Source organism: Halochromatium glycolicum, from assembly GCF_016584085.1.
In the GTDB taxonomy this organism is placed as follows: domain Bacteria; phylum Pseudomonadota; class Gammaproteobacteria; order Chromatiales; family Chromatiaceae; genus Lamprobacter; species Lamprobacter glycolicus.
Genome location: NZ_NRSJ01000011.1, coordinates 1 through 57,671, shown reverse-complemented (window position 1 = coordinate 57,671; position 57,671 = coordinate 1). Strand labels below are relative to the sequence as shown.

Here is a 57,671-nt window from a genome sequence, read left to right as displayed (position 1 = left end):
TTGTCTGCACCCTCGATCGCGGTCGCGCCAACGGTTAGGTCTTGAGCTGCTCTGATTCCGGCATCACCCGCGTTCACCACGCCGCGCGGCGCGAACAAAACGACATTCACCCCCTGCAGACCGCTGCCCTCGATCGCAGGGGGGAGCTCAATAATGGACTCTCCCGTGGGGCCGATACGGTAGATCGGATTCGGGATCGACGACACGGTCTTCGCACCCTTGCCGGCATCAATGCTGCCGCTCGAAGACCAAACCAGCAGGTCCCCCTGCAATGCAAAAGCTCGGGTCGAATTCACCAGCAGATCCCCCTCGACGAAAATGCCGATGTCTCCGTTGAGCGCCGCCACGATACCGAGATCCTCGGGACCCTTCGCGATGATGTCGCTGTTGGCAGCCCCGGCATTGATACTGCCCGCCGGCACCAGCATCTCGATATCACCGCCATCGAGCGTCTGCACCTGGCTCAGGAGCAGACTGATGCCGCCATCGCCCGCCCTATTGGGAAACAGCGTCTCAATGGCCGCGAATCCCCGCGAATAGTCCTCGGAGCCACTGGTGGTGGCATCGGTCCCGGATTCCTTGAGCTCGTTCAACAACATCTTGGCAACAAACAGCCGTTGCTGCCGAGGATTCAATGACTGGAAGGTCGCCAAGGGATCGCCATTGGCCACCTCCACACCCAGAGTCCCGAGGAAAGCATTCAGCGTCGAGGAGCACGACCACGACGCGCAAGCACCACCGGCGGACGTATAGGTGTCGTCGTTGAGCAGATAGGTCTCAAGGAAGGCATCGTAAGCCGGCCCGTCTCCCACGCCTGCCAGCAACAACAGATTGGCTCCCTCATCCGCCAGGACCCGGTTGTCGGCATCACCGACGGACTCGATCCCATCGCTGGTGCCCAAGGCAATCGAACGACCGGCGATGAACATGGCCGCCCCAGGACCGGCGATCTGGTACTTGGTCACGAAATCCTTGTTGGTGCCTTCCGCGGGGACGTCGAAGTCGCTGGTAATTGGGTTGCGAACCGTGTCCTGCACGATATCGCGGCCGGCGGAGAAGAGGCTTACGTCTCGCGAGCGGACATTTTGTACGTCGACGCTCAGATTGCTGAGATCCTGGCCCGCCTGAAAGATCGAGGATTTTGCCAGCTCCAGACGCCAACGCGGACTGTCCAGCGCGGTCACGGAGCCCTCGAGCGCCACGAAAAGGTTCGGCCGCTCGTCATCGATATGTACTGGCACCAGCGCATGCTCCGAAACCAAATCGCTCGTGCTCGGCTTGTCGATACTCGGAAGCAGCGCCGAATCCTGGTCCGACTGGGCCAACTTCGAGTTGGATCCAGTCAGGTTGGCCGCGGCCAACAGCTCAATCTGGCCCTGTGGTGAGGGGTACTGGCTAAAATCCCCCGCCAAGGCGACATCCCGACCATGACTGACCGCGCGCAGGACCGGCGGCAACTGCCCGACGAACCCCGGACCGGATAAAGTCACATCGCTGGCCAGGCTGTGCAAATCCACACCGGCCGTCTCGGAGTAGGTATAGAAAAGACTTCTGAAATAGGCTTCCGTATTCGCGATGATGCTGGGATCCGGGGCTGGCTTTTGCGCCTCGTAGGCCGCCTGAGTATCGCTCAAATTCACGGTGGTCGGATCGGAGATTCCCCCGACATCCAAATCGCCGGTTGCCAAGACCTGCATCTGGGCATCAAAACCGGCGTATAGCCTCAGCGCGTCGCTCGAGCCGGCGACGACACGGTCGCCGACCTGCACGTGCGCCAGACCCGAGCCGAGGTGAAGGCTGCCACCTTCGAGGTCGCCACCTAGGGCAACCAGAAGCTTCCCGCCACCGGCCACCTCAGTGGTCTCTAGAGCTTCGCCGAACTTCTCGCTGCCAGGGATGTTGGCATCCTCGACACCCGCGATGGCTCGTCCGGTGGTGGGGACCGCGACGGCGACATCCACCAGGCTCCCGCCGACACGCAGCTCGACCGTGCCGCCACCCAAAGCGCCGATTCCATCCGTAAAGCGGTCGAAGGCGATGCCCCAATGGGCTGGCACCGCACCAGCGTCATTCGCCAGGTCATTGCCTGTGCCTATGAAAGCCTCACCGATACGGGGCTGCCAAACCGTAGGCAAGCCCTGAACAGCCTCCGCTTCGACGTCGCCCCCCGCCGTGATCCTTACGTCGCCGCCGTCGGTGACGAACTGCGCGCCGCCACCGAGCCATGAATTGAAGTAGAACTCGGTATCAAAAGGGCCGGAACCGGGCAGGACGGCGGTGACGTTGTCGGACAGCCCGAGGTTGTGACCGGCGGTATAGATGGCCGCGCCCGGCTCCAAAGTCAGATCGTCACCGGCCACCACCTCGATATCCGCCGTGCCGGTGCGGACCCTGCCCTGTAGCCAAAGGTCACCGATCCCGCCGATGGCCGCCGATAGATCGGCGCTGGAAGTATCCGCACCGGCCACCAGACGATAACCCCAGGAGGGAGGCGGCAGAGGATTGCCGTCTGCATCGACTTGAGTCGCAACCGCCACGCGGTCCGGATAGTCCGGCACCAGGACGATATTGAGGACTGGGATCCTATGGCCGGGCTGGTCGAAGAAGGAGTCCGTCAAGTCATCGGCAAGCGCGAGATCGCCCGCAGCGCGCAGAGTCAATTCACCCGCAATGACCGGATCGTTGGCGGATTTCTGGAAATGCCACCCCTGGTAGAAATCCCATGCATCCTCCAGTATCAATCCATCCGGGCTCTCAAGAACCAGTCCGGGCACCACTTGAAAGCCTCCTGCGGTGGTGTTTGCGTTTTGAACGAATTGATCGATCTCGGTCTTGATCGCCGCGATGTCACCGGCGGTAATGCTGGCGTCGTCGAAAATGCCGTCAGAGTCCAAGGCCCTGTCCAAGTCGAATGTCATGGTGCCGACCTTGTCCCCGATCCCGACCACCTGTGTCCCCACGAGCTCAGAGCGTTGAGCGCCCCAGACCTGAGCGTCCATGTCTCCCAGAACCAGCGTCTCGGTCTGGCCGTTGCCGTCAACATCGAGTCGTCTGGTGTGCACCAGGACATTGCCGCCACTCTGCCGCGGAGCCACGACGACGCGATCCTTGGTGCCTGGAGTGCCGCTTGGGCCGCCAGTCACATCGATGATTGCCCCCGACTTCAGATAGACCGCGTCGCTGGCGCCCAACGGGTCGGAGCCGTCACTGTCGAGAGCGAAGAAGTCGATCCGCCCGCCCTCGGTCCCCGGCGCGGGATTTCCCGCACCATCTGACGCGCCCCGGGCGCGGAGCACGGCGGTAGGCTCCAGGGTAACCGAGTCTCCCGCTGCCAGAACGATGGTCCCGCCGTCCTCCGACATGGAGCCGGGGTTGCGGCCGGACGCGTCGATGGTGCCGGCGATTGTGACGTCACCAGTATCGGAGACGGCGCGCACCTCATGCGCCCGGACGACCTCCGACTCCCCCAAGGTGATGCTTTGACTGCGCAGACGCACATGGCGCCGAGACGAGAAATCCCACCCGAGCAGTTGGTTGAGCTGACCGTAGGCCGCGTCCGAGGCCACGCCGGCCACCTCGAGCTGCGACGCGTCGAGCAAGAGCCCGCCGCCATCGCGTCCAGATAGGAAACGCGCCCCCGGCGCAACCGAGAATGTTCCGGCTGGCGCATTGATAAGCACTTCTCCCGCGCTGCCCTCGACCGGCGAAGGCGAGACGTTCAGCTCGGCGTTGGACGCCACCCGGATGGAGCCATTCTCCGAGCGCAATCGGATGGTACCGCCCGGGGTGCCCACCATGGTCGCCCCAAAGTCGACCGTTAGGCCAGCTGCGCTCAAGACGGCACCGCTGCCAATCATCAGGTCCTGTTGGGCCAGGAGATCCACTCGACCGGACGGCAGCAGCAAGTGACCACCAAAGGTCACATTGTTACCCGCGAGCAGCAGCTCACTTCCAAGCCCAGTGCTCCCCCCAGCCAGCGCGTCGGCCCGTCCCCCAGAGATCACCAGATCCGCTCCCAGGGCACGGATCGCGGCATCGACTCCCTGGGTGGCGGAAATGACCGGAGCATTCAGCGTGACAGGGGCCTCCGCGGACAGCTCTCCGTCGCCGGCCATCAAGACATAGTCGCCCGCCCGCAATGCCAGGTCGCCAAACCCTTGAATGGTGAAATCACCACCCCCCAGGATCAGTCGCTCCGCGCTCAAGCTTAGACCACCCGCGCTCGGGCTGAGGCCGCTGGCCGCCAGTGTGCCGCCCGATCGGTTGCTTAGCTGGATCTCGTCCGCGACCAGACGCGCGAGGTCATCCGCGTTGCCGGCACCAACGATGCCCTGGGCGTCAATGGCGAGCCTGGCGAAGTCGATGTCTTCGCTGGCCCCCGCCCCGGGCAGCGAGCCGTAGACGGTCACCACCGAATCGCTGCGCAGCCGCAGGTCCCCGCCGGCGATGCCTGAGAGCCTGGGATTGGACAGGATCATTCCGCCGGTCAGGCCGAGACCCTCGACCGCGCCGAGGCTGATGCTCGAAGCACCCAGGCTAACGATCGCCCTGCGGCCGTCGATGGCGGCGGCGAAATCGGCATCGCCGGCGACATCCGCGACCACCGCACCGGGGGCACGCAGCAGGGTACCGGACCCGACGCTCAGATAGCCTGTCAAAGATTCGGTCGAGCCAGTCCGGTCGAACGTCAGTCGGCGGTTGGAGACGGCCAGGGCGGCGGCGTCGCCCCCACCGTCCGATCCGTCGATTCGAAGGACGCCCCCATCGTCCGTCGCAGCGCCGGAGGACGCCAGAAGGGTCGTCCCAACCCCCGAGGACGCGGTCTCGACCCTAAGCCTGTCGGCGACCAGAATCAGCTCTGGAACCTCTAGGCGCACACCGCTGGCAACGGTGAGCGCTTCCGCCTTGGGGCTGACGCTCAAGCCGTCGGAGGTGAGCGAGCGGCGCCCGCCGATCAGCAGACTCTCCGCACCCAGGCGCTCGATCTGCTCCACCAGAAGCTCGACACCTCGTCCTGTCGCTGCTTCCCTGCTGGGCAGCACGGAGATCGCATCGGCAATGATGTCCACTTGCGGACCACGCCCTGCCGGATCGCCACCCTGGACAATTCGGCCGCCGAGCGTCAAGGCACTGCCGGCCTCGATCGTGAGTGCGCCGGCATCCCGAGGGGAGCGCGGCATCGAGCTCTGATAGAGGTCGCCGAGGGGTGTCTCCAGGTACTCCGCGCGCTCATGCACCCGGGCCGCGCTCGCAATGACGAATCCCTGGCTGCGGCTGGACAGGGTAGCGCTGCCGGCCGAGCCGAATCGGCCAGCCACCACGGGCGAGCCGTCCGCGCTGGACATCCCAACGCCCGCGCCGAGATCCTGCGTGCCCGCCAGGGGCGTCACCAGATATCCACCAAACAAGGCATAGCGGGCCGGGAGCACGGCGTATTCGCCAGCCGGCAGCCCCGGCAGCCCTTCTTCGAGCACCAGAGTGTCCCCGATCCCGATGCCCTGCACGCTCTCCGACGCCGGCGTTTCCAATGGGTCGTAGGGCGCGAACCCATTGAGGCCCGGTACGATCGCGAAGGACGGGTTCGCCTCGACGCCGCTACCGCTGTCGAGATCGGCCAGCAGGATATCTCTGGATCCGCCGGGGCCGGGAATGAATTCCGTCGCCTTGGCATCCGTTCCACCACGCAGATCGAACCTGGCACCCTCGGCAATCTCGATCGCCGGCCCTTTCAAGGACAGCGACTGCTCGGGCAGCCTTCGCTCGAATGCCGGTATCTCCACGGACTCGACGAAGACCAGATTGAGCTCGTCCGGACTGCTCCTGGGCACGAGCAAGTCGCCCCCTGGCTGGGTCCGGAAGAACGGCGCCGCGACCCCGTAGGCGGACGTCGAGGTCAGACTCGCAGCCCCCAGTTGCAGGACCGAGCCCGCCTCAAGCGAAAGTGCACCGAGAGGCGCGAAAACGTTGCCGTTCTGGCGGATCACATCCGCATGGACTTGCAGGGTACCGCCAAGCGACAAAGGCGCACTCGGGATGGAAGCGTCACGGGGATCGATACGCAGTGTCCCGCCCGCACCCACCACACGCAGCTCGAAGTCCGTGAGCGTCGTCGGATAGACGCGCCGCGCCAGGATTGACAGATCGCCAGCGGTGCGAAACAGACCCTCATAGACCTCTTTGCGGTCGGCACGGACGCCGCGCATACGGAGATCCGCGGCCGCCGACAGCACGACACCGGGCGTGCCACTGCCCGCATCGCCGAACCCCTGAGTGACGAGTTCGCCGACCAGCTCAATCAGATCGGCCTCGATCCGCAGCCGGCTACCCCCCGCAACCGGCAGCAGATCGAGCCTCTGACCGGCGTTCTGCTGGGCAACCCCATTCGCATCGAGGATCACGTCCGGAACCGAGCCGTCGAGGTGCACGCGCGTATCCGACGAGCCGATGGCAACATGGGGCGCCTCGAGCACCACCTCATGATCACCGGTGGAGCGCAAGATCGCCGCATCCAGCACCAGGCTGCCTGCTAGGCCCAATGTCAGATCGCCAGTGAACTCGATGATCGGGAGGGAATCCAGCGTGTCGGGCACCGGAAGGACTTCGGCGTCGGGATCGCGTCCCGGAGCGTCATCGACGCCGTCGGAGGAGCTGCGCACGGCGACCCGCAGCGAGGCGAAGCCCCCTGGCTCGATCTGGCCCACCGGGACGAAGGCGCGGTTTTGCAGGTCGTCACCGATGGGCTTACCCGGACCCGGCAACACACCCCGGAAATCCTGCATCAGTGCGATATCCGGGCCGAGATCGAATACGGGCGTCTGGAGAAGAGCGGTGGCAGACCTGCCGCGGGTTTCCGCGCTCAGGGTCACCGTCAAGGACCCCGGCTCCTCGTCGAGCACGCCACGCCCGGAGAGTCGGCCACGGTACGCCAGAGACTCGGACGCGGACAGCTCGATCTGACCCGCCCGGGCACCCACGCGCACGCGTGGCCCCACGCCTCCCAGTCCCACATTGAGCTCCGCCGAGACCGCGTCGACGTTGATCAAGGCGCCCTCGGAGCCGATCAAAGAGCCCTGGTCGGCCCGCACGCTGACGCGGCCGGCATCCAGGACTTCGCCGACCTGCTGACCCATCCTGCTCGCCGGATCCACGCGCACCGCGCCAGGGGCCAACAGCCGCGCCTGCGAGCCGAGCCACACCTTGCGAGCCGCGTCGAAACTGCCTTCGGCACCGGTCTGTTGCACCTCGACGGTTCCCGCCGGAGCGTCGATGGTCCCGTCGATGAAGAGACTCGCGACCGATGTCAGGGCAACCCGTGCACCAGGATCGCCGATAATGGAGGCGCCAGACCCCAGGTTGAGGGCACCGGTCGAGCTGGAGCTCAGCGACAAGTCCACCGGCTGACGATCGTAGTCGTTCAGCAGCGCTGGCTCGGCGAAGTGAGCGATGGAGTCACCGCTCGGCACCAGGGCGACGGACCAAGCGGCGGGAACGGGATTGGCCGCTTGGAGTCGGATCTCGGTCCCGGGAAGCACGCCCAAGCCAGCCCGATTAGAGCGCAAACTGAAGGACTGAAAACCGCCCCGCTGGAAGATGCCCGCATCGACCACCAGGAGGTTGCGCGCGATTCCCTCACCGATCGCCAGCGAGAGATCCCAGGCCGACAATTGGTCCTCGGACAGCGAATCCGCCGTCCCCCACTGCTCCAGACCCCGCCACACGGGATCGTCGCCGGCCAGCGCCCGACGCTCCCAATCCGTCAGCACCTCGCTGTCGACGGTGCGAAACCGCTCGGCGCCGTTCAACCCGAAGCCCGCCGACGCTGCGCCCTGGATCGTGCCGATCAGGATCTCATCCGTCGCGATCTCCAGGGTCCCGCCGCTCGCCATGCCGAATCCACGCAGCTCGCCTAGGATCTCCAGGCGCGAGGGCAGATCACCATCCTTGGATCCGCTTTTCAGCAGGATCTCCCCCGCACGGCCGCCCGTGAATGCGCCATCGACGGAGAGATGGGCGCCGCCGCTCACGTCCAGCGAGGCATTGGCGGCGATCTCGACCCCGGTCAGCGCGCGGTTGTCGTCAGAACCGTCCAGGGCGGCGCCAATGCGGATGCGGCCGCCCTCGGTGACAATAGGGCCGGTCCGGGAGGCACCCTCGATCAGCTCACTGTCATTGGTCCAAGTGCCGCTGACATCGATGATGCCGCCGATGCGCCCGAGTGACGCCAGATCCAACGCCTCCTCCGAGAAATCACCGCTGCCCGAGAATCCGGTCTGCCGCGTGATCGCGACGTCGCCCCCGGGAATCCGCACATCGGCGCTCACCAGCACCTGCGCACCGCTCAGCTCCAGCTCACCATAAGCCGGAAGCTGGATCGACTCGTTTAGAATGATGCGTCCCGTACTGGTCAGACGCGCACGCGAGAGCCCGCTCTGGGTGAAGAGCGCCGGGCTGAGCACGACCGCTTCGATCGACGAGGCCGGGTAGTCGTTGCGGGCGTCCTCGTCCGACAGCCCACCGATGAACAGGTCCGGGAAACGACGATCCAGCAGATTGAAGGTGAGCCGGCCACCCAGGGGCACCTGATCGAACGGCCGAGCATAGGCCGCCACGCCTGCCGCCAGCGCCGGACGGTAGCGTTGGTAGTCGCCCGCGATGGACGCCGCCAGCAGATCACCTTCGAAGATGATGTCCGGCGCACTCAGGATCAGCTCACCGGCATCCTTGCCCTCGACATAGCCGCGCTCGAAACTGCTTCCGAGCAACGAGGGAAACACCTCCCGGATACCCCATTTCTCGTGGTTAACTTCCAGATCACCGAGCACCCTGCGGTAGCGGACGTTAGGGTCGGCGTCCGAGATGTCCACCACCCGCCCATCCGCCGAAATCAGCTTGCTCGTGGAGACAGTATCGCCAGTGTAGGTCACCATCCCGCCGCTGATGTCCAGCACCGCGCCTGGCGCCACCCGTATGCGGCCCGTCGATTCCAGCCGAATGGTCCCGCCAACGGACAGCCGCTCCCCGGCGTCGCGCATCAAGGCCGCCGCCACGGCGCTGTCGATGTTGAGAAAATCCGTGCCCCGGCGGATGTCCACGGTCAGGGTCTGGTTGCGGATCGGCCCATCGCGCTGCAGCGGCGAATCGGCGAGTTCGTTGCCGCGTGCCTCGACCTGAACGAAATTGCGGGCCACCGAGACCTGCGTCTGATCATAGCCGGACACGTCGACGATCGCGCCGGACTCGCTCAGGATCTCCGGGCCGTCCTCGGCCGGGGCCCGTACCTGCCCGAGATCGGTCCCGCGCCGATTCGGATTCACCAGCGCCTGGACGAGGACGTCGCCGCCGGGGGCGATCACGCGCGACCCCGATCTCAAGGTGACCTCCTTGCCGCGCAGCCTAATCTCCGATCGGCTCTGGGCCTGGGCGTCCGGGGCCAGGACGCCGCTCGTTTCCGGGACCACCTCGGTCACGCTGCCCGGCCCGAGCGTGAGTGTGCCGGCGTTGTCGGCGACCGAGCTCCTCGGCGCGGAGGGAGAAAGATCGCCATCCGGGCCACTCATGTCCTGCGCCATGAGGCGAATGGAGCCGTTCAGGGACACGCTGGTGGTCGCGCGCACCAGGCCGGACTGGTTGACGGCCATGCCGACCAGCGAGATGTTGCCCCGCTCGGCGATCAGCTCGCCGAAGTTGTGCACCCCGCGATAGGGCGCGTCCGCGGTGGGCTCGGCTCCTGTCTTGACCTCCACCAAGAGCCCGCGAAACTCCGAGTCTTCGGCGGCGATGTAGACGCGGTCGTCCGGTGCGGCCAGCACGATCTGGCCCTCCGGCGACGAAATACTGCCGCGATTGACGACCGAGGGGGCGAACAACATGACCCGTCCGTTCTGGCCTGAGACGATGGTGCATCCCGGCGCGCACTCGATGGCGCCCATCTCCGCGGTCGGATCGGCGTTGTGGCGTTTGTCGAAGGCGGCGAAGGTCTCGGGGCTGGTCAAATAGTCGTTCGCGCCGGCATCCGGGCGATTGATCGCATTGACGAACCCGACGTCTTCGTAGACGGTGTCCTCGATATCGAGCGTCGAGGCGATCAGGCTGTGGACGTTTACCCTGGCATTGTTACCAAACAGGATGCCGTTTTGGTTGATCAGGAAGATGCGGCCGTTGGCGGTGAGCTGACCGTCAATCAGGCTACGCCCGCCGTCGCCCAGCACCCGGTTCAAGGCAATCGAATTCTGGCTCGGCTGGCGGAACTCCACCGCCTTGCCCGGCGCGATGTCGAAGCTCTGCCAGTGCAGGATGGCGCGGTCGGCCGTCTGGTCGATCCGTAGTTGATTGTCGTTGAGGTAGCGCCGGCTAGCCCCGTCGAAGCGAAATTGCGCGTGGTCGGTTGGAAACACCCTCGGCAAGCCGGCGGGCGGCTCGCTCGCCGCGAGCAGGCTCGGGCCGGCGCCCGCCAGCGCAATGAGGACAGCCGTGCATCGCCGCATTCTCAAGTTCCTCAACCGACCGCCTTCTCAGCGTCCAACGCCGCGACGGCGCTGACCGAATCGGCCGCGACTCGGCCGCATCGGCGGACCTCCGACAATAATGAATCCGGGCGAGGCCCCTCGCGAAGCCTCGCCCGAATGTCTTCTACAAGACTCTGGATGGCTATGCCACCCGCGATCGCTTTACAGGACCGGCGCCTGGGCCGCACAGCTGTAGGGGTCAGCCGAAGGCGTTTGACGTGCGTTCGGTGTCGCCGGGATGGCGCCGCCGCCCGGCACCGTCGTCAGGAAGCCACCCTGCCACTCGTCGCCGCTGCCTGCAGTGCCGTCGGGATCAACTTCGAAGGCGGTGTTGACCGCGTCGATAGCCAAGGGGTCGATCGCGGCATATTCCTCGAAGTAGGCGTCCAGAACCGCCACATTCGCCGCCGTGGAGCGCATGCCGCCAGTCCGGGGATCTGCTTTTCCTGAGCCGTCAACCCGGTGCTGGAACGAGAGATAGTAGGTCTGGGTGTAATTGCCGTCCGCTGCCTCGACAAGCGTCGGGGGAACTGTATTGACCCGCACGAACCGATAGGCGTAGCCCAAGTCGGTGTTTTTCTCCAGTGAGTTGTAACCCATGGCCCAGGCCTCGGTCTTGTAGTTGTAGGCCGGCTTGAAGGGATCGGATGGGTTTGGGACGGCAGGAAGACCCGTCCCAGGGACCACGGAGGAGTCGCCTTTGGCGTCGCCCAGGGTCGGCGGCAGAGAGGTGAAGTCGCCATTGAAGCCCGCGCCGGTGCCCAGGGCGTCCAGGCAATCGTCCATGTCCGAGGAGCCTTTGTTCGCGTAAACGCCAACAACTGACCCCGCGACGGCGACCCCGTTGTTCTGCTCCAGCATCGGGAGGTCCGAGTCCTGGAGGCAGCCGGTCCCCATGTATTCGATGGAGTGCTGGGCGTGGGTCCCGGAGCCGTTGGTCCGCTTGCAGATGTACACCTTATTCCCTTCCGCGACCGCGTTGGCGCCGCTGACCGGATCGAGCGTCAGGCCGTAAGGCTTGAAGTCGGCCCAGCTCTTGACACTTCCAGTGAACACCGCCGTCACGTCACTCTTCGCCAGACTCGGCATGCAGTCCACCGAGTCACGCTGGGCGCGGGTCGGATTCGCCGGACAGCTCGCCATCCAGGGCATGCCGGCGGCCTGCTGGCTGTCCAGCAGCTCGTCGTACAGGGGCAGGGTCACGGCGACACCGAACACCAGACCCGGGCCGCCTTGCTTCTTGAGGTTGCCCCGGTCGATGTAAGGCTGGGTTTCCTTGGACGCAACACCGACCGGCTCAGCGCCAAAGTTCAACGCCAGCGGACCGACGAAACGGTCCGGCTCGATATCGGAGACACCGGCGTCTGGGATCTGCGCGACGAGGGGTGCGTTCGGGCACTCGTAGAGGTTGTAGGTGCGGCTGTTGTCGGTGACGAAGGGGATGTTGCGGGTCGGGGCGCTGCAGTTGGCAGGTGCCGCGTCCATGAAGCTCACGGTCGTGGCGTCGGCGACAGGGGCGACGCCGGTGGCCGAGCCGCCGTTGAACTTGTAGACGGCGATGCTTTTCGCGTCCAGGTTCGCGTCGTTGAAGCCGGTCTTCGTGGTGCACTGCACGACGAAGTGATCGCCCTGCTCCAGCAGGTCGCCAGCGAGCACGTCCGTCACGCCGTTGGCATTGCTGATCTGATCCACGTATACGTTAATCGCGGCGGCGTCGAAGTCGCAGAGACGCAGGATGGTGTCTTCGCGCAGGAAGTTCTGGGGCGCCGTGGCACCGCTGATGTATACCTCGTGCGCGGCACCCAGGCTCGCGGCCTGAGCGCCGCCGCTCAGCGCCAGGGCGACGCTGCTGACCAGGATCTTGTACTGAACGTTCATGAGAGGTCTCCTTAGGACAACTTAGGTCGAACGACGATCGGCGAGAAGCTGCTCTTACGCGGCGCGGCGGCGACCGAAGGCAACGAGCCCGGCAAGAGCCGAGCCGAACAACCAGGCAGCGGCGGGCAGGGGCACGACGGCCGGGGTATGGGCATAGGTCACTTCACCCGCGGCCGACAGCGACCAGGAGCCGAGGGTCTCCGTGCTCGTCTCCACATTGGGAAAGGCGACAGATTTGTAGTAGGTGAAGGGCACGGAATCACCCACGCCGACGGACCTATTCATCCAAGTCGTCATTTGGGGATTCTTGAAGCCCTCGGGATCGCCCGGGTCGACCACCTGAACGTAAGGATTCCCATCGAGGTCGGCGCCAAAGTCACCGAAGTTCAGATTCTCGAGGTAAGTGTTCAGGTTCGTGTCGTAGGCATTGATGCGGGCGGGAGCCGAGCCGGTATTCAGCGAGGTCTTGTTCAGGCCGTAGAACTCTGAGCTACCGCCAGCCGCCCAGATCCGAAAGCTGTCGTAGCCTTGAGTCCCCATGAAGTCCTGGACGAGCGGCTGCACGCCCAAGCTGTTGGAACTCCAACTGGTCAAGCCAGCACCGGGAGCGAAGTCGACCGCGTGCAGGCCGGTGTCGAGCACCAGGGATTGTTGGTCCGTCAGGTCGGCATCGAGAGCGCCGATGGTGACGATGACGCTGCTACCGCCGGGCGCGGTGGTGAGCTCGACCGTTGCCGCAAAGGCACCGCTCGCCATGGTGAGTGACGTTGCCGCAGCGAACGCCTTGATTGAAAAGTGCATCGATTGTCTCCGTGCGTTGAGGTTGTTAACCGTCTCGAATCGGTAGCAACCCGGCCGTCTTGCACGCAAGACCCGTGGCTTTCCGGCCCCGCTTCGCAGCGGGTGTGGCCTTCCCTTTCAGTTCTTGAACACTTTGCGCATGTCAAAGAAGCGTCCGGCCGCTCCATCTGTTCCATCGGCCCCGTCGGGCCGCTCGATCACCGCCCCCGATGGTGGCCGCTGCTCATCCATTCCGCGCCAGCCGCCCTCCTCTGACACGCTGCAGAGGGTACTTCGGCAGGCGGATTAACTTCAGTTAATCTTTCATGAAAGAAAGGCGTCATGTAATACGTTTGTATGCGTGGTCTCGATCGATCCGCTGAGCCTCGGTCACTTGAGATCGATCCAGAGGGCGACACCCTGGCCGAGCACCGATGCCTTAATACCGTTGAAACAAGCATCACTTATGCTCCGACGACTGAAGAAAGCATCTACCGAAGTGGAGAGCCTGGCGTTGGACGCGGACAACAAGAAGATCGTCTCGCTCCGGCTGAACGTCGGCGATCTGGACAAGGTCAAGAGGGTCGCCCGCCGGTTGCGGGTGCGGGACTCAGCGGTGCTCCGGTTCGCGATCAAGGAGATGCTGCGCCGCTTGGGTCCGCTATGCGACGAGATGGCGGAGGGGGTGGACCTGATGCCCTTGTTCATCGAGATGGGAGAGGGCCTGACGAGCCACTTCGAGCTCGACCAGGCGCGGCTGGAACGGGTGATCAACGGCAACCTCTCGGATTTCGCCAAGCGGGTCGATCCCGACGACATTGCTCTGATCTCGATGGGCGAGATGCCGACAGCCCACACCATCCTGCGACTGCGCGAGCTGTGCGGTCGGCCCGTCACCGCGACCGATGCGCCAGCAGAGGTGCGCAATTATCTCTATGACAAGTACATCAACGGCTTGCCGGAGGGCGATGATCAATTCCGGTGATTGAAGAAGTGAATAGAGCCATTCCCAGAGTTGCCATTTCCAGAACTCAAAAACTCCAGTGACGGTTTATTCACGTCCGTAAACGAAGTGGCTCTGACCAATTGGAAGATTCGGAGCCTTCAGAGCGGAATCGGACAAGCTGCCCCGAGATCCGACTCAGGATCGCCGGACAAAAGCTCTGCGGGATATCTCGGGGACAGATGGAGCTCAGTCTAGAGCTTGGCCAGCGCTTTCTTGGCCAGAGCCCGCGCGGGCAGATCCACATCCAGCGCGGCGGCGCGCTCGAGCTGCTGTTTGGCGTCGATGGTGCGGCCAACGGCCTTGTAGGCCATGGCCAGGTGGTACAAGACGTCTGGTCGCTCCGATGCACCCGCGGCGGCCGCCTCGAGGTGAGGAATTGCCCGGCCCGGCTGGCCGATCTTGTAGAGTATCCAGCCGAGTGTGTCGCGGTGGAGCGGGCTCCGCGACTCCTTGAAACGCTGCGCCACCTCCAGCGCCTCGGCCAAAGCCTCATCATCCTTCGGGTCCTCGGCAAGCAGCACCGCGAGCCTCTCGCGGGCGACATCAAGATCGGGGCTTTTCACGAGCAGCGAGCGGTAGAGCTCGATCGCGCCGTCCCGGTCGCCCTGGGACTCGCGGAGCGCGGCGAGCCGCAGCACCAGTACCGACGCCTCCTGCGTCTCCTGCGTCGCCTTCACGCCCTCCCGCAGGGCCGTCTCGGCCTCCGATACGCGCTTCTGGCCCTGCAGCAACCGGGCACGATTGAGGTAGGGTACCGCCCAATCAGGACGCACCGCCGATGCCTGCTCGAAGGCGGCGAGCGCCCCGTCGGGCTGCTGCGCGAGTGACAGCACCTCACCACGCAGGTTGAGCGCGACGAAGTTCTGTGCGTTCTTCTCGATTATCGCGTCGAGCGTGCTCAGCGCCTCCTCTGGCTGCGACAGCGCCAAACGGCTTCGCACCAATCCTTCGAGCGGCCGTATGCCTCCGGGCTGGAGCTCCAGCGCCGCCTCGAAGGCGGTGACGGCTAGGGTGTGGTCACCCGCTACCTGGCGCGCCAGGCCAAGCAGATAATGGCTGCTCGGGTCTTCGGGGAGCCGACTACGCAAGGTCTCGGCAGCCTCCACGGCGCGCTGCGGCCGGTTGGTCTTCAGGTAAAGCTGGGCCAGGGCACTCAGTCCCGCGCCCTTGTCGGTGCCCCGCTCGGCGATCTCTTGCAGCTGGGCCTCCGCATCCTCGACGCGCCCGAGGCGGGCGTAGAGCCCCGCCAGTTGCAGCGCCGCAGCGTCCACGGCCGGGTTGACCCGCACGAAACGCTCGAGCTGGTCCAGCGCCAGCGCGGCATCGCCCTTGGCGAGATAGGCGCGCACCAGGAGCTGCGACGCCGTGAGCGAAGCGGGACGGCCGGCGGCTACGGAGCGCAGGTCGGCAATCGCCCCGTCGAGATCCTTGTCGGCCAGACGCAGCGTGGCGCGGGCGATCAGGGCGTCACCGTCAGTCGGGCTTGCCCCCAGGACTTCCGCAATCAGGCGCGCGGCCCCTTCCTTGTCGCCCTCGCTCAGGAGCATGCCGGCTAGGCCCTTACGCGCCGCCAAGCCGGAGGCGGCGATGCCGCGGCACTCGATCAGGGAATGGAAAACGGCCTTGGCTGCATCCAACCGCTTTTCCGCTACATACAGCCGTGCGAGAGCGAGCTGCAGCTCCTCGGGCTCGCCCAACGCGTCGATCTGCGTCAGGAGCTCCGCCTCGGCGGCCTCCGGCGAGCGACGTTGGCGCAGCAGCTCGACCAGCACCAGCCGCGTCTGAATCTCATCCGGATGGGCCGCAATGCGCTCGCGTAGCACCTGCTCCGCCTCGTCGACCTTGTCGTCGCCAGCGAGCGTCTGGACTAGACTGAAAACCGCCGCGGGGCTCCCGTGAAGCTGCTCGGCGATCTCCCGCCGCAGCCGGACCTCGTCCTCCGGTTTCTTCTCGCCGCGGTAGAGGTTGGCGAGGAGCGCGCGCAACCGCACCGAGTCAGGGCTGTGCGTCAGCCCATCGAGCAGTACCTTCTCCGCATCATCGGCCAGCCCCTCGCGCGCCAAGGCGACCGCGAGCGCAGCATAAGGCTGATCGCTCGTCGGATCCGCCGCCAGCGCCTCCTGCACGGTGGCGCGAGCCGCCTTCATATCACCCGCGCGAGACTCAAGCGAGGCGCGCAGCAACAGAGCACCGGCATGCTTCCGGTCGAGATTCAGAGCCTTATCGACCGCGCGCCGCGCCGCTTCGGGGTTCCCTGCGGCCAATAGGATCGTGCCCTGGTCGACCGTCGAATCGATGTGATCGGGATCGATCTCGAGCGCCTTGCCGTAGCCCGAAAAGGCCAACTGCCAATCGCGCTCCTGCTGAGCGATACGTCCAAGCAGGTACCAGGCATCGGGCAGCCGCGGATTGATCCGCAGCGCGCTCTTGAGCTCGAGCCTGGCGTTCTGATAGTCGCCGGCTTCGTAGAGGTCACGCCCCTTGTCGAGGTAAGCGGCAGCGCGGTATTCGCTCAGATCGCAGCCGGCAAGCAGCCCGAGCGCGATCGTGAGCCAGAGAATCAGTCGGAATCGAAAGAACAACTCGAGCACGGGGAGCTCCTGCAATGCACGGGCGTCAACACGGACCTTGCCCCAATCAGGGGGCGATGCAAACAACGGAGGCTACACCATAAAGATGACGATCTGATTGACGAACTCCGGCAACGGTCCACCTGAGCTCAGCTAGACCGAGTGCGTCCGGCATCCTGTGTGGAGGGCCTCAATCATCGCATCGATCACGTTCCGAGAGGGGGGTAAGCCAGGACCAAAGTCTTCGCTACGCGAAGCCCCGTCCGACAATATCCCACGGGCGCGATGGCCCCAGCCCAATGATGCCCGAGGACCGTACAAGACTCCTTGGGGGGAGGCGACATCGATGATCCTGACGCAGGGGGAGTCATCGTTCCACCATCAAACCCTCATCTCAGGATCACCTTGGCAACACATAATTGACGCGTGCAATTCAGTAGAGCACAGAGGATTCCGATGGAAAAATTCGCCGATGAGCTCGACATGGCCCAGGTCCATACGGAGCGCGAGCTTCAGCTCCGCATCGACGTCATCCAGCGCCACGCCAACGCCGGGCTTGGACGCACCTTCTGCATCGACTGCGGCGAGCTGATCCCGGAGAGCCGTCGCCAGCATGTACCCAATGCGCAGCGGTGCGCCCACTGTCAGGACCGGATGGAGTGCAGCCGCTCGCCCGTGCGGAGGTCGGCGGCCTAGTCTGGCGGCTGCTCCCGTCCTTTCGGCTCAACCGCGTCGGGATCAGTCCTCGAGAGACTTTGATGCGACCTCGAAGACATCCGCCGAGAGCACCTCGTTGTCGAGGATGCGTGAAAGCTCGGCACGCATCAGACGCTGTCGCTCCGAATCGAAGCGCCGCCAGCGAACCATGGACCGGAGAAGCCGCGCGGCGATCTGCGGGTTGAGCGGATCAAGATCGAGCACGCGGTCGGCCAAGAAGCGGTAGCCGCGCCCGTCCGCGGCATGAAAGCACACCTGATTGGCTCCGCAGAAGGCACCGATCAGGCTGCGTATCCGGTTCGGATTGCGTAGCGAGAAGTCGGCCTTCCCCATCAGCGCGATGACCCGGTCGAGGGTGTCTTCGCGTGGACTCGTCGCCTGGACACCGACCCACTTGTCGATCACGAGCGGCTCATTTGACCAGCGCTCGTGGAAGCCCCTTGACGGAACCGCTCCCAAAAGTAAGCTACTCGCCAGAAGGGTGGGTCGGGGCCTTCGCCGGCCTCAATCGGTGGGTGAAAAACCCACCAAAAACGACAGGGCAAATGTCCGATTCCAGCTGAACCAGCACAGGAGGAGTGGTTGCGAATCTTGGCGGTGGTTTGCGGATCACGGCGCGCAACAACACAGGCGTATCTGCATCGCCGTCAATGTCCACCAGGATCTGCTCCAACAACCCCTCCGTGCGCCGCTGCTCCGCCTCGATGTCCGCGCGAATCTCTGCCAGCGTGCGCAGCGGTTTCGGCTTGTAGAACCAGCGGATGAAGCTGATCTCGTAGCCGATCTTGGTCGCGGCGCCATCGATCCAGGCGTCCGGCACGTGCGGCTTCACCTCGCGCTCGAAGAAGGTCTTCACGTCGCCGACGATCCACGCGCCCGGCTCGGTTTCCTCCATCATCGGCACCTGCTCGCTGTCGCGAAGCTTGGGGTCGGGCTCGTACTCGACGATGCGGGTCTTGCCGTCGATGGGGACGGCGTAGAAGCCGTGCTGTGGGTCCGCCCGCTTGCCCTTTCTCGGTTCGTGGATTTTCCGGATGACGGGCGCCGCGGTTTCGTCGCGCCGGCTGACGGCGGCAAGGATGACCTTCTTGTCCGCTGCCGGGAGACGGCTGTCGAGCGCATCCAGGACCTCGTCGACGCGCGCGGGACAGGTTATGGTCGTCGAACAGCTCGTCGATATCCTTGACGGAGCGCGTGAGGCTGTCGGTCTTGTTCGGGGCCAGGATGAAATAGGCGTCCTTCAAGCGCCCGGCGGTGTCCTGGAGCTTCGCACTGTCGCCGTTGCCTTGGGCGAGGCCCGTCTCCAGCCAGCGCAGCCAGGGGAAGACCGTGTCATTCAGCAGTGCGAAGCTCGGTCGCTCTCTGATGTAGCTCCAGCGACAGTGCTCGTACTCGCCCTTTGCGGCCTTCGCCCTATCCGGCCCGCTTGCGTAGATCGAAGGCTCGCCGCGCTTGGTCCGACGTCCGTCGAGGGCTTCCAGCTCGCGGATAAACAGCAGGTAGGTGATCTGCTGGATGGCAATGAGCGGGTTGGAGATGCCGACGCTCCAGAACCTGGACCACAGGCCATGGGTGTGCTTTCTGAGTTGCGGCGACAGCATGGGCTCAGAGGGCCGCGAAGGGCTCGACGGCCACCTGAACGGTGCGGGCTGGGCGCTTGCGGCCGGCGGAGAGCGCGGCGTGGTCCGCCTCAATCTTCTTGAGCGTCGTGATGTCGTAGTACTCCTCGCCGCAATACCCGCGGTGCAGGCAGGGCACGTCGTCGACGATGAGGATGTCGTCGCCCTGCTGGTGGATATAGCGGGTGGTGGTCACCACCAGGTGCGCGTGGCCGCAGAAGCTGCACTGCTCGCTCACGGTTGATTGCCTCGCTCGAAGAGGGTGATGAACTTGGGCGGTGCCGGAATATATTGTCCCGACTTATGTGATCCGGACACCAAGAAGACGCCAGATACTGGAAATAAGCGGCTCCTCCGTCTGGATTAGTCCCGGCGGAACAGTAGACGGTGACGATCACCAGCGAATCGCCTTGACCGCCGCAGATGGCGTGGATGGGCTTGCCGCTATCCGCGAACCCCGCCTGCGGCTACTCGTAGGCTTCCCGCAGCTTTGGCGCGGTGATGAACAGGTCCGGACCGGACAGGGTAGCCGCGATGGCCTCCAGTGCAATACTGCCAACTGCACAACAGGAGCCGAGCTCAGTGAGATAGCCGGCAATCGATCGTCTTGGCAGCCCACTGAGCGACGAGATCCTGCTGTTATGATGGATGCGGTGGGCCTGATCATTCGCCCCCGCCATCCAAGAGGAGACTCGCTCATGATCCAGTCCGTCAGGCCCAGTGGCAACGGCCAGTCCGGTCCGCCCGACCTCGAGGCACTGGTCAGCTCGTTGCAGAGCAGGCTCGGCAAAGGGTCCGGCAAGGGTCCGATCATGATCATCATCGCCGTCCTCATCGGGATCGCGCTGCTGTGGGGGGTGCTGTCGTCCTGGTACACGGTCCAGCCGGAGGAGCGCGCGGTAGTCAAGCGCTTCGGGGCCGTGATCGGCATCAATGATCCGGGGCTGCACTTCAAGATCCCGTTCGGCGTCGATACGGTGCAGTTCGTTGCCACCGAGCGGGTGCTGAAACAGGAGTTTGGCTTCCGGACCGCAGGCACCGGGGCCGGTGGGCGCACGACCTACAGCCCCGAGCAGTTCGAGGATGAGTCGCTGATGCTGACTGGGGATCTCAACATGATCGACGTGGAATGGGTGGTGCAATACCGCATCAGCGACCCGATCAAGTTCCTCTATCAGATGCGTGAGCCAACGCGCACGCTGCGCGACATCTCGGAGTCGGTGATGCGGCGCATCGTCGGCAATATGCTTGGCTCCGAGGTGCTGACGGTCGGGCGCGTCGAGATCCAACAACGGGCCGGGGAAGAGATCCAGGCACTGATGGATGCCTACGATGCCGGCATCCGGATCAACACCGTCGAGATGCAGGACGTGGTGCCGCCGCCCGCGGTGCAACCAGCCTTCAACGAGGTCAACGAGGCCCGACAGGAGCGCGAGCGGATGATCAACGAGGCGCAAAAACGCGTGAATCAGGAGATCCCGAACGCCGAAGGGGCCGCGCTGCGCACCGTCGCCGAGGCCGAGGGCTATGCAACCGAGCGGGTCAATCGCGCCGAAGGCGAGAGCACGCGCTTCTCGGCGGTGCTCGCCGAGTATCAGCAGGCGCCCGCCGTGACCCGCTCCAGACTCTATCTCGAGACCCTCAACGAGGTGTTGCCTCGGATCGGTCAGGTGCTGGTGGTGCAGGACGGCCAGATGGGCCCATTGCCGTTGCTCGATATCGATCGCGCCACCCCGCCGAGAAGTCCAGCCCAGCCAGCCGCTGGAGGTGACCGATGAAACTGGTCCTGATCGCCGTCGTGGCGCTGGTGCTGCTCGGCGCCGGTGCCTCCATGCTCTACACCGTTGATGAGGCCGATCAGGCCATCATCGTGCAGTTCGGTGAACCCATTGGAGGCGTGATCGCAGAGCCCGGCTTGAAGGTGAAGCTACCCTGGCAGAACGTGCGTTACTTCGACAAGCGTCTGCTGGTCTGGGACGGCGACGTGACCCAGATCCCGACCCTGGGCCGGGAGTTCATCCTGGTCGACACCACCGCGCGCTGGCGGATCAGCGACCCGCTGCTGTTCCTGACCAGTGTCCGTGACGAGGCTGGGGCACGCACCCGCCTCGATGACATCATCGACTCGGTGGTGCGCGACATGGTGTCATCCACCGAGCTCGAGGAGATCGTGCGCTCCAAGGACTGGGAGGTGAATGTCGAGGACCTCGAGGACCCGACCCTGGCCGAGCGCAGCGATGTGAACCTGGAGATGCAGCCCAAGCTCGGGCGCGAACTGCTGGAGCAGGAGATCCTGACCCGCGCCCGCGCCTCGATGCCGGCACTGGGTATCGAGCTCGACGATGTGCGCATCAAGCGCGTGAACTATATCGACTCGGTGCGCCAACAGGTCGAGCAGCGCATGATCGCCGAGCGCCAGTCCATCGCCGAGCGCTTCCGCTCAGAGGGCCGCGGTCGCAGCCAGGAGATCCTCGGCAACATGGAGCGGGACCTGCGCCGCATCCGCTCGGTCGCGGCGCGCAAGGCCGAGGAGATTCGCGGTAATGCGGATGCCGAGGCGACACGCATCTATGGTGTCGCCTTCAATGCCGACCCCGAGTTCTTCTCCTTTTTCCGCACCCTCGAGAGCTACCGGGCACTGGGTGCCAACAGCACCCTCATGCTGCGTGCGGACTCCGACTTTTTCCGCTATCTGGAGCAATCCCAGGGGCTGGAATAGCCCTGGCGGGAGGCTTAGGCGATTGCCGGAAAAGCTCGTACCGAATTGCGCAGGATTGTCGTTTGCCTTCGAGGAGCGTCGCCGGGAGCATAGCCGGGCTATGTGACCGGCGGCGCGACGAAGAAGGCGAGCGAAAAGACCAGCAAGGCGGTATGAGCTTTGACAGAAATCGCCTTAGCTCGACGGCGTCACAGCGGACTCAACGCCCTGCTCTCGCTCGGCCCCTAGGTACAAGCGCCGATAGAAATACAGACTGACATGGACGAGGCCGATCAGCACCGGCACCTCGACCAAGGGGCCGATGACGGTCGCGAAGGCAACCGGTGAGGCGATGCCGAACACGGCGATCGCGACCGCGATGGCCAGCTCGAAGTTGTTACCGGAGGCGGTGAAGGCGACCGAGGCGCTGCGCGGATAATCGGCACCGACCCGCCAGGCGAGAAAGAAGCTGCCCAGGAACATCAGCACGAAATAGGCCGACAGCGGCAGCGCGATCCAGAGCACATCGAGCGGTTGCTCGATGATCTGCCGGCCCTGGGTACTGAACATCACGACGATGGTGAACAGCAAGGCGACCAGCGTGATCGGCGAGATGCGCGGGATGAAGACCTTGTCATACCAGTCCTCGCCCTTGGCCGGTGCCAGCAGCAGCCGGCTCAGCACGCCGGCAGCGAATGGGATACCGAGGTAGATCATCACGCTGACGAAGATGTCGCCGATGCCGACATCCACCACCATGCTCTGCAGCCCGAACAGCGGCGGCAGCAGGCCGATGAAGATCCAGGCATAGAGACTGAAGCTGATGATCTGGAACACACTGTTCAGGGCCACCAGCCCGGCGCCGTATTCGCTGCTGCCGCGCGCCAGTTGGTTCCAGACCAGCACCATCGCGATGCAGCGGGCAATGCCGACCAGGATCAGCCCAACCATGTAGTCGCCCCAGCGCGGATCATCGCCGAGCAGGGTCGGCGCCAGGAAGCCGAAGAAGCCAACCGCCAGCACGAACATCAGCAATGGGCCGATGACCCAGTTCAAGACCAGCGAGAGACCGAGGATCTTGACGTTCGCGAAGACCTTCGGCATCAGGCCGTACTTCACCTTGGCCAATGGCGGATACATCATCAGGATGAGGCCGATGGCGATCAGCAGGTTGGTATGCTCGCCGACGGTCAGGCGCTGATTGAACGCCGACACCACCTCCGGAACCAGCGAGCCGAGCGCCACGCCCAGCGCCATGGCCAAAACGATCCAGAGGGTCAGGAAGCGGTCCAGCAGCGATAGCTTGCCGCCCATGCTAGGGGTGGTTTTGCAGTCAGTCATCAAGACTCTGGGACAATATATACGAAAGATCGAATATTGCAGTGTACTCGTTCACCGCTGCACTGCCAAATGCGCAAAAGTAACCGGGCTCAGCCCCAGTCGCGTTCGCTGCAGTGGCGGTCGCAGGGCTGAGCGCCGCATTCGGCCTTCTTGGCGCGATTGCTCACCGACTCGCGAAGACATCGCGAAGCATTGCCTGCGGATTGCCGCCACGATCGACGACGACGGCCGAGACCGGGTAGCCGTTCTCCCTGCAGGCCAGCACCGCACGCTCCGCAATCTCGCCGGCAAGCTCAGCGTTCATCCGCTTGACCTCAATCAGATCGGCGGCCATGGCGAGATGAGATGCGCCAGTGAAGAACAGCGCGCAGATGACAATGGCGTTGAGTCGTTGCATTGGGATGACACAGGCAATGAACTTGGCGAAGCCGCAGAGCGTACCGAAAATCGTGTGACGCGTCCTCCTGGGCTCGCAACGCGCCAGTGCAGCGCCAGATCGGATTGGGGTGCGCTGAATCCGTCTCAAACCTGGCTGCCGCGAGCGGCATGTCTGCGACAGCGACATAACACCGGGCATGCACCCGATTCGCCCGTCCCGCGATGTTAAGCATTCCGTAACAACTATATTTTAATTTCCATATATGATCCGCTCCAGAGTCAGGCCAAACCCCACTGAGGAGCCCGTATGTACTTCCGCGCCGCAACCACCGCCGTCGCCGGGCTGACCGCCCTGCTCGTGCTCGCCGGCTGTGAACAGTCCACCGAGATCGAGCCCGAGGCCGCTTCCAGTGAAGCCAGGCTGCAGATCACCGGCGCCGGCTCGTCCTTCGCCGCGCCGATCTTCAACCAATGGTTCGCGCTCTACGGCGATCAGCATCCCGAGCTTGCGCTTAACTACGACTCGATCGGCAGCGGTGCCGGCATCGAACGCTTCCTTGCCGGCCGCGTCGATATCGGTGCCACCGACGCCCCGCTGCGCTCCGATGAGGCCGCTCAGCTCACCGACGACTATGTGCAGCTCCCGGTCACCGGCGGCATGATCGCCCTCGCCTACAATCTCCCGAGCGTCGAGGGGCCGCTCAATCTGCCGCGCGACGTCTATGCCGACATCTTCCTCGGCGAGCTCTACCGCTGGGATGATCCGCGCATTGCCGCGGCCAACCCGGGTATCGATCTGCCCCACAAGGTCATCCAGGTGGTCGCCCGGCACGACTCGAGCGGCACCACCTTCGCCTTCACCAACCATCTTGCGGCGATCAGCGAGGCCTGGGCCGAAGGTCCGGGCGTGAGCAAGCGCATCGACTGGCCTGGCGGCGCGATGGAGGCGAGCGGTAACGAGGGCGTCGCCCAGCGCATCAAGATCACCCAGAACGCGATCGGCTATGTCGAGGCCGGTTTCGCCGAGCGCCTCGGCCTCTCGCTGGCCTGGCTCGAGAACCGCGCCGGGGGCTATGTGCGACCCAATGTCGAGACCGGCCGCCGTGGCCTCGCCAACGGCTCCGATCTCCCGCCCGACGACCTCGCCCGGACGATTCCTGATCCGCAGGGCGCGCGCTCCTATCCGATCGTGACCTACACCTGGGCACTGATCCGGGACCCCCACGCGTCGACCGAAAAGGCCCGCGCGATCGTTGAGCTGATGAACTGGGTCTTGACCGACGGCCAAGAACAGGCCGAGGCGCTGCGCTATGTGCCGTTACCGCCAAACCTCGTCGACGCGGCGCTGGCCGAGCTCGAGCGCGTCGAGCCCTAACCCGCCTCGACGCCATCTGCGATCACCCCGCCACACCATTCAGCATAGAGGAGTCCAGGCATTGACCATCCGCATCGGCATCAACGGCTTCGGCCGCATGGGCAGACTCGCGCTGCGCGCGGCGCTCGACCGGGCGGCCGCCCAGCCCGGCAACGACGCGCCAGCCCTCGAATTCGTCCGCATCAACGAGATCGCCTGCGATGCCGCCGGCTCGGCGCATCTGCTGCAGTTCGACTCGGTCCACGGGCGCTGGGACCGGGAATGCACCGGCACTGGTGATCAGCTGCGAATCGGCGATCACGCACTCGGCTACAGCAGCCATAAGACCATCGCCGAGGGCGACTGGTCCGACTGCGACCTCGTCATCGAGGCCACCGGCAAACACCACAAGCAGCCGGAACTGCTCGCGGGCTACCTCGAGCAAGGCGTCAAGCAGGTCCTGGTCGCCGCCCCGACCAAGGGCGCGCTCGATATCGTCTACGGCGTCAATCACGAGCGCTACGACCCGACCGAGCACCGCATCGTCACCGCCGCCTCCTGCACCACCAACTGTCTCGCGCCGGTGGTCAAGGTCATGCACGAACAGGTCGGCATCCGCCACGGCTGCATGACCACCATCCACAACATCACCAACACCCAGCGCATCGTCGACCTCGGCCACAAGGACTCGCGCCGCGCGCGCGCCTGCGGCCAATCGCTGATCCCGACCACCACTGGCAGCGCCAAGGCGATCACCAAGATCTTCCCCGAGCTCGAGGGCAAGCTCAACGGCCATGCCGTGCGCGTGCCGCTGCTCAACGCCTCGCTGACCGACCTCGTATTCGAGGCCGAGCGCCCGGTCAGCCCCGAGGAGATCAATGCCCTGCTCAAAGACGCCGCCGACGGCGAGCTCGCCGGCATCCTCGGTTATGAAGAACGCCCGCTGGTCTCGGTCGACTACCTCAACGACCCGCGCTCGTCGATCGTCGACGCCCTCTCGACCATGGTCATCGATGACACCCAGGTGAAGATCTACGCCTGGTACGACAACGAGTGGGGCTATGTGAACCGCATGATCGATATCGTCCGCCTTTTGGCGGAAGGGTGAAGTTTGAAGGGTGAAGGGTGAAGGGTGAAGGGTGAAGGGTGAAGGGTGAAGGGTGAAGGGTGAAGTCGGATCTTCCTGGACGGAGTTTTGAGTTTGCTCGGCGGGTGGTGCTGCTGTGCCGAGGGCTGGATGAGCGGCCTGGTGTGCCGAGGATATTGGCCAACCAGCTACTGCGGGCCGGGACCTCGATTGGCGCGAATATCGAAGAGGCACAGGCCTCGCAGAGCAAGGCCGATTTCCTCAGCAAGTACAGCATCGCCTGCAAAGAGGCCCGGGAGACCCTCTACTGGCTGAGGCTGTTGGCGGCAACCGAGGTTGTGCCGGAGCATCGCCTAAGCGACCTCCTGACCGAGTGCAACGAGCTGATCGCCATCCTGACGGCGATCATCAGAAAGCTACGGAGCGATGACCGATGAGCGCGCCCTCTCCATCTTCAAACTTCACACTTCAAACTTCACACTTTCATTATCTGACGGTCACCGCCGGCTACTGGGCCTTCACCATCACCGACGGCGCCATCCGCATGCTGGTGGTGCTCTACTTTCACCAGCTGGGCTACTCGCCGTTTGAGGTCGCGATGCTGTTCCTCTTCTACGAGGTCTTCGGCATCGTCACCAACCTGGTCGGCGGCTGGCTCGGCGCCCGCATCGGGCTCAACCTGACCATGCACATCGGCATGGGCCTACAGGTCGTGGCGCTGTTGATGCTCACCGTGCCCGACGCCTGGCTCGGCGTCGTCTATGTGATGGCCGCGCAAGCCCTGTCCGGCATCGCCAAGGACCTGAACAAGATGTCGGCCAAGGCCACGGTCAAGACCCTGACCGGCGAAGGCGCCGGGGCTGAATCCAAACTGTTTCGCTACGTCGCGGTGCTGACCGGCTCGAAGAACGCCTTGAAGGGCGCCGGCTTCTTCGTCGGCGCCGCACTCTTGCAGGCGTTCGGCTTTCGCAACGCCCTGTTCAGCCTCGCCGGCGGGCTGTTCCTGGTGATGCTCATCACTATCGCCCGGCTGCCCTCAGGTGTCGGCAGGCTCAAAGAGAAGGCCAAGTTCACCCAGGTGTTCTCCAATACGCCTGCGATCAACTGGCTGTCCGGGGCCCGCTTCTTCCTGTTCGGTGCCCGCGATGTCTGGTTCGTGGTCGCGCTGCCGGTCTATCTCTACTCGGTGCTGGACTGGGATTACACCGCGGTCGGCGCCTTCCTCGCGCTCTGGGTCATCGGCTACGGCATCGTCCAGGCCGGCGCCCCGGCGCTGATCCGCTCGCATCGGCAGGGACAAGGACCCAGTGGACGCTCGGCGCTGCTCGGCGCACTGGTGCTGGCCCTCGTGCCAGCTGGCATCGCCTTTGCGCTGATGCAGGGACCGGCGCTGGACTGGGAGCCTGGTCCGATCCTGATCATCGGCCTGATCGCCTTCGGGATCGTCTTCGCGATCAATTCCGCAGTCCATTCCTACCTAATCCTCGCCTATGCCGATGCCGACAAGGTCGCGCTCAACGTCGGCTTCTACTACATGGCCAACGCCGGCGGCCGCCTCGCCGGCACCGTGCTCTCCGGCCTGATCTATCAGTTCCAGGGCCTGGAAGGCTGTCTTTGGTGGTCGACCGGCTTCGTGCTCGCCGCCGCCCTCCTCTCGCTCTGGCTGCCGCGCACACCGAGTGCTGCCGCTGCTGACGACGGCTCGCATCAGCCCCGGCTGATCGATACAGATGGCGTCATCGAGCCGACGCGCCGGGCCGAGCTCCATGCGCCGATCGCCGGGCGGGTTCAGGACTGTTCGGTGCGCGAGGGTGACGCGGTAACGGCGGGGCAGGTACTGCTGCGCATCGTGCCGAGCACGGCCGACGGCAACGAGCAACGGCTGACCGCGCCGACGCAAGCCATCGGCCCAGGCCAAGAAGCGCTTGCGCAACACCCATTCCCCTAGGCGAGCCCGATATCCGCTCCTTAGGCGATTTCTGTCAAAGCTCATACCGCCTTGCTGGTCTTTTCGCTCGCCTTCTTCGTCGCGCCGCCGGTCACATAGCCCGGCTATGCTCCCGGCGACGCTCCTCGAAGGCAAACGAAAATCCTGCGCAATTCGGTACGAGCTTTTCCGGCAATCGCCTTAGAAGTCCGACCAGAATGCCCTTTATGGTCGAACAAATCAGCAGCTTGTCTAGGCTAACCGGGCATTTTGATAGGCTCTCTTAGGCTCACGCTGATGGTCACGCTCGCTGCCCGCTCTTCCGGAGTCGCGCGCAGGGTTGGCACCTCGGCATCAGGGCTTGCTGGGCGCATCTGGGCTGGGCGCATCTGGGCTGGGCGCATCTGGGCTGGGCGCCTCCGGATACCCGTCCGGGTTCTGCTGCTGCCAGCGCCAGACATCGGCCACCATCTGTTCAAGGCCGCGTTCGGCCTGCCAACCGAGCCGCTCACGCGCATAGGACGGATCGGCGTAGCAGGCCGCAATGTCCCCGGGCCGACGGCCAACGATCCGGTAGGGGACCTGGCAACCGCTCGCCGCCTCGAAGGCGCGCACCATCTCCAGCACGCTGTAGCCGCGACCGGTGCCGAGATTGCAGGTGATCAGCCCAGGCGAATCGGACAATGCCTCCAGTGCCGCCAGATGACCAAGGGCCAGGTCGACGACATGGATATAATCACGCACGCCGGTCCCGTCCGGCGTCGGATAATCGTCCCCGAATACCTGTAGAGCCTCGCGCTTGCCGATCGCGACCTGGGCGACGAACGGCATCAGATTATTCGGGATGCCGTTCGGGTCCTCGCCGATACGCCCGCTCGCGTGGGCGCCGACCGGATTGAAGTAGCGCAGCAAGGCGATGTCCCAATCCGGCTCGGCGCGTTGGAGATCACGCAGGATCTCCTCGATGAACAGCTTGGTGCGGCCATAAGGGTTGGTTGCCGCGAGCGGGAAATCCTCGCGGATCGGTACGCTGGCCGGGTCGCCGTAGACGGTTGCCGACGAGCTGAACACGAGCCGCTTGACGCCGGCGCTCGCCATCGTCTGGCAGAGCCTGAGGGTTCCGCCGATGTTGTTGTCATAGTAAGCGAGCGGGATCTCGCTGGACTCCCCGACGGCCTTCAGCCCGGCGAAGTGGACCACCGCATCGATCCGCTGCTCGCCGAACAGGCGCTCCAGTAACGCGGTATCACGGAGATCGCCATGAACGAAGCGCAATGAGCGTGCGCTGATCTCCTGCACCCGTTCCAGAGCCGCAGCCTTACTGTTGCTGAGATTGTCGATGACGACGACCTCATGCCCGGCCGCGAGCAATTCAACACAGGTGTGACTCCCAATGTAGCCGGCCCCACCAGTGACCAGTACCTTCATCGACAACTCCTCGCAGCTGTTTGAATGATGCCATGCCTCACTGAAGCGAGTCCGCCAACCTTTGCAGCGAAGGTCCGAGGGCTGTCAATCGCGCAAAGCGAATCGGGCCAGCGGCATTATCACTCCGTCAAGACTCGAGATCCTACCCCTGTGAGCCCTCGGACGCGCTCAGCGAGACGCTGCCAGCTCGATAGAGACCCGAAGGTACTCAAACCAAAGCCCGCTCCAGCCGCAGCCGGGCGCGGAGCCGACGCAATTGCTCCGGCTCGACGACCTCGTTGGTCAGCAGCAGACTGTGATAGCGCAGCCAATGGACCCGGAAGTTGAGCAGCACGAGACGCGTGGTGACCAAGGTGCTCGGCAGCAGCGTCGCGTCGAGGCAGCGGCCATTGCGAAACTGCAGCCGCCAGCCTTGCTCAGACCAACGCGCCTCGCGCAGCGACCAGGGCGTCTGACCCAGTATCGAGCCCCAGACCCGGTAGGCCAGGCTCGCCGTTACCAACATCAACAACGCCGTAAGCAAGCTGGGAGCGAGCGGCGCCGCCAGCGCCGCCGCGGCGGCGAGCAGGTGGCTCAGCGTCAGCAGGAGCAGCAGCAGCCGCGACCGGCGCGGCTGCAATTGCAACAAAGGGCGACGATGATGATCACTCATAGATAGAAGCTCATCATCAGCAGGAAGAACAGCGCGACCGACAGGATATCGTTGCCAGTGGTGATGAAGACGCCCGTAGCCATTGCCGGGTCGATGCCGACGCGCTCGAGCAGGATCGGGATGGTCGCGCCGACCGTCACCGCAACCAGGATCACCGACAAGAGCGCCAGGCCCGCGGTCAACGCCAGGATCACCGGGCTTTCGATCACGATGAACTGCGCCACCACCAACACCAGCACAATCAGCACGGCAGCGGCAATCGCCCCATTGACGAAGGCCGCAGCTAGCTCCTTGGCCAGACGCCAGCCGAGATCGGCGAAGGTCACCGTGCCGCTGGTGAGCCCTTGCACCGCCACCGTCGCCGCCTGGATACCGGCGTTGCCGGCCATCGACATCACGATCGGGATGAAGCTGGCCAGGATCGCGGCCTGGGCGAGCTGCTCCTCGAACGCGCCGACCACCGCCGCCGACAGACTGGCCCCGGCGAGTCCGACCAGCAGCCAGGGGATGCGTCCGCGCACGATGCGCCGGATCGACTGGTCCGGGCGCGAGTCCGCCGGCAGACCCGACATCAGATTCAGGTCCTCCTCGGCCTCCTCGCGCAGCACGCGCCGGAGCTGCTTCGGCGTGATCCGGCCGATCAGCCGGCCGTCACCGTCGACCACCGGCACCACCGACAGCTCGTAGCGGTCGGCCAGCTGCGCCACGGCCTCCTGATCGGTGTCCGGCCCGACGGCGACGAAATCGGTCTGCATCACCGCGCGCACCGGGGTCTCCGGCGGCGACAGCAGCAGATCGCGCAGGCGCAGATAGCCGACCGGACGCTGCTCGGAGTCGACGACGTTGACCGCATAGAGCTTCTCGATCGCCTCGGCATTGGACCGGATCTCGGCCGCGACCTGACCGACGGTCCAGTCCAGCGGTACCGCGACGAACTTGCGGCTCATGATGCTGCCGGCCGATTCCTCGCCATAACTGCGCAAGGACTCGATCGCCTCGCGCTCGCGCAGGCGCGGCAGGGCCTGCTCGGCAAGCTCCTCGGGCAGGTCGTCGAGCGCGTCGGCCGCCTCTTCGGGCTCGAACCCATCGAGCACGTCGACCAGCCGCTGCACGGCGACATCGTCCAGCAACGCGGCGCGGAACGACGGATTGAGCTCGGCGATCACCCGCAGCTGCGGCTTGTCCAGCCAGCTGGTGAGCTTGCGCGCCCGCTTCAGCGGCAGATGCACGAACAGCTCCACCATCACCGGCGGCGGCAGCCGGCGGACCGCCTTGATCACGGTCTCGCGCGCCCCGGCCTTGATCAGCCGCGCAAACTCGTCGACCACGGCGCGGTTGTGTGGGCTCAGCGCATCACTGACGGCCTTGCTCGGCTCGGCCTGCCAAACCAACGGGATCTGCGGCTTCTTTTCGTTCTTCATGGGCACACGCGCGGAATCAGCAATGAGACGGCGAAATGGAGCCAATCGCCCTGAGCACCGGACGGGATGAGCCCGTGGTCAGGGCACTGTTTAGCACGACACGATGACAACGGCATGGCGCAACCGTCAAACGCCGGCCGTGCAGCCGCTCCAGCGGCGCGGGAACAGGCTCTCGAGCGTGCCCGAGCGATGCAGCACCGCCACCCCGAGCGGATAGCCGCGATAGGTGACGATCACTTGGCCGGGGCGGCAGTCAGCGGTCTGCGCGGCGCTCGGGGTCAGCGGCTCGCGCCGCAGATAGCGATCGCGCTGCGCCGCGCTCAGCGCGAGGCGGTTGCGCGTCGCCGCCGGCCCCAGCAGCAAGGCGCCGGCGGTGGTCAGCTTCGGCGGGCGGATGTTGGTGCGATAGGCGAACAGCCCGCTGCCCTCGGGCGCCGGCGTCGCCGGCGGCGCGTGATCGGCCGCGGCCAGGTGCAGCCCGCGCCGGGTCTGGCGGTGGATGCGATACGGGGCGAGGGACGCCGCCGCGAGGCCGTAGTGGCTCATCAGCCCCTCCAGCCAGGCCGGGTCATCCGGCTCGGCGCCCAGTTTGGTGCCCAGCCCGGCGCCCAGTTCCGCGCCAAGTTCCGCGCCCAGACCGGCGCCCAACCCGGCACCGATCATGGCGCCTTCGGCCTGGCCCGGATCGGGCGCGCTCGGCGCCTTCTCGAGCAGGGCGACGAAGAAGCCGCCGGTATCGTTCGCCTGCGGCCAGATGCGCAGACAACGGGCGAGCTGCGGATCGAGCTGCCGGCCTTGCCAACGGGTGACCCCGGCGCCGCTGATCAGGCCCGGCACCGTCACCGGCAGGAGCGCGAGATCGCCGTTCAGCGCGTCGAGCACCTCGGCGACGATCAATTCGTTCTCCTCCGGCGCGAAGGTGCAGGTCGAATAGACGATGCGCCCGCCGGGACGGCAGAGCTGCACCGCCTTGCGCAGCAGCGCCCGCTGGCGCCCGGCCATGCGTTGCGAGCGCTCGGGGCCGATGCTCGCCTGCCGGCGCGGGCTTGGGCGCCGTCCCGCTGCCGCTGTCGCGGTCGCCGCGTTCGCATCCGCCTGCCGTCCCTCCTCCCGGGCGGCGGCGCGCTCGCCGCTGAAGCCTGCCAAGCGCGGATTGCGGCGCAGCGTGCCCTCGCTCGAACAGGGGGCATCGACGAGGATGCGATCGAAGCCCCCGGCGGTCGGCGGAAAGTTGCCACCGTCGCAGCGGGTCGTGCTGACGTTGACGAGACCGAGTCGGTCCAGGTTGCCCTGCAGGGCCGCGATCCGCTCGGCGGCGAAGTCATTCGCGATCAGCGTTCCCCGGTTGCCCAACGCCAACGCCAGCTGCGCCGTCTTGCCGCCCGGCGCCGCGCAGAGGTCGAGCACGCGGTGACCGGGCTCCGGCGCCAGCAGCCTCACCGGCAACTGCGAGACCGCCTCCTGCGCATGCGCGAGCCCGGCGCAATACCACCAATGCTGACCGGCCTTGAAGCCGGGCGGCAGGCGTAGGGCGGCAGCGCCGGGCGCGAGCCAAGGCACCGGCTCGGCCGCGACCCCTTGCTCGGCGAGCAGGGCCGTGAGCCCGGCGCCATCGATGCGCAGCGGATTGGCCCAGATGCAGGTCGGCAGCGGCCGCGTCAGCGCGTCGATGAAGGCATCCCAGCCCGCGACCTCGTGCTCGAACAGGCCGCGGTAGCGCCCGAGTGCCGCTTCCAGATTCGCGCGCATGGCGGCTGCAGACATCGCGTTGTCGACCTCACTGATGGATTGAGCCAGATCCCGTTGGTGCAGGATACATGACGCTCGAGCCCATCTGTCCCGGAGTCGCCGGTTGATCGGCGAGGGAAAGGTCTGCGCCAACCCAGATGTTGGCAGCTCAATGGCAGAGTATCCTGGCTGTTCGCGGGACAATCTGGGCCAGGCGCCCCAGATCCTGGCTGACCCGAACGGGATGCGTTTCGGTTGAAATGCTTCATCTCGACATGATTCGGCAGCCTTATGTCTCGCTGCACCCTCACCCAAGGTTCCCTTCAATCAGGAGCTCGCCATGCCTCGTCCTGCTTCGTCCTCGGCCCCGCCGCTGCGCGAGATGCTCGAACAGCTGATCGCGGCCCCTTCGGTGAGCAGCGTCGATCCGGGCCTGGACCAGAGCAACCGTCCGGTGATCGATCTGCTCGGGAACTGGCTCGAGGCCGCCGGCTTTCGGGTCGAGGTATTACCGGTCCCCGGTCACGATGGCAAGGCCAATCTGGTGGCGACCCTCGGCGGCGACGGGACGGTCAATGGTTTGAGCCCTAGCTCGAATGGGGGGCCAAGCGAGGGGCTGGTGCTCTCGGGTCATACCGACACGGTCCCGTTCGACGCCCCACTCTGGCGGTACGACCCGCTGCGACTGACCGAGGCGGATGGGCGCTTGTACGGTCTCGGCACCGCGGATATGAAGGCCTTCCTCGGCCTCGCGATCGAGGCCGCGCGCGGATTCGCGCCGGGCGAGCTCGTGCGCCCGCTGATCCTGCTCGCAACCGCGGACGAGGAATCGGCGATGCACGGCGCGCGGGCGCTGGTCGAGTCCGGGCGCACGCTCGGTCGCCATGCGGTGATCGGCGAGCCGACGAGCCTGCGCCCGGTGCGGGCACACAAGGGGGTGATGGCCGAAGCGATCCGGCTCACCGGCCGCAGCGGCCACGCCAGCGACCCGAGCCTGGGCAACAACGCGCTCGATGGCATGCACGAGGTCCTCGGCGCGCTGTTCGCCTGGCGCGACGCGATGCAGCGCACGCAACGCGACCCGGCCTTCGCGATCGCCTATCCGACGCTGAACGCCGGGCATATCCACGGCGGCGACAACTTCAACCGCATCTGCGGCCACTGCGAGCTGCACATCGACATCCGCCCGCTCCCGCATCAGGACCCGGAGGCCCTGCGCGCCGAGATCCGCGAGCAGGTCGCCCCGATCGCCGAGCGCCGCGGCCTTGTGCTCGACCTGACGCCGCTGTTTCCGAGCATCCCGCCCGCCGCGACTGCCGCCGGGGCCGCGATCGTCGAGGCCGCCGAGGCCTTGACCGGCGCGCGCGCCGAGGCGGTCAGCTTCGGCACCGAGGCGCCCTTCCTCAATGCGCTCGGCATGGAGACCATCGTGCTCGGCCCGGGCGATATCGAGCAGGCGCATCAGCCGGACGAGTATCTGGCGCTCGAGCGCATCCCGCCGATGCTCGGCCACCTGCGCGAGCTCATCGAGCGCTTCTGCGTGCAGCGCTGATGCACGACCAGTCAACTGCTGGCCAATCGGGTGCGGGCCAACCGGGGCTGGCGGACGCCGATCATCGATCACGCTCGCATTCTCCCGCGCGGAGCGCGCCATGATCGTTAGCCGGTGCGCCTCACGCTGGCAAGACCGCAACCTGCCCGCATGGCGTGGAGCTCGGATGCGAACCGCGCGTTGGGCTTCCGGTTGCGCTGCTAGCGGTCTGTTCAGCTGGATGCGAAGCAACGCGGTTTGGCCGAGCAGCCGTCCGGCGCCGTTGGAGGCGGTGCCAGATGCGCTCATGGACGTGGTAGCCCAGGGTATTGACCAGCGGCTCGACCATCGCGACGGCCCCACCGACAACCAGATCACCGGTCAGTGCGTAGGCGACCGCAAAGGCGATGCTGAAGTGCATCACGGCGAATGTGAGGGTCTTGATCATCTTGGCTCTCCGAATCAGCGATCGATCAACTTGATGTCGTAATGATAACCGCTCGCATTAAAATATCCAGACGATCTTTCTAATGGATTCGATCGGCAAAGACGATGATGAGCTCGCTCAGCCGCCCGCACTGCCAGCAGAGCGTCGGTTGATCCTGATCGACGGACCAAGGGATTGGACCCTGCAGGTCGCGCATGAGCTGATCTCCCGCCTCACCCCGGAACGCATGGTATGGATCAGCAACGACGGGAATCACCAAGCCATCCCGCCTGGACAAAGAATCCCGCCGAGCAAGGTGCAGCGTCTGCTTGGCAGTGAATGCGACCTGTTGGCGATCGATGCCTGGAGCGGTCTCGATGCCGATGCCCTGGGCGCCGCGGCCGGCAGTCTGCGCGGCGGTGGACTGATGCTGCTGCTCGCACCGAAGCTCGAGGACTGGCGTGATCAGGTCGACCCGGAAGCCGCTCGCATCGCGGCATATCCGTTCGGCGCAGCCGACATTGACTCAGCGTTTCTCGGGCGGCTCATCCGGCTGCTCTCGCGCTCGCCTGCGGCTCTGACCGCCCGGAGCGCGAGCCAGACCGGGCGCGCTGAGGTCCGCCTTCGCGCCGGGCCTGTTGTACCCAGCCCAGTCAGCATCTCAAGCACCGGAAGGACAGGCAGCCGCCACACGGCAGCATCCGACGGCGCGGCGAGATACCGCAGCGCGGCGCCCCAGCCAGCCGAGGTCGGCGCACCGCGCCCGGCCGGTCCTGGCTCGGCGGCAGCCGCAGCCGAGCGAGTGGTCAGGGCGCTCGCGAGCGCTGGCTTCCTGACCCAGCCGGCGCGGACCATGCCTGATCCAGCGCAACCGGCAACCACCGATCAAGCCGACGCGATCGATGCGATCATGCGCCTGGCGAACGGACGGGCGCGGCGACCGCTGGTGCTGACCGCGGACCGGGGGCGCGGCAAATCCGCAGCGCTGGGCATCGCCGCGGCTCGGCTCTGCATTACCGACGGCATGCGCGTGCTCGTGACGGCGCCGAGGCGCAGCGCCACCGAGGCCCTGTTCTCTCATGTCGATGCGGTCTCGCGATGCGCCGCTGCCGAGGCCGATGGGTCGGTGCGATTCATCGCGCCGGATGAGCTCCTGGATCAGCAGCCCTGGGCCGATCTGCTGTTGGTCGACGAGGCCGCAGGTATCCCAGCGCCGCTGCTCGAGCAGATGCTGGAGCACTACCGGCGCATCTGCTTCGCGACTACGATTCATGGGTACGAAGGGACGGGACGCGGCTTCGAGGTCCGTTTTCGCGGTCTACTGGATCAGCGCACCCCGGCCTGGCGCGGCCTCAGACTCAAGACACCGATCCGATGGCGACAGGACGACCCGCTCGAGACCTTGATCAATCGGCTGCTGCTCCTCGACGCTGAGCCCGCTGCCGATGAGCAGGTCGCCGCCGCGGACCTGGGTGCGATTCGAGTTGAGCACTGGACGCGCAGCACACTGGCGCGCGACGAGGACCGACTCCGTCAACTGTTCGGTCTGCTGGTGCTGGGCCATTACCAGACGCGCCCGAACGATCTGCGCCATCTGCTGGACGGACCCACCCTGTCGGTAACGACCCTCAGCACCGGCAACCTCGTCGTTGCAACCGCGCTGGTCGCCCGGGAAGGTGCTCTGGAGACCTCACTGCACCAGCCGGTCTTCGATGGACGTCGGCGACCGCGCGGACACCTGTTGCCTCAAACCCTGTCCGCGCATGCCGGGCTCTTCGATGCGCCCGGACTGCAGTTTGCGCGGATCGTGCGGATCGCCGTACATCCCGCAGCGCAGCGGCATGGGCTTGGACGACGGCTCGTGGACGCGATCGCCGACCAGGCTGCGGCCGAGGGCACCGACCTCGTGGGCGCAAGCTTCGGCGCCACCCCCGGGCTGCTCGCCTTCTGGCGCCGCTGCGGCCTACGCCCGCTTCATCTTGGCGTCCATCGTAACGCCGCCAGCGGGGCACGCGCCGCGGTGGCGCTGAAGCCGCTGAACTCGCTTGGCCAGGACCTTTGCGGACGGGCCGAAGAGCGGCTTCGCCGCGACCTGCCCGTCCTGCTGAGCGGACCGCTGAGCACTGTCGAGCCTGCGATCATCTCGTCTCTGCTGGCGGAGGTATCCGCCGAATGCGCGCCGCTCGAGCCCCAGGACGGCATCGAAATCGATGCCTTTGCCAATGCGCACCGGACCCTCGAGGCCTCACTGCCCGCCCTCGCGCGCCTCGCCTGGTGCGCCCTCACGGGCGAGCGCGTTACGGAGCAAGCGCCTCCGGTGCAACAGCGCGAGCTGCTGATTCGGGTTCTATTGCAACGACAGCATCCCGCCGCCGTCGCAACGCCGTTAGGTCTCAGCGGTCGAGCCGAGCTCCTCGAACGGTTGCGAGAGGCAGTCGCTATTGCCCGCGACATCGTCAACCGCCGCCGATGACGGCCCCTACCGCGAGTGCGCATCGTGTTTCATCTCGGGCGGGGCGGGTTCGAGCCGGCGGAGCTCACCAGCGCATCTCGAAGAGACAGGCCTCGGCGCCCATTGCCTGGCACTGGGTCTCTCGGACTTGGGTGCGGGGGTTGACGAGGGTCGTGAACAGCCGCTCGAAGGCGCCGCGATAGAAATCGCAGACCGGCACCTCTGCTCGGGCACCGCGACAGAGTGGACAGTCCGCGATCCATACCTGAACAGGCCGGCCGACCTGATAGCTGAAATGGCCGCTGCCGGAGAAGGTCCAGGCATGCTTGGCAACCGCCTTGAGCAGCATCTGGCTCGCCGGTCGGGACGGAAGGAGCTTGAGAATACGCTGCGCCGGCTTCGGGATGCGATGGGCGAGCAGGTAATCGCCAGTGCGCAGCCCGGCGTCCCAGCCGACCGCCCGCGCGGTGTCGCGGTCGAGTTCGGCACGCAATGCGCGTTGCAGGGCGGTCACATCGCGCTCGTCGACCATCTCCTCGGGCAGCTCGGCCAGATAATGGGTCAGCCCCGCCTGCGCGAACACCGTTTCGGTGGGGCCTTGGATCGCCTCGAGCGCCTCCGCGACGCGGGTGATCGCATTGGGCCCGATCCGGCTCAGCGCCTCGGGGGCTCGCGCCTCACTGCTGCTCACAGGCTACGGGAGAAATGCCAGCGCGAGCGGTCCCACTCAAAGTAGGCGCCGTGCTCGCTGCAAAGGGTCCGCAAGAAGTAGCGCCCCGATGGGGTGATCCGCAGACGATCGGACTCGATCTGCACCAGGCCATCGGGCGCGTAGCTGGCGAGGCGCGCGTATTCGTCGTCGAGACACCCGGCAGCAAGCTCGGCCGGCAGCTCGAGATTACAGATCATGTGCTCGATCGCGTCGCGCCGGCGACGATCGCGGTCCTGGACCTGGTGACCGCGGGCCGCTGCGAGCTGGCCGGCCTGGACACGTGACAGCCAGGTATCGATCTCGGCCTCGTTCTGCATACAGAGCCCGCCGACGTCGCCGATCGCGCCGCTGCCGAAGCCGAGCATGTGATCGGTTGCGATGCTGGTGTAGCCGATGCAATTGCGCCGCAGTCGGCCCTCTTCTTGCGCCATGGCCAGCTCATCGGTATCCAGCGCGAAGCTGTCGAGCCCGATCCAGGCGTAGCCAGCAGCCGTCAGTGTGTTCACTGCCCGATGGAACAATGCCTGACGCTCGGCCGCCGAGGGCAGCCGGTGCGCATCGATCGCATACTGATGGGTTCCCTGCGCCGTCGTGCGCGTATAGCCAAAGCAGGCGACGCGGTCGGGCGCAAGGTCGACCACGGCATCCAGCGTCGCCTGAAAGCTCTTTTCGGTCTGTTCCGGCAGGCCGTAGATCAGGTCGACGCCGATGGCCTCGAACCCGGTCTCGCGCGCCATCGCATAGACATCGCTGACCAGCTCGGTCGACTGGACCCGACCAATCGCGCGTTGGACCAACGGGTCCAGCTCCTGGACACCGAAGGTGACCCGTCGATAACCGAGCGCATGGAGGAGATCGAGCTGGCCCGCTGAGGTGCGCCGGGGATCGCACTCGATCGAGAGATCGGTATCGGGGATGATCCGGAAGCGCCGCTCGACGATCTCGGTCAACCGCGTGAGCTGGGCATCATTGAGATAGTTCGGGGTGCCGCCGGCAAGATGGAGCTGCAGTACATCGTGCTGACCCCGCAGCCGCTCACTAACGAGCGCCATCTCGCGGTCGAGCCCCTCTAGATAGCGATCGATCCAGGCGGTGTCGTGGGTGACCGTCGTATTGCAGGCGCAATAGAGGCAACGGCCAGGGCAGAACGGGATATGGACGTACAGCGATAGGGTTTCATCCGGCTGCTGGGCGACGCGCTCGAGTGCACGTTCATATTCCCCGGTGTCCAGAGAGTCGATCCAAGATGAGGCCGGATTCACCGACTGGGCATAGAGCGGCCCGAGCTCAGCGATCCGGGCCAGTTGTTGAGGCGAGACCTCCGTCGGCGCAAAGGTGGACATGGACGAACCTCAGTGATGCGTGGGCCGGATAGGATTTAGGCGCGCATGACATCCTGCACTGAACTGCAACACCCGTTTGGGTCAGGCAACGTCGCTTGCCGCTTGGTCATCCGGTCTGGTTCTTCTAATCCCCGGCCGGTCAATGGCGGGGCGGCGGCATCAGGTGTGACTCCGTGCGCATTACGTTAGTGAACCGAAAGCCTCTCGGCGTTGACGCATATCAACGCGCACCGTCATCAACCTGTTCCTTATAGACCGATTCGGCTCCCGCCGCCCCGTTTTTGCGGTCGCCCGAGGTGGTCACCCATCGCCAGAGCGCGCCATCAGCGAGCGGCAGCACAAGAAACCAGTGTTCGAGAATCGCCAATGCCAACAGCGTCGCGGCCAAGATCAGCGCGACCCCGGCAAAACCGCTCGGCGGCAGGTCGAGCGCGGCCTCGACCAACAATGACATGACTACCGTCGCGACGCTGACCGATATCGGGAACAGCAGGTTCATCGGCCGCTTGCGCAGGTAGGTCGTGATATAGCGAACATGCTCGGGGAGCCAGTCCTCGTTGAGATTCGGCACACCGAGGAAAAGGTTCAGCTTCGCGCTCCAGCGCATCAGCCAGAGGATCACGAAGGTCCAGGTGCCAAGCTGATTCTCCGCCCCCCAGGTCACAGCAACGAGCACCGCCGCGATCAGCAGCAGCAATAGCTCATGATGGATACTGGTACCCAGTGCGAGACGAAAACGCCGCCAGCCCGCGCAGCCCGGCGGACAGGCCTCTTTATGCGGCCCGGTCACCGCACCCATGAAGTAGACCATCTCGAGCCAGCCCCAGACCAGCACGCCTGAGGTGAAGCCGAGATAGGCGCCCCAGAGACCGTGCCAGTCGCGGACCAGATAGACAACGCCGATCAACGCGATCATCAGCGCCGTCGCAGCGATCAGGCTGGTCCTGTAGGTCCGCGCCGGAAGGCCGTTGAGGTAGAGGATGACGCCAGTGCTGAACCACCACAGGAACAACGCATAGCCAACCGCCAGAGCGTAGCTCGACATGCGCAGCGGTCGAACTCAGTTGCCGGCGTCCGCGGCGGCGATCTCGGCAAGCGGCTTCGGCTCGGTGCGCAGCATCGGCACAAAGGCCGCGAGATTGGTCGGACCGAATGCGCGCAGATCGATCTCGGTGCCGACCTGCGGGTCCCGAAACACGAGCCGGCCGTCCTCCAGCAGCGCGAGCTGATAGGGTGCATCGAGCGGAATATCCCGTATGTTCCGATCCCGTTCCATCCCCCGCATCACCCCCATCGCAAAGCCGTCGACACCGGAGCGCAGAAGCGCGACAACCGCGTTGCGATCAGCCCCCTGAGGCCCTGGCAAGGCGACCAGGGTCACACCGTCCCCGATATCCTCGAAGACCAGCTCGCGCGCCTCCTTCACCGGCGCAAGCGGCATCTCGACGCCGCCGACGCCGGTTAACCGAACCATCGCCGCGGCAGCGATCACGAACGCGATCAGCAGCGCAGCGCCGATCAGAACGCCGCGCGGAAATGGGCGGCCCTCGAACGGGTCACTCATAGGACTCTATTCCTCGACGCTGGGGACAACTAGCGGGCTAATGGGGTTGAGGGAGCCGAACAGGGCGATGTCCTATCGACCACCGGCCTTCGCAGCGGCCGTTTCCAGCTTGCCCGTATCGGTTGACCCGCTGGACCGAGGAACGGCCGCCTCATCGGCCTCCGTATCGGTGTCGGCGGTTGCGCTGTGCAACGCCTCGGCCAGGATCTCGGCGACGTTCTTCGCATCAGGGATCGCACGCAACATCGGCTGCGCGTTGCTGAACCGCCATGGCCGAACGTTTGGCCACATGATCAGATAGCTGACCTTCTGGCCTGAGCCCAACACCAACGGGATGTCGCCGGAGCCGTCCGGATAGGTTCGGAGCCCCGCGCTCTCGACGATCTTGAACGGGATGTTGACCGCCATCGGCAACGCGACACCAAAACGGATCACCAGGCGCCGATCCGTAATGCTGTAGACGGTCGAGCGGCTGTACAGCCAGGCAAGCAGTACCAAGATCCCGACCGCGAGACCACCGAGCAGGAACAGCCAGAACGCCGCCAGCACCGCCTCTTTCAGACCTGCTCCCCCACCCAGCAGCAGATAAGCGAACTGGATCAGGATCAGCAGACCGAAGTAAAACGCGACGGTACGGGCATGAAAGGCGCGCCTGGCCAGGACGCGCCAATGCGGCGCGCCCTGCCAGCGGAGCGCCTCCCCTGGGGGGAGGTTCTCCGGCAAGCCGTGAACCGGCTCGAAGGCGAATTCACTCACAGAAACGGCTCCGCACGCTCTGGAGTGGCATACAGGGTTCCGCCGCCATAATAGGCGGTGACCATGTCTTCTTCACGCATCGTGATCTGGTCATAGCTCTTCAGGGTCGGCGCATCAGCAAACTGCGCACCGGTGATGCTGGCGACATCGACATAACCCTTCTTGCCCTTGACCACGCACATCGTGATCGGCAGCAGCACGCGCTTGCCGCCCTTGGCCTCGAGCTCCAGATAACGAACCTGTGGTTCGGATTGGTCGACCCAGATCTCCTTGACGGTCCCGCCCTGCTCGCCGTCACAGCCGAGCACCGGCATGCCGCGCGGATCGGGGTCCTTACCGACGACCTCGAAGTGCTTCGCGACCCGCATCGGCGCGATCTTCGGCTTGCCGTCGACGGTCAGATCAGGCTCTTCCAGACGCATCGCGTAGGAGCCAGGCCCGACATTGGCCTTCATCGGATCGCCAGTCGGAGCCAGCGGCGCGCCCGGGAACGGCGCGATGGGCGCGGCGTTGATCTTATATTGCGGCTGGTCCGGACCGGGCTTCACGACCTCGGTGCCGGTGTGCGGCATCTTGAACGTCTTCGGCTTCGGCATCGGCGGGAAGCCTTGCATCATCTTGGTGGTACGCAGCCGCTGCGACTCGACTGGATAACCTTCACGTTTGTCCTCGCGGCGAATCCAGAAGACGAGCCCGAAGAAGAAGAACCAGAACGCATAAAGCGTGAGCTGAGCAACGTCGATGTAGTTGGTAATGGCGCCGGTGGGCATCGGATGACCTCCGTTGGCAGAGTGACTAAGGAAGTTCGGTCAGCCCGAACTTCGAGGAAGACCGCGCAGCGTGACCGCCCTTCAAGGCAAGCGGTCCGATAGCGATCAGGGTGGCGAAGAGCAGCAGGATCTCCAGGTTGTAGACAAAAGCATAGCCGACAGCCGGGCCGGTCAGGCCCGGGCCGAGGGCTCCCGTGGAGGAGATGGACGTCACGACATCGCGGATCGTGCCGCCGAGGAACATGGCCAGACCATAGGCCGTTGCCTGAACCGCACCCCAGGCACCGAGGGCCAGTCCGCTGCCCTCGACGTCGGCGAGATTCATCGCGGCGGTCAGGGTGCCGACCGCGAACAATCCGCCGCCGAAGCCGATCAAGAGCGCACCGAAGCGGAACAGCAACGGCGAGCCGAGCGGATCGGCCGCGATCACGGCGACGAAGGCGAGGATGCCGACGAGGGCGCCGGCGACCGAGATGCGATAGAAGTCCACCGCGCGGCCCAGTAGATAGGCCGAGAGGCCGAACGCAGCGAGCGTGCCGAAGGCCCAGATCGCCGTCAGTCGGGTGGTCTGCGAGACCGTCAGATCGAGTACCTGTCCGCCATAGGGCTCGAGCAGGATGTCCTGCATCTGGAACCCGGCAGTACCGAGCCCGAGCGCGACCAGCAGACGCGCGGCATCGCCGGCGCGGATGAAGCGCGCCCAGTTCTCGCTGAATTTCGGGCGTTCCTTGTGCGCAGCGCGGTCGGCCTTGATCTGCTGAGCACGCTCGCGGTTGACCGATTCCTGCTTCCAGAGCGCGACCATATTCAGGAAGATCGCGACCAAGGCCGCCCCCTGCAGCACCCCGATCAGGCGCCCATTCGCCTGGCCGGGCGTCATCTCGTTGAAGCCGGTCAGCAAGGCGCCGAAGGCCAGCGAGGCCAGCAGCATGCTCAGATGCAGCACCACGAACAGCAAGGCGATGACGCGCGGGCGCTTGTCCTCGACCGAGAGGTCGGTCGCCAGCGCCAGGCCCGCAGTCTGCGTCGTATGCAGCCCGGCGCCCGCGATCAGGAAGGCGAGGCCGGCGGCGAGCCAGGTGACGAAGGTCGGCACATTGCCGCCTTCGGCCATCAGCAGCAGCGCGAACGGCATGATCGCCAGACCACCGAACTGCATCAGGGTCCCGAACCAGATGAAGGGCACCCGGCGCCAGCCGAAGGCCGATTCGTGGACATCGGATTTGAAGCCGATCAGCGCCCGGAATGGCGCGACCAAGACCGGCAGCGCGACCATCAGCCCGATCAGCCAGGGCGGCACGCCCTTCTCGACCACCATCACGCGATTCAGCGTGCCGTAGAGCAGCACCATCATCATCCCGACCGAGGCCTGGAACAGCGACAGGCGCAGCAGCCGGCCGATCGGCAGCTCCTTGGTCGCCGCATCCGCGAACGGCAGGAACTTCGGCAGGACCTCGTTGTAGAAGAGACGCTTCAATTCGTCCATCGAGGCGGACATGACTAATCGACCTCCTGACTGCGGCGCAGCTCGAGCGCCTGAGAGGTATAGAAGCCTTTTGCGATCCGCTCGGTGCGGCCGATCATCCAGCCGTTGAAGCGCGGTGCATCCGCGATGCGCTGCTGCATGGTCGACTCGGCAATCGGGACGATCGCCGGCGAGCGATCGCTGCGTGGGAACCATTGCCCAACCGCGTGCATCAGCGCCAGCGCGGGGGTGCGCGGCGCAAAGGTGAAGACGATCGAGTCGCGCGCCCGTTCGGTGAAGCCGGCGATCACATCCAACGCATCGTCGGGCTCGTAATGGATGATGCTGTCCATCGCGACCACATGGTCGAACGCGCCCTGCTCCGGTGCCAACATATCGCCGACCGCGAGCTCGATCCGTCCCGGCAGGTCGCTCGGTAGATGCTCGCGCGCATGCGCGATCAGCGTCGGCGACAGGTCGACCGCATAGACCTCGGCGCCACGTCGCGCAGCTTCCACAGCGAGCAGCCCGGTCCCGCAGCCGGCATCGAGCAGCCGCTTGCCGGTGAGATCGGCCGGCAGCCAGCTCAGCAGGGTCGCCCGCATCCGGTCACGGCCGGCGCGCACGGTCGCGCGGATGCCGCTGACCTTGGCATCGGAGGTGAGCCGCTTCCAGGCCTCGGCCGCGGTGCGGTCGAAGTAGGATTCGACCTCATTGCGACGTTCTTGGTATGAAGGATTGGCCATCGTTGTCACTTGCGAGCGCGCTCAGTCGAAGCCCAGGAAGTCGAACAGGTCGCGATCGCGCATCGGCTGCACCGCGAGCGGATCGGCGCCGGCGAGCAGCGCCTCGGCGAGCTGCAGGTACTGACTCTGCGCATGCTCGACCTCGGGCGAGGGCTCCATCTCGAACAGGGTCGCCTTGCGCAGCCTTGAGCGGCGGATCACATCGAGCGCCGGCAGATGGGCCATGGTCTTGAGGCCGGTCGCGGCATTGAAGCGATCGATCTGGTCGGTCTCGTTGCTGCGGTTGGCGATCACGCCGCCGATGCGCACCTTGTAGTTCTTGGCCTTGGCCAGGATCGCGGTCGAGATCCGGTTCATCGCGAAGATCGAGTCGAAGTCGTTCGCGGTGACGATCAGCGCCCGGTCGGCATGCTGCAACGGCGCCGCGAAGCCGCCGCAGACGACATCGCCGAGCACATCGAAGACGACGATATCGGTGTCGTCGAGCAGGTGATGCTGCTTGAGCAGCTTCACGGTCTGGCCGACGACGTAGCCGCCACAGCCGGTGCCCGCCGGCGGACCACCGGCCTCGACGCACATCACGCCGTTATAGCCCTCGTAGACGAAGTCGTCGAGGCGCAGCTCTTCCGGGTGGAAGTTGACCGACTCGAGCACGTCGATCACGGTCGGCACCAGGCACTTGGTCAGGGTGAAGGTGCTGTCGTGCTTCGGATCGCAGCCGATCTGCACGACCCGCTTGCCGAGCTTCGAGAACGCGACCGACAGGTTCGAGCTGGTCGTGCTCTTGCCGATACCGCCCTTGCCGTAGATCGCGAACACCTGCGCCTTGCCGATGCGCTCGCTCGGGTCCAGCTGCACCTGGACACTGCCCTCGCCGTCGAGGCGTGGATCGGCAGACCGCGGCGCGCCGCGCTGCGGATCACCGCAATCGGGGGCATCGCACTGCTCTGAGGCAGAACCCGCGGCCGGCTTCGACCCAGGCACGGCCGTCGGCCTCTCGGGCTTGCCGCCGCCGAAGATGGTGGTCGGGAGATCGTCGAGGGTCACGCCGCCACCCCTTCAGTGATGCCCTCGAGTCGGTCCTCGAGCTCTTCGCCGGCCTGCCGCAGGGCCTCGAGGGTCTCGGCGTCCGGCTCCCAATAGTTGCGCTCATGGGCCTCGATCAGCCGCTGCGCGACCTTCGCCGACGCGGTCGGATTCAGCGCCGCGAGGCGCTCGCGCATCTCCTCATCGAGCACGAAGGTCTCGGTCATGCGCTGATAGACCCAGGGCGCGACCTGGCCGGTGGTCGCCGACCAGCCCATGGTGTTGGTCACATGGACCTCGATCTGGCGCACGCCCTCGTAGCCGTGCTCGAGCATGCCCTCGTACCACTTCGGATTGAGCATCCGGGTGCGGGTCTCGAGCGCGACCTGCTCGGCGAGGGTGCGGACCTTGCCGTCGCCGCGGGTCTGGTCGCCGATATAGACCGGCACGTCGCCGCCCTTGGAGCGGCTGACCGCGCGGCTGATACCGCCGAGGGTGTCGAAGTAATGATCGACCGTGGTCACCCCGAGCTCGACCGAGTCCAGGTTCTGGTAGGCGAGCTGCACATCGCTGAGCACGCTCTTTAACAGCTCCGCCTGGCGCACCGGCGCACCGGCGCGGCCGTAGGCGAAGCACTTGCGGCGGGTGTAGGTCTCAGCCAGCTCGTCCTCCTCGTCCCAGCCGCTGTTGTCGATCAGATGGTTGACGTTGGAACCGTAGGCGCCGTCGGCGTTGCTGAACACGCGCAATGCCGCGGTCTCGAGGTCGCACTCATGCGTCTGCTGATAGGCCAGCGCATGCTTGCGCACGAAGTTCTGCTCCAGCGGCTCGTCGGCCGCCGCGGCCAGATAGGACGCCTCAGCCAAGAGTTTAGTCTGGATCGGCAAAAGGTCACGGAAGATCCCGGACAGTGTCATCACGACATCGACACGCGGCCGGCCCAGGGTCTCGAGCGGGATTAGCTGCGCGCCGCAGACACGGCCATAGCTGTCGAGGCGCGGCTTGGCGCCGATCAGCCACAGCGCCTGGGCGATCGGGCCGCCCTCGGTCTTGAGGTTGTCGGTGCCCCAGAGCACCAGCGCAACCGTCTCCGGGAGCCCATTCCCGTCCGCGACATAGCGGTCGAGCAGCTGCTGCGCATGGCGCACGCCCTCATGCACTGCGAACGGGCTCGGGATGCGGAACGGATCAAAGCCGTGCAGGTTGCGCCCGGTCGGCAGGATCTCGGGGGTGCGCAAGAGATCGCCGCCCGGCGCCGGGCGCACGAAGCGGCCCTCGAGCGCCCGCAGGATCGCCGGGATCTCGTGATCCTCGGTCAGCAGCTTGTCGTAGCTGGCCAGATCCTCCATCAGTTTCAGGCTGGCGTCATCGACCTCCATGCCGGCCTTCTGCAACGCTAGCGCCGGTGCCCCGCCCTCGACCAGGGCCTCGATCGCCTCGCGCTTGAGGTCGACCGGATTCTCCGGGTCGATGCGCGCCTCGGCGACCGCCATCAGCATATCGACCCGCTCGGTCGGGTTCGGCGGCTCGCCGACGACGTGCAGGCCGTGCGGGATCAGGGTGTACTCGAGCTCGAGCAGCTCTTCGCCGAGCTGCTGGATGCGCTCGCGGTAGCTGCCGTCCCATTCCGGCTCCTCCTCAGAGGCGAGCGGCGCCAGATCGAGCTCAGCGGCCTGCGCCTGGATCAATGACGCCAGCTCGTTGCGCTCGTCTTCGGGGGCATCCGGGGCCATCGTGCGCCAGCGCTCGATCGAGCCCTTCAGATCGACCAGGCCGCGATAGAGCCCGGCGTTGGCGATCGGCGGCGTCAGGTAGCTGACCAGGGTCGCGGCCGCGCGGCGCTTGGCGATGGTGCCCTCGGATGGGTTGTTCGACGCATAGAGGTAGAGGTTTGGCAGATCACCGATCAGCCGGTCGGGCCAGCAGGCGCCGGACATCCCGGCCTGCTTGCCGGGCATGAACTCGAGCGCACCATGGGTGCCGAAGTGCAGCACCGCGTTGGCGCCGAAGTCCTCGCGCAGGAAGCGGTAGAAGGCGCTGAAGGCGTGGGTCGGGGTGAAGCCCTTGTCGAACAGCAGCCGCATCGGGTCGCCTTCATAGCCGAAGCTGGGCTGAACGCCGACGAAGACGTTGCCGAACTGCTCGCCGAGCACGAACAGCGAGGCGCCGTCGCTCTGCTGCTTGCCCGGCGCCGGCCCCCACTGGCCCTCGATCTCGGTCAGATAGGGCTCGCGGCGGACATGGTCGTCGCTCGGGATGCGGGTGAAGACATTGGCATGGGCGCCGTATTGGGCGGCATTGCCGTTGATGATGCGCTCGCGCAGCTCATCGACGCTGGCCGGGACCTCGACCTGATAGCCCTCCTTTTTCAGCCCTTGCAGGGTCCGGTACAGCGACTCGAACACCGACAGATAGGCCGCGGTGCCGGTGTTGCCGGCATTGGGCGGGAAGTTGAACAGCACGACGCCGATCTTGCGCTCGTCCTTCGAGGTCTGGCGCAGCCGGATCAGACGCTCGACGCGCGCGGCGAGCGTGCTCGCGCGTTCCGGGTGCGGCTGCATGTCGCGGGTGCGATCGTCGCCGGCCGCGGCCGAGCGGCCGCCGAACACGATCGGCCCGGTCGAGCCGTCGAGCTCGGGGATCGCGACCATCATCGTCGCCTCGACCGGCATCAGCCCGCGCTCGGAGGCCTGCCATTGCTCCAGGGTCTGGAACTCGACCGGGTGCGCGGCCAGGTAGGGCACATCGAGCCGCGCCAGCACGTCCTGGGCGGCGGCGGCATCGTTGTAGGCCGGGCCGCCGACCAGCGAGAATCCGGTCAGCGAGACCACGGCGTCGACGAGGCACTGGTCGTTCTTGAAGAAGAACTTATCGACCGCCGGGCGGGCGTCGAGGCCGCTGGCGAAGGCCGGGATCACGCGCAGCCCGCGCGCCTCGAGCGCCTTGATCACGCCGTCGTAATGACCGGTGTTACCGGCCAGCACATAGGAACGCATCACCAACAGCCCGACCGTTGCGGTCGCACCCTTCTTCGCCGGCAGCTTGCTCGGCTGATCGGTGATGCGGCCCTTCATGCGCGGATGGAAGACGCCGACCTCGGGATACTCGACCGGCGCCGCAGCCTTGAGCTTGCCGCGCAGCCCCTCGCGCGGACCGGCCGCGTAGCGGTCGATCAGCAGCCGCACCATGTTGGCGACGTTCTCGTCCGAGCCCGCCAGCCAGTACTGCAGCAGCAGGAAGTAGGCGCGCACGTCCTGCGCGGTGCCGGGTATGAAGCGCAGGATCTTCGGGATGCGCCGCAGCATCGCCATCTGCCGGGCGCCGTCGCTGGCGTCCTTGCTCTGCGTCTCGCGGTCGCGATTGCCGCGCAACTTCTTCAGGATCGCCATCGGCCCGCTCTGCGAGCCGTCCATCGTAAACTTGCCGAGCCGGGTCAGGCGCATGATCTCACCGGCGGACATGCAGCCGACCATCGCGTCGCAGTGGTCACGGCGCGCCTGCAACGCGGGCAGCACGGCCTTGATGTGATCGTCCATGAACAGCATCGTGGTCACCACGATGTCGGCCTTGGCGATGTCGGCGCGGCAGCGCTGAAGCTTGCACTCGCCGTTGGCCTCACAGCGTCCACAGAGATCGGCCTCGCGCGCGACGCCGCCGCAGCGCTCGAGGCCGTCCTTGTTGTCATCCCATTCCGCTGCCGCGTGCAGGGACAGGTTGAGACCCGGCAACTGCTGTCTCAACGCCGGGCGGGCGCGTTCGACAGCGCCAGCCAGGTGGCTGTCGAGGGTGACAATGACGACATTGATCGGGGTCGGGTCAACGACCGAAGTGGGCTTTGGCATCGTAGAGTGTCTCGACCGTTATTCTGGCGACGCCGCGCTCGGCGGCGAAGCGTTCTGTGTTGCGACGGGCCTTCCCACGAACGAAGAACGGGATCTTCTTCAGCTCTTGCTCGGCCTCCGGCTCCCAGACGAATACGTCATCAGCCCCTATGCTGTCGTCAGTCGTCGCAGGCGCGGTATCCGCTGTCGCGGACGCCGCCGCTGGCGCGTCCGTCTGCGCCGCGGATCGATTACCGGAACCGAGGTGGGAGGCGACCGCCTCGTCATGAAACTCCTCGTCTTCGCGAAACATCGTGATCAGATGCTCCTCGAGGCCCATCATCAACGGATGAACCCAGGTGTCGAAGATCACGTTGGCGCCCTCGAAGCCCATCTGCGGGGCATAGCGGGCGGGAAAATCCTGGACATGGACCGGCGCCGAGATCACCGCGCAGGGGATACCGGCGCGCTTGGCGATGTGGCGCTCCATCTGGGTGCCGAGCACCAGCTCCGGCGCCAGCTCGAGCACCCGCGCCTCAACCTCCAGATAATCGTCGGTGATCAGCGCCTCGATGCCGTAGCGCTCGGCCGCGGCGCGCAGCTCGCGCGCGAATTCACGGCTGTAGCTGCCGAGCCCGACGACCTCGAAGCCGAGCTCCTCGCTGGCGATCCGGGCCGCCGCGATCGCATGGGTGGCATCCCCGAAGATGAACACCCGCTTGCCGGTCAGGTAGGTCGAATCGACCGAGCGCGAGAACCAGGGCAGCCGGGTGCGCGCGGCGGCGATCGCCGGAGCGGTATCGATCCCGGCGACCTGCCCGACCTCGGTCAGGAAATCACGGGTTGCGCCGACACCGATCGGCACCGTCTTGACCCAGGGCTGCTTGAACATCCGCTCGAGCCAAACGCAGGTGCTATGGGCGATCTCGGGGTAGAGACAGACGTTGAAGTCGGCGTCCGGGATGCGGCGCAGATCATCCGGGGTGGCACCGGCCGGCGCACTGAGGTTGACATCGACCCCGGCACTGTCGAGCAGCCGGGTCACCTCGGCGATATCGTCGCGGCAGCGGAAGCCGAGCGCGGTCGCGCCGAGCAGGTTGGCGCGCGGCCGGCGTCCTTCGGCGGCCGGATTGCGCGCGCGCGGCGCGCTCCCGCGCAGCAGACTGCGAACCAGCTGATGGAAGGTCTCGCTCGCGCCCCAGCTCTCCTTGCGGGTGAAGGCCGGCAGTTCGAGTGGCACCACCGGGCAGTCGAGGCCCATGCCCTCGGCGAGCGCGGCCGGCTGATCCTGCAACAGCTCGCCGGTACAGGCCTCGCCGACCAGCAGGGCCCGAGGCTGGAACCGATCGACGGTCTCGCGCAGGGTCTTGCGCACCAGCTCGGCCGTGTCGGCGCCCAGGTCGCGCGCCTGGAAGCTGGTGTAGGTCACCGGCGGCCGCTTGGCGCTGCGCGCGATCATTGTGAACAGCAGATCGGCGTAGCTGTCGCCCTGGGGCGCATGCAGCACGCAATGGACGTCCTGCATCGAGGCGGCGATGCGGATGGCGCCCATGTGCGGCGGGCCTTCGTATGTCCAGACGGTCAGTTGCATACGCTCAGCAAGGGCAGACGGTTAGAGCGCAAGGCGCTGACGGCGGTTGAGCGGTCGGACGAACAGCTCGGCCAGGTCGGCCGCCTGGTCGAAGCCGTGCACCGGGGAGAAGACCAGCTCGATCGACCATTTGGTCGTCAGCCCTTCGGCCTCGAGCGGATTGGCCAGCCCCAGACCACAGACCGTGAGATCGGGCCGGTCCGCGCGCAGCCGATCGAGCTGCCGCTCGAGGTCCTGGCCCTCGGTCAATCGGACGTCCGCGGGCAGCAGCTCGAGTTCGGGGGCGAGCATACGCCGATCGAGATACGGCACCCCGATCTCGGTCAACTCCATCCCACATTCGCGCTGCAGGAAGCGGCCGAGCGGGATCTCGAGCTGGGAGTCGGGCAGGAAGCTGATACGTTTGCCGGCCAATTCGTCGCGATAGCGCGCGAGACCGCGCTCGGCGCGGGCAGCCGCGGGGGCAATGGCTTCCTCGATACGGTCCGCCGGGATATCGAATGCCGCTCCGGCGGCATGGAACCAGGCGCGGGTGCCCTCGACCCCGAACGGATAAGGGGCCTCGATCAGGGACGCGCCACGGTCGACCAACGCCGCCGCGGTCTCGCCGACGAACGGCTGCGCGGCGAGCAGCCGGGTTCCGGGCCCCACCGCTGGCAGCTCGCTGGCGCGCCGGGGCGGCAGGAACGCGAGCGACGGGATACCCATTGCATCGAACAGACGGCGGAACTGATCCTCGACCACGTCCGGCAGGGTGCCGAGCACGAGCAGCGCGTGGGCGCCATCGTGACGCCCCGGCATCTCGGGCACCAGTGCACTGAGGCAGGTGTCCTCGCCCTGGGTAAAGGTGGTGTCGAGCCCGCTGCCGCTATAGGCGAGCACGCGCACCCGCCCTTGCTGGGCACGCGCAAGACGCTGCGCGGCGTTCTCGAGATCGAGCTTGATCACCTCGGACGGGCAGGAGCCGACCAGGAATAGGGTGCCGATATCCGGACGGCGCGCCAGCAGCTCGGTGACGACCCGGTCGAGCTCCTCGTTGCAATCGGCCAGGCCGGCCAGGTCACGGTCGCCCAGGATCGCGGTCGCGAAACGTGGCTCGGCGAAGATCATCACACCGGCGGCCGACTGCAGCAGATGGGCGCAGGTGCGTGAGCCGATGACCAAGAAGAAGGCATCCTGGATCTTCCGATGCAGCCAGACGATGCCGGCGAGCCCGCAGAAGGCCTGGCGCTGCCCTTGCTCGCGGTGCACCTCGATGGACGCGGCACAGCCTTGGCCATCCAGGGCTGCGGACTCGCTGGTGCGCACCGCTGCGCTGACGTCAGTCATTTCGAGACACCCACCGAGGCCGTCTCAGCGGCCGCGGCACGCTCCGCCGACAGCCGTGCAGCGCGCAGCTTGAGAAGAAACTGCGTGGCATTGATGACATAGGCGGCATAGGCGGCCAGCGCCAGCAGCATCTGCCCGCGCACATCCATGAAACCGCCGAACAGCACGATCAGATAGGCGGTGTGCAGCGCCAGCACCAGCATGCTGAACACGTCTTCCCAGAAGAACGGCCTGGCGAAGAGGTACTTACCGAAGACGACCTTCTCCCAGATCGATCCTGTGATCATGATCAAATAGAGTATCAAGGTCTTGATCACGATCGACACCGTCGCGGCGGCCTCGCCTACGTCGGTCGCCAGATAGCGGACAACAAGCACCAGGCTGACCAGGAACACCAGAAACTGCAGCGGTGCCAGCACGCCTTGAACCAGGGTCCAAGGGGTCTGATCACGCCGAGCACGCTCTTCCGGCGTATAAAGCGGTTGATGCGAGTCATGCCTTTTCACGGGCTGACGCATTAGCCTCCTCGCACAGTGTTTGGGAATGGGCGCCGTATAAGGAATCTAGTCCGCATCCCCAAACATGTCAACTCAGCTTAACGTAAAGAATACTTGACAGATCGGCCCGCCGCGACTACCTAATAAGGGGTCACCGGCGTATGCGCCGCGCTGTCCGTGTGTTCGGTTGACCCCGCCCCGGCCGAGACGCGAGGCAGACCACAGACCGCAAGGCGCGAAGCGTCGAACGTTGCCCGCAGCGCCACGCCAGTCGTGGACCTTTTCCCATGAAAATTCAATGGGTTTTGGTCGTTGCTCTTCGGGCTCGGCGGGAGCATCCACCCCGCCGCGGTAAGGGGGAGCCGAGGTGATGACGTGAAGCGAGCCGGTGCGGACGCGACGACAGCATCCGTTGCAAGGACCCAAGTGAGCTCGGTCTGCGGGGTATGCCATGTGGACCGAACGACCAAGACGGATGGGGGCAATCAATCGTGAAGCCCTTTGACGCACCGCAAGCCGCGCTCGGAAACGTCGAGACGGATCGTGTCGCGACGCTGATCGCCGCAGCATCCGATATCGCCTTGATCCTCGATCAGCATGGGACGATACGGGATCTCGCCCTCGGCAACGATGAGCTCGGCGCCCATGTCTCGGAGGATTGGATCGGCCGCGCCTGGAGCGACACCGTCACCGCCGAGAGCCGCAGCAGGGTCGAAGCCCTGCTCGCCGATGCGCTCAACGATTCCGGCCTCCCGATCTGGCAACAGCTGGCCCATGTCTCGGCGAACGGCACCGAAGTACCAGTGCGCTATTGCGCCGCTCGTCTCGGTAACCGTGACCACCTGATCGCCGTCGGCCGCGACCTGCAAGGCTTCGCAGCGCTCCAACAACGCCTGGTCGATGCGCAACAGTCGCTCGAGCGCGACTACTGGCGGCTGCGCCAGCTCGAAACGCGTTATCGGCTCCTGTTCCGCTCGTCCTCGGACGCGGTGCTGGTGATGGACCCGGCGACCGGCAAGGTCGTCGAGGCCAACCCGGCTGCGACCGAGCTGTTATCCGCCGATCCCCGCCGGCTCGTCGGCCGTCATTTCCCGGAGGGCTTCGATGAGGCCGGGACCCGCGCCATCGAATCGCTCATCGCCGGCGTGCGTGCGGCTGGTCGCGCCAACGAGGTCCGGGCGCGTCTACGCAGCGGCGTCGAGCTCTCGGTCTCGGCGGCCCTGATCCGTCAAGAAAACACCTCGCTGGTGTTGCTGAGGCTCGCGCGCGTCGCGCAGACGACCGAGACATCGCCTGAGCGGATCGAGCAGCGCTCGGGCCTCGCGAAGATCATGGAGCGCGCTCCGGACGGGATCGTCGTGACCAGCCAGGACGGCCGTATCCAGAGCGCGAACGCCGCCTTCCTCGATCTCATCCAGATCACCAGCGAGGACCAGGTCCGAGGGGAATCCCTCGATCGTTGGCTCGGGCGCCCCGGCGTCGACCTCAATGTGCTGCTCGCCAACCTGCGCCAGCACAGCGCCGTGCGGCTCTTCGCGACCACGATCCGCAGCGATTACGGCGCCAGCAGCGAGGTCGAGATATCGGCGGTCGCGATCCAGAATGGCGAGAAACCGAGCTTCGGCTTCATCATCCGCAATGTCGACCGCCGTGTCTCGGCCGAGGGTGGCAGCGCCCAGGCACTGCCGCGCTCGGTCGAGCACCTCACCGAGCTCGTCGGCCGCGTGCCACTCAAAGAGGTGGTCCGTGAATCATCGGATATGATCGAGCGCCTCTGCATCGAGGCAGCGCTCGAGCTGACCGGCGACAACCGCGCCTCGGCAGCGGAGCTCCTCGGACTGAGCCGGCAGAGCCTCTATGTGAAGCTGCGGCGCTACGGCCTCAGTGATGCCGGCAGCGAGGGCGGCGGCGAGGGCGGCAACCCCGGCCCGACGCGCAGCGGCTGATACCCACGAGACGGGGGGACTGGTCGGTTTGACCCGGATCAGGGTTCGCGTCCACAGCAACGCCGGTACGCAGCGCTTCAGGCTAAACTTCCCGGGTTTCCAGAGCCCGCGCCCGCTCGCACCATCGGCTCGCCTGTGACCATGGCGCCGCGCGGCGGCCCCAACGGCCCCAGCGGCTCCGCGCAGGCTCGGCCACCACTCATCGAGCCAGGCCGCCCTAACCGACCGAGACACCCCTACGATCCATGACAGACACGGCCTCCCCTACCGCCGCGACGACGAACCGCCCAGAACCCTCGGCCATTCTCGAGGTCTTGCATCCGATCACCTGGTTCCCGCCAATGTGGGCGTTCGCCTGCGGTGTCGTCTCATCGGGCGCAGCGATCGTCGAGAATTGGCTGCTCCTCGTGGCCGGGGTGATCCTCGCAGGTCCCCTGCTCTGCGCGACCAGCCAGGTGGTCAATGATTGGTACGACCGTGATGTGGACGCGATCAACGAGCCGCACCGGCCAATCCCGTCCGGACGCATCCCCGGCCTCTGGGGGTTCCGGCTGTCGATCATCTGGACCCTGATGTCGCTGGTGCTGGCCTTGTTCCTCGGGCCTTGGGTGTTCGTCGCCACAGTCCTCGGGCTCGCCCTCGCCTGGGCCTACAGCGCGCCGCCGCTGCGGTTCAAGCAGAACGGCTGGCTCGGCAACGCCGCTGTCGGCTTCTCGTATGAGAGCCTGGCCTGGATCACCGGCGCCGCCGTGATGCTCGGCGGCGCCCTGCCCGACGGGCGCATCCTGCTGCTCGCCTTCCTCTATGGACTCGGCGCCCATGGCATCATGACCCTGAACGACTTCAAGGCGATCGAGGGCGATAAGCAGATGGGCGTGCGCTCATTGCCGGTGCAGCTTGGCGTGCGCGGCGCGGCCTGGGTCGCCTGCATCGTCATGATCGTGCCGCAGCTGATCGTCTCCGGCCTGTTGTTCGCCTGGGTGCAGCCCGTGCACGCCTCGGCCGTCGCTGCGCTGGCGATGGTCCAGGTCACATTGATGGTCCGCTTCCTCGAGGACCCGGTGGCCCGCGCAACCTGGTTGAGCGCGCTCGGCGTCACCGTCTATGTCAGCGGAATGATGGTCAGCGCGTTCGCGGCCCGCGCGGCGATTGCGGCCGCCGGCTGACCGTGCCTCAATCCCAGCCCGAGCACGGCGGCAAGACATGAGCCTGCGCGGTGGATAGACCCGCTTCGTCGTGCCCTACAACAGCTAGCCCCCAAAGGTGAGACAGATGGCGATCTCGGAGACCTATGACACAGTGGTCGTCGGCGGCGGCCCTGCTGGCGCCACCGCCGCGACCGATCTGGCCAAGCGCAACCGCAAGGTCCTGCTACTGGACCGCCCGGGCCGCATCAAGCCCTGTGGCGGGGCGATCCCGCCTAAGGCGATCGAAGAGTTCGAGATCCCGGACGAGCAGCTGGTCGCAAAGATCAGCTCGGCGCGGATGGTCGCCCCGAGCGATCGCCACGTCGACATGCCGATCAACGGCGGCTACGTCGGCATGGTCGACCGCGAGCCATTCGATGAATGGCTGCGCGAGCGCGCGGCCGCCGCTGGCGCCGAGCGCTGCAATGGGACCTTCACGCGCGTGCTCCGCGACAGCGATGGGACCGCCCTGGTCGAGTTCCGTCCGGCCGAGGCCGCTGATCGGAATGCGACCGAGACGGTCCGTGCACGCGCAGTGATCGGCGCCGACGGTGCGATGTCGTCGGTCGCCAAACAATGCGTGCCCGGTGCCAAGGAACTGCCGCATGTCGCCGCCTATCATGAGATCGTCCGCTCGCCGGCCCCGACCTCCGGAAAAGGTCTGCACGACTTCGACCCAGCGCGCTGCGACGTCTACTACCAGGGCAAGCTCTCGCCGGACTTTTACGCCTGGATCTTCCCGCATGGCGAGACCACCAGCATCGGCGTCGGCACAGAGCTGAAGGGCATTTCACTCCACGATGCGGTCGATCAGCTGCGCAAGGAGACCGGGCTCGACCAATGCGAGACCCTGCGCCGCGAGGGCGCCCCGATCCCTCTCCATCCGCTGAAGCAATGGGACAACGGGCGCGATGTCGTGCTGGCCGGTGACGCCGCTGGCGTGGTCGCGCCGGCCTCGGGCGAAGGCATCTACTACGCACTGGTCGGCGGCCGCCTCGCTGGCGACGCAGTCGAAGAGCTCCTGGTCACCGGGGACACCAAGGCCCTCGCCAACGCGCGTAAGCGTTTCATGAAGGCCCATGGCCGCGTGTTCTGGATACTCGGGATCATGCAGCGATTCTGGTACAAGAGCGACAAACGCCGCGAGCGCTTCGTCAGCCTCTGCGATGACCCGGACATTCAGCATCTGACCTGGGAGGCCTACATGCACAAGCGCTTGGTCAAGGCCAAGCCGGCCGCGCACCTGCGTATCTTCTTCAAAGACATGGCGCATCTACTCGGTGTCGTGTCGCCTTGGCAGAAGGCCCCGCCTCGGGCCGATTAGACCCGAGCGATCAGGACGCCCCGGCCATGTGCCGGGGCTTGCCGGGCCGTCTCCAACCGTTCCCAGCAGCCGCCCCCAGCAGCCGCCCCCCAGCA

40 protein-coding genes, 2 pseudogenes and 1 riboswitch (1 of these 43 running past the window's edge) are annotated in these 57,671 nt (G+C 65.8%); of the genes and pseudogenes, 13 read left to right on the top strand and 29 right to left on the bottom strand.

The window, feature by feature from the left end:
• The 3 genes from CKO40_RS08145 to CKO40_RS08135 all read right to left on the bottom strand — a co-directional run.
• Positions 1-10,484, bottom strand: partial view of a two-partner secretion domain-containing protein gene (locus tag CKO40_RS08145; protein ID WP_200345711.1) — the 5' portion only. 220 nt of this gene lie to the left of the window's left edge; the window shows 10,484 of its 10,704 coding nt (coding positions 1-10,484); the start codon lies at positions 10,482-10,484; its stop codon lies beyond the left edge, outside the window.
• A 183-nt stretch (positions 10,485-10,667) separates the two neighbouring features.
• The gene (locus tag CKO40_RS08140) at positions 10,668-12,383 is read right to left on the bottom strand and encodes a hypothetical protein (protein ID WP_200345710.1); all 1,716 of its coding nucleotides are present in this window, start codon (positions 12,381-12,383) and stop codon (positions 10,668-10,670) included.
• 54 nt (positions 12,384-12,437) lie between these two features.
• Positions 12,438-13,139, bottom strand: coding sequence for a VPLPA-CTERM sorting domain-containing protein (locus CKO40_RS08135; protein ID WP_200345709.1), 702 nt, complete (start codon positions 13,137-13,139; stop codon positions 12,438-12,440).
• Between the two features lie 86 nt (positions 13,140-13,225).
• Positions 13,226-13,303: riboswitch (cyclic di-GMP riboswitch) on the bottom strand.
• A 374-nt stretch (positions 13,304-13,677) separates the two neighbouring features.
• Between CKO40_RS08135 and CKO40_RS08130 the strand changes: the two genes are divergently transcribed.
• Positions 13,678-14,148 carry a ribbon-helix-helix domain-containing protein gene (locus CKO40_RS08130; RefSeq protein WP_200345708.1) on the top strand — a complete coding sequence of 157 codons (471 nt, stop codon included), beginning with the start codon at positions 13,678-13,680 and terminating at the stop codon, positions 14,146-14,148.
• Between the two features lie 212 nt (positions 14,149-14,360).
• Here the strand turns inward: CKO40_RS08130 and CKO40_RS08125 are convergent, their stop codons facing one another.
• A complete protein-coding gene (locus CKO40_RS08125; RefSeq protein WP_200345707.1) occupies positions 14,361-16,826 on the bottom strand; it encodes a tetratricopeptide repeat protein in 2,466 nt (821 codons plus the stop codon).
• 369 nt (positions 16,827-17,195) lie between these two features.
• On the opposite strand from CKO40_RS08125, the gene CKO40_RS08120 reads away from it, so the two are divergent.
• Positions 17,196-17,435, top strand: coding sequence for a TraR/DksA C4-type zinc finger protein (locus CKO40_RS08120; RefSeq protein WP_200345706.1), 240 nt, complete (start codon positions 17,196-17,198; stop codon positions 17,433-17,435).
• 42 nt (positions 17,436-17,477) lie between these two features.
• Here the strand turns inward: CKO40_RS08120 and CKO40_RS08115 are convergent, their stop codons facing one another.
• The 5 genes and pseudogenes from CKO40_RS08115 to CKO40_RS08100 form a co-directional block, all read right to left on the bottom strand.
• Positions 17,478-17,915 carry an aminopeptidase N C-terminal domain-containing protein gene (locus tag CKO40_RS08115; RefSeq protein ID WP_338074146.1) on the bottom strand — a complete coding sequence of 146 codons (438 nt, stop codon included), beginning with the start codon at positions 17,913-17,915 and terminating at the stop codon, positions 17,478-17,480.
• Between the two features lie 7 nt (positions 17,916-17,922).
• A complete protein-coding gene (locus tag CKO40_RS08110) occupies positions 17,923-18,354 on the bottom strand; it encodes a hypothetical protein (protein WP_200345705.1) in 432 nt (143 codons plus the stop codon).
• A gap of 388 nt (positions 18,355-18,742) precedes the next feature.
• Positions 18,743-19,057, bottom strand: a pseudogene (locus tag CKO40_RS25595) (type I restriction-modification system subunit M N-terminal domain-containing protein); the annotation flags it as partial.
• Positions 19,058-19,061: 4 nt separating this feature from the next.
• Positions 19,062-19,313 carry a YgiT-type zinc finger protein gene (locus CKO40_RS08105; protein ID WP_200345704.1) on the bottom strand — a complete coding sequence of 84 codons (252 nt, stop codon included), beginning with the start codon at positions 19,311-19,313 and terminating at the stop codon, positions 19,062-19,064.
• A 229-nt stretch (positions 19,314-19,542) separates the two neighbouring features.
• Positions 19,543-19,755, bottom strand: a complete 213-nt coding sequence (locus CKO40_RS08100) for a hypothetical protein (protein WP_200345703.1) — start codon at positions 19,753-19,755, stop codon at positions 19,543-19,545.
• 18 nt (positions 19,756-19,773) lie between these two features.
• Here CKO40_RS08100 and hflK point away from each other — a divergent pair, with 18 nt between their 5' ends.
• Together hflK and hflC are read left to right on the top strand one after the other, a co-directional pair.
• A complete protein-coding gene (hflK, locus tag CKO40_RS08095; protein WP_200345702.1) occupies positions 19,774-20,853 on the top strand; it encodes an FtsH protease activity modulator HflK in 1,080 nt (359 codons plus the stop codon).
• Positions 20,850-21,794 (top strand): protease modulator HflC, encoded by a 945-nt coding sequence (gene hflC / locus CKO40_RS08090; RefSeq protein ID WP_200345701.1) that lies wholly within the window; start codon positions 20,850-20,852, stop codon positions 21,792-21,794. Before hflK ends, hflC begins: the two co-directional genes overlap by 4 nt.
• A gap of 174 nt (positions 21,795-21,968) precedes the next feature.
• Here the strand turns inward: hflC and arsB are convergent, their stop codons facing one another.
• Together arsB and CKO40_RS25320 are read right to left on the bottom strand one after the other, a co-directional pair.
• Complete coding sequence (gene arsB, locus CKO40_RS08085; protein WP_276570795.1) at positions 21,969-23,114, bottom strand: ACR3 family arsenite efflux transporter; 1,146 nt, start codon at positions 23,112-23,114, stop codon at positions 21,969-21,971.
• Positions 23,115-23,277: 163 nt separating this feature from the next.
• A complete protein-coding gene (locus CKO40_RS25320) occupies positions 23,278-23,511 on the bottom strand; it encodes a heme-binding protein (protein WP_200345700.1) in 234 nt (77 codons plus the stop codon).
• A 288-nt stretch (positions 23,512-23,799) separates the two neighbouring features.
• On the opposite strand from CKO40_RS25320, the gene pstS reads away from it, so the two are divergent.
• The 4 genes and pseudogenes from pstS to arsJ form a co-directional block, all read left to right on the top strand.
• Positions 23,800-24,867: a phosphate ABC transporter substrate-binding protein PstS gene (gene pstS / locus CKO40_RS08075; RefSeq protein ID WP_200345699.1), complete on the top strand. Its 1,068-nt coding sequence runs from the start codon at positions 23,800-23,802 to the stop codon at positions 24,865-24,867.
• Positions 24,868-24,928: 61 nt separating this feature from the next.
• Entirely contained in the window at positions 24,929-25,954 is a 1,026-nt protein-coding gene (locus tag CKO40_RS08070) for an ArsJ-associated glyceraldehyde-3-phosphate dehydrogenase (RefSeq protein ID WP_200345698.1), read from the top strand.
• Positions 25,955-26,013: 59 nt separating this feature from the next.
• Positions 26,014-26,370, top strand: coding sequence for a four helix bundle protein (locus CKO40_RS08065; protein WP_200345697.1), 357 nt, complete (start codon positions 26,014-26,016; stop codon positions 26,368-26,370).
• A pseudogene (gene arsJ / locus CKO40_RS08060) lies at positions 26,367-27,620 on the top strand (organoarsenical effux MFS transporter ArsJ); the annotation flags it as partial. The gene CKO40_RS08065 and the pseudogene arsJ, both read left to right, overlap by 4 nt.
• A 594-nt stretch (positions 27,621-28,214) precedes the next feature.
• Here arsJ and galE read toward each other — a convergent pair.
• From galE to CKO40_RS08040, 4 genes are all read right to left on the bottom strand, one after another.
• Positions 28,215-29,288 carry a UDP-glucose 4-epimerase GalE gene (gene galE / locus CKO40_RS08055; protein ID WP_200345695.1) on the bottom strand — a complete coding sequence of 358 codons (1,074 nt, stop codon included), beginning with the start codon at positions 29,286-29,288 and terminating at the stop codon, positions 28,215-28,217.
• A gap of 208 nt (positions 29,289-29,496) precedes the next feature.
• The gene (locus CKO40_RS08050; RefSeq protein ID WP_200345694.1) at positions 29,497-29,940 is read right to left on the bottom strand and encodes a protein YgfX; all 444 of its coding nucleotides are present in this window, start codon (positions 29,938-29,940) and stop codon (positions 29,497-29,499) included.
• Positions 29,937-31,361: a magnesium transporter gene (gene mgtE, locus CKO40_RS08045; RefSeq protein ID WP_200345693.1), complete on the bottom strand. Its 1,425-nt coding sequence runs from the start codon at positions 31,359-31,361 to the stop codon at positions 29,937-29,939. The genes CKO40_RS08050 and mgtE overlap by 4 nt, the downstream gene beginning before the upstream one ends.
• A gap of 126 nt (positions 31,362-31,487) precedes the next feature.
• Positions 31,488-33,125, bottom strand: a complete 1,638-nt coding sequence (locus CKO40_RS08040) for an RsmB/NOP family class I SAM-dependent RNA methyltransferase (protein WP_200345692.1) — start codon at positions 33,123-33,125, stop codon at positions 31,488-31,490.
• Positions 33,126-33,429: 304 nt separating this feature from the next.
• Between CKO40_RS08040 and argE the strand changes: the two genes are divergently transcribed.
• Positions 33,430-34,641, top strand: a complete 1,212-nt coding sequence (gene argE / locus CKO40_RS08035; protein WP_200345691.1) for an acetylornithine deacetylase — start codon at positions 33,430-33,432, stop codon at positions 34,639-34,641.
• A 121-nt stretch (positions 34,642-34,762) separates the two neighbouring features.
• On the opposite strand, the gene CKO40_RS25125 is transcribed toward argE, so the two are convergent.
• Complete coding sequence (locus CKO40_RS25125; protein ID WP_200345690.1) at positions 34,763-35,068, bottom strand: DUF2061 domain-containing protein; 306 nt, start codon at positions 35,066-35,068, stop codon at positions 34,763-34,765.
• Between the two features lie 82 nt (positions 35,069-35,150).
• Here CKO40_RS25125 and CKO40_RS08025 point away from each other — a divergent pair, with 82 nt between their 5' ends.
• Positions 35,151-37,520 carry a tRNA(Met) cytidine acetyltransferase TmcA gene (locus tag CKO40_RS08025; protein ID WP_200345689.1) on the top strand — a complete coding sequence of 790 codons (2,370 nt, stop codon included), beginning with the start codon at positions 35,151-35,153 and terminating at the stop codon, positions 37,518-37,520.
• A 64-nt stretch (positions 37,521-37,584) separates the two neighbouring features.
• On the opposite strand, the gene bchJ is transcribed toward CKO40_RS08025, so the two are convergent.
• The 13 genes from bchJ to bchF form a co-directional block, all read right to left on the bottom strand.
• A complete protein-coding gene (gene bchJ / locus CKO40_RS08020) occupies positions 37,585-38,190 on the bottom strand; it encodes a bacteriochlorophyll 4-vinyl reductase (protein ID WP_200345688.1) in 606 nt (201 codons plus the stop codon).
• Positions 38,187-39,554: an oxygen-independent coproporphyrinogen III oxidase gene (hemN, locus tag CKO40_RS08015; protein ID WP_200345687.1), complete on the bottom strand. Its 1,368-nt coding sequence runs from the start codon at positions 39,552-39,554 to the stop codon at positions 38,187-38,189. Before hemN ends, bchJ begins: the two co-directional genes overlap by 4 nt.
• A 220-nt stretch (positions 39,555-39,774) precedes the next feature.
• Complete coding sequence (gene puhE / locus CKO40_RS08010; protein ID WP_200345686.1) at positions 39,775-40,599, bottom strand: putative photosynthetic complex assembly protein PuhE; 825 nt, start codon at positions 40,597-40,599, stop codon at positions 39,775-39,777.
• A 15-nt stretch (positions 40,600-40,614) separates the two neighbouring features.
• Positions 40,615-41,118, bottom strand: a complete 504-nt coding sequence (gene puhC / locus CKO40_RS08005; protein ID WP_200345685.1) for a photosynthetic complex assembly protein PuhC — start codon at positions 41,116-41,118, stop codon at positions 40,615-40,617.
• A gap of 72 nt (positions 41,119-41,190) precedes the next feature.
• Complete coding sequence (gene puhB, locus CKO40_RS08000) at positions 41,191-41,874, bottom strand: photosynthetic complex putative assembly protein PuhB (protein WP_200345684.1); 684 nt, start codon at positions 41,872-41,874, stop codon at positions 41,191-41,193.
• Positions 41,871-42,644, bottom strand: a complete 774-nt coding sequence (gene puhA, locus CKO40_RS07995; protein WP_200345683.1) for a photosynthetic reaction center subunit H — start codon at positions 42,642-42,644, stop codon at positions 41,871-41,873. Before puhA ends, puhB begins: the two co-directional genes overlap by 4 nt.
• 25 nt (positions 42,645-42,669) lie before the next feature.
• Entirely contained in the window at positions 42,670-44,142 is a 1,473-nt protein-coding gene (locus CKO40_RS07990) for a BCD family MFS transporter (RefSeq protein WP_200345682.1), read from the bottom strand.
• A gap of 2 nt (positions 44,143-44,144) precedes the next feature.
• Positions 44,145-44,855 carry a magnesium protoporphyrin IX methyltransferase gene (gene bchM, locus CKO40_RS07985; protein ID WP_200345681.1) on the bottom strand — a complete coding sequence of 237 codons (711 nt, stop codon included), beginning with the start codon at positions 44,853-44,855 and terminating at the stop codon, positions 44,145-44,147.
• A 21-nt stretch (positions 44,856-44,876) separates the two neighbouring features.
• A complete protein-coding gene (gene bchL, locus CKO40_RS07980; RefSeq protein ID WP_338074150.1) occupies positions 44,877-45,713 on the bottom strand; it encodes a ferredoxin:protochlorophyllide reductase (ATP-dependent) iron-sulfur ATP-binding protein in 837 nt (278 codons plus the stop codon).
• A gap of 185 nt (positions 45,714-45,898) precedes the next feature.
• The gene (locus tag CKO40_RS07975) at positions 45,899-49,723 is read right to left on the bottom strand and encodes a magnesium chelatase subunit H (protein ID WP_200345680.1); all 3,825 of its coding nucleotides are present in this window, start codon (positions 49,721-49,723) and stop codon (positions 45,899-45,901) included.
• Positions 49,698-51,293, bottom strand: coding sequence for a ferredoxin:protochlorophyllide reductase (ATP-dependent) subunit B (bchB, locus tag CKO40_RS07970; protein WP_200345679.1), 1,596 nt, complete (start codon positions 51,291-51,293; stop codon positions 49,698-49,700). The genes CKO40_RS07975 and bchB overlap by 26 nt, the downstream gene beginning before the upstream one ends.
• 21 nt (positions 51,294-51,314) lie before the next feature.
• Complete coding sequence (locus CKO40_RS07965) at positions 51,315-52,622, bottom strand: ferredoxin:protochlorophyllide reductase (ATP-dependent) subunit N (RefSeq protein WP_200345678.1); 1,308 nt, start codon at positions 52,620-52,622, stop codon at positions 51,315-51,317.
• A complete protein-coding gene (gene bchF / locus CKO40_RS07960; protein WP_200345677.1) occupies positions 52,619-53,140 on the bottom strand; it encodes a 2-vinyl bacteriochlorophyllide hydratase in 522 nt (173 codons plus the stop codon). The genes CKO40_RS07965 and bchF overlap by 4 nt, the downstream gene beginning before the upstream one ends.
• Positions 53,141-53,610: 470 nt before the next feature.
• Here bchF and ppsR point away from each other — a divergent pair, with 470 nt between their 5' ends.
• From ppsR to CKO40_RS07945, 3 genes are all read left to right on the top strand, one after another.
• Complete coding sequence (ppsR, locus tag CKO40_RS07955) at positions 53,611-55,065, top strand: transcriptional regulator PpsR (protein WP_338074145.1); 1,455 nt, start codon at positions 53,611-53,613, stop codon at positions 55,063-55,065.
• A gap of 245 nt (positions 55,066-55,310) precedes the next feature.
• Positions 55,311-56,231, top strand: coding sequence for a chlorophyll synthase ChlG (gene chlG / locus CKO40_RS07950; RefSeq protein WP_200345675.1), 921 nt, complete (start codon positions 55,311-55,313; stop codon positions 56,229-56,231).
• A 106-nt stretch (positions 56,232-56,337) separates the two neighbouring features.
• Positions 56,338-57,576: a geranylgeranyl diphosphate reductase gene (locus tag CKO40_RS07945; RefSeq protein WP_200345674.1), complete on the top strand. Its 1,239-nt coding sequence runs from the start codon at positions 56,338-56,340 to the stop codon at positions 57,574-57,576.
• The last annotated feature ends 95 nt before the right edge of the window (positions 57,577-57,671 follow it).

What these genes read in the sequence shown, in the direction of transcription:
- CKO40_RS08140 (WP_200345710.1), bottom strand. Translation starts at nt 12,383, where the DNA reads ATGAACGTTCAGTACAAGATCCTGGTCAGCAGCGTCGCCCTGGCGCTG.
- CKO40_RS08135 (WP_200345709.1), bottom strand. Translation starts at nt 13,139, where the DNA reads ATGGCGAGCGGTGCCTTTGCGGCAACGGTCGAGCTCACCACCGCGCCC.
- CKO40_RS08120 (WP_200345706.1), top strand. Translation starts at nt 17,196, where the DNA reads ATGGAAAAATTCGCCGATGAGCTCGACATGGCCCAGGTCCATACGGAG.
- CKO40_RS08110 (WP_200345705.1), bottom strand. Translation starts at nt 18,354, where the DNA reads ATGATGGAGGAAACCGAGCCGGGCGCGTGGATCGTCGGCGACGTGAAG.
- CKO40_RS08100 (WP_200345703.1), bottom strand. Translation starts at nt 19,755, where the DNA reads ATGGCGGGGGCGAATGATCAGGCCCACCGCATCCATCATAACAGCAGG.
- hflK (WP_200345702.1), top strand. Translation starts at nt 19,774, where the DNA reads ATGATCCAGTCCGTCAGGCCCAGTGGCAACGGCCAGTCCGGTCCGCCC.
- hflC (WP_200345701.1), top strand. Translation starts at nt 20,850, where the DNA reads ATGAAACTGGTCCTGATCGCCGTCGTGGCGCTGGTGCTGCTCGGCGCC.
- arsB (WP_276570795.1), bottom strand. Translation starts at nt 23,114, where the DNA reads ATGACTGACTGCAAAACCACCCCTAGCATGGGCGGCAAGCTATCGCTG.
- CKO40_RS25320 (WP_200345700.1), bottom strand. Translation starts at nt 23,511, where the DNA reads ATGCAACGACTCAACGCCATTGTCATCTGCGCGCTGTTCTTCACTGGC.
- pstS (WP_200345699.1), top strand. Translation starts at nt 23,800, where the DNA reads ATGTACTTCCGCGCCGCAACCACCGCCGTCGCCGGGCTGACCGCCCTG.
- galE (WP_200345695.1), bottom strand. Translation starts at nt 29,288, where the DNA reads ATGAAGGTACTGGTCACTGGTGGGGCCGGCTACATTGGGAGTCACACC.
- CKO40_RS08050 (WP_200345694.1), bottom strand. Translation starts at nt 29,940, where the DNA reads ATGAGTGATCATCATCGTCGCCCTTTGTTGCAATTGCAGCCGCGCCGG.
- mgtE (WP_200345693.1), bottom strand. Translation starts at nt 31,361, where the DNA reads ATGAAGAACGAAAAGAAGCCGCAGATCCCGTTGGTTTGGCAGGCCGAG.
- CKO40_RS08040 (WP_200345692.1), bottom strand. Translation starts at nt 33,125, where the DNA reads ATGTCTGCAGCCGCCATGCGCGCGAATCTGGAAGCGGCACTCGGGCGC.
- argE (WP_200345691.1), top strand. Translation starts at nt 33,430, where the DNA reads ATGCCTCGTCCTGCTTCGTCCTCGGCCCCGCCGCTGCGCGAGATGCTC.
- CKO40_RS25125 (WP_200345690.1), bottom strand. Translation starts at nt 35,068, where the DNA reads ATGATCAAGACCCTCACATTCGCCGTGATGCACTTCAGCATCGCCTTT.
- CKO40_RS08025 (WP_200345689.1), top strand. Translation starts at nt 35,151, where the DNA reads ATGGATTCGATCGGCAAAGACGATGATGAGCTCGCTCAGCCGCCCGCA.
- hemN (WP_200345687.1), bottom strand. Translation starts at nt 39,554, where the DNA reads ATGTCCACCTTTGCGCCGACGGAGGTCTCGCCTCAACAACTGGCCCGG.
- puhE (WP_200345686.1), bottom strand. Translation starts at nt 40,599, where the DNA reads ATGTCGAGCTACGCTCTGGCGGTTGGCTATGCGTTGTTCCTGTGGTGG.
- puhC (WP_200345685.1), bottom strand. Translation starts at nt 41,118, where the DNA reads ATGAGTGACCCGTTCGAGGGCCGCCCATTTCCGCGCGGCGTTCTGATC.
- puhA (WP_200345683.1), bottom strand. Translation starts at nt 42,644, where the DNA reads ATGCCCACCGGCGCCATTACCAACTACATCGACGTTGCTCAGCTCACG.
- CKO40_RS07990 (WP_200345682.1), bottom strand. Translation starts at nt 44,142, where the DNA reads ATGTCCGCCTCGATGGACGAATTGAAGCGTCTCTTCTACAACGAGGTC.
- bchM (WP_200345681.1), bottom strand. Translation starts at nt 44,855, where the DNA reads ATGGCCAATCCTTCATACCAAGAACGTCGCAATGAGGTCGAATCCTAC.
- CKO40_RS07975 (WP_200345680.1), bottom strand. Translation starts at nt 49,723, where the DNA reads ATGCCAAAGCCCACTTCGGTCGTTGACCCGACCCCGATCAATGTCGTC.
- bchB (WP_200345679.1), bottom strand. Translation starts at nt 51,293, where the DNA reads ATGCAACTGACCGTCTGGACATACGAAGGCCCGCCGCACATGGGCGCC.
- CKO40_RS07965 (WP_200345678.1), bottom strand. Translation starts at nt 52,622, where the DNA reads ATGACTGACGTCAGCGCAGCGGTGCGCACCAGCGAGTCCGCAGCCCTG.
- bchF (WP_200345677.1), bottom strand. Translation starts at nt 53,140, where the DNA reads ATGCGTCAGCCCGTGAAAAGGCATGACTCGCATCAACCGCTTTATACG.
- chlG (WP_200345675.1), top strand. Translation starts at nt 55,311, where the DNA reads ATGACAGACACGGCCTCCCCTACCGCCGCGACGACGAACCGCCCAGAA.
- CKO40_RS07945 (WP_200345674.1), top strand. Translation starts at nt 56,338, where the DNA reads ATGGCGATCTCGGAGACCTATGACACAGTGGTCGTCGGCGGCGGCCCT.